The organism is Planctomicrobium mucosum, assembly GCF_051466335.1.
Lineage (GTDB): Bacteria > Planctomycetota > Planctomycetia > Planctomycetales > Planctomycetaceae > Planctomicrobium.
The window spans coordinates 3329970-3387640 of record NZ_CP195793.1; the positions used below are offsets into that span (position 1 = coordinate 3329970).

The window sequence follows — 57671 nt, forward strand, 5'->3', positions numbered from 1 at the left end:
AGGATTCTATTCACCGCTTACCAATCGGGTCTCACTCTTCGATCAAGCGCAAGGGAATTCGGCAGGCGGACTCGATCCGGTGACGAAAACCACTCTCGTCCACGAAGCAATTCATCAGCTTGCCTTCAACAATGGGCTGCACGAACGCCTTTCCCAAAATCCTCGCTGGGTTGTTGAAGGACTCGCGACCGTGCTTGAAGAAGGAGCACTCAACTCAAAAAATCGCGAAGACACCACCAGCCGTATTAACTCCAACCGCCTGAAGCAATTTCAGGAGTACCGCCTCAAACGCAGGAACACCACGATCATCGATCTAGTCAAAGACGAAGGCCAACTCTACCGAGAATCACCACTCGACTTTTACGCAGAGGCATGGGCCTTCACCTTCTATTTGTCAGAGAATCGCAGATCTGAATACATCAAATACCTGAAAGTCATTTCCGAACGGGAACGGAACGGGGCCCCATACACTTCCGAACAAAAGCTCGCTGACATGCAAAGCGTGTTCGGAAAAGATCTTCGCTGGCTCGAGACGCAATTCATTCGCTTCGTTGAAAAACTTGAATAAATGCTGATCCGTTCCTCGGCTGCCTCAATGTCGGCTACTCGCCTCAAAATCTTCCATAACCTCCAATTATTTCAGATCGTTACATCAAAATCGGTCTAGCAAAGAATCTTAAAAAGGAATGTTCAAGCCGGCAGACTGACTCGCGATATCGGAGAGTGCCGGCCATCTTTCGGATTTGTCCTTCCGAAAATCCTCCTTCTCGCTGCTGATCTTCCATGTTGATCCCCTTTTACGTCCGGCGATGCTTGGCTATTATCCGGGGACGAGTTTTAGAAATTGACACAACATATTGCCTGTCATTGCAAGACGGACACGACGTCCTGTTTTGCAAACAAATCTGAGATTGAACCGCACATGAGCTTTGAACTGAGACTGCCCAATATTGGAGAAGGGGTCCATGAGGCGGAGATTGCTGAAATTCTCGTCTCTGTTGGTGATGAAATCGCTTTGAACCAGTCGGTGATGGAACTGGAAACCGAAAAAGCGGTGATGGAAGTCCCGTCCACACAAGCAGGACGTGTCGAAAAAATCCTCGTCAAAGCGGGCGATACGATCAAAGTTGATACCCCGCTGCTGATCCTCGCAACCGGCAGCGAAGCCCCCGCGGCACCTGCTTCTGAAGCTCCCAAGGCACCTGCTTCTGCCGCTCCAGCAGAGCAGAAACCTGCGTCCGCTCCGACTCCCGTCGTTGAAGCGAAGCCAGCCGCCTCAGAAACCGAAATTATCGAGGGATCGATCGAATTCGTTCTTCCACCGTTAGGCGAGGGTGTGAAGTCCGCAGACGTCGCAGAAATCCTCGTCTCGGAAGGGGACGTCATCAAGGCTGACCAGCCGGTGATGGAACTGGAAACGGAAAAGGCAGTCGTCGAGTTGCCTTGCCCGCATGCTGGCAAGATCAAGAAGATTCACGTCAAGTCCGGTGACACCGTCGAAATCGGAAAACTGGTCCTCACGATCGAAACATCGAGCCGCGTCGCATCTTCGGAAGCAAAACCTGCTCCTGAAAAGCCTGCAGCGGCCGCCGCACAAGCTCCAGTTGAACCAAAAGCAGCGCCTGCTCCGAAGGCCGCCGAGCCAGCCGCTTCCACAGCGATTGCTCCAGCACAGCCTTCAGCTCCGACGAAAGCTGCTGCTCCAGGGAATCCAGCACCTGCTGCTCCATCAACCCGCCGATTGGCTCGCCAGTTAGGTGTCGATCTGCAAGGGGTCAAAGGGACAGGGCGCGGCGGACGAATCACAGCCGAAGACGTTCAGGCATTTGTCCGTGACCGCATGAAGGCCCCAGCCCTTCCAGCAACCCGTACCGAAGTCACCGGCGGAGTGTTGGCTGCTGGATCACTGGCGCCACCGCCATTGCCAGACTTCACGCGATTCGGACTTGTCGAACGTGAGAAGATGAGCAAGATCGCTCGCACCGCAGCCGAGAACCTGACTGTTGCGTGGAACGTCATTCCTCACGTGACACAGCACGACCGCGTGGACATCACAGACCTTGAAGAAGCTCGCAAGAGATTTTCTTCCGGGGTCGGCAAGAATGGCCCGAAAGTAACCATGACAGCGATCGTCATGAAGGCCCTGACCAAATGCCTTCAAGCGTATCCGAAGTTCAATAGCAGTCTCGATCCCGAAACAAACGAGATCGTCTACAAGAAGTATTACAACATCGGTTGTGCGGTCGACACTCCTAACGGCCTCCTCGTTCCAGTTGTCAAAGACTGCGACAAGAAGAGCATTCTGGAAATCGCGGTTGCCATCACCGACTTGGCAACCAAAGCACGCGACCGCAAACTGCCCGTCGCGGATATGCAGGGCGCAACGTGCACCGTCACCAACCTTGGTGGAATCGGGGGAGTGGCGTTCACTCCAATCGTGAACTATCCGGAAGTGTGCATTCTTGGAATGTGTCGCGGGCAGCAGGAACTAAAACTGGTCGACGGCAAAGTCGTCGAACGGTTGATCCTTCCACTCAGCCTGTCTTATGACCACCGCGTCATCAATGGTGCGGACGCTGCACGATTCGTTGTCGCACTGACCAATTTGCTCAACGATCCGTTTCAGCTGTTGACGATGGTTTAATAGCTATGTCGGTTTCCTGAGAACGCGACGCAGCGGAAGAACCTCCAATCTTCCGCTGCTTTTTTTGCAGATTGCAACCGGAATACGACGAATCTATACTGTTCGTTCTAGCTGCTCAAACAGCCTGCTTCTGCGGGCAACTCGGGTGGATACCGGTTGACGCCACGACAGTCCGTGGCGGATTTCCTCATTTCAGGTATCCCGGATTCTTTCTATGAAAACGCCTACCAAAGACCTGTTCGACGACTCAACGATGTCGTTTGGCGAACATTTGGAAGCACTCCGCGTTCATCTGCTGAGAGCAATCATCGGTCTGGTCATTGCAGCAGTGATCTGTTTGTACAAGGGTGAACTCATTGTCGATTTCGTACGTGATCCGATCGATCGTGCGCTCAAGAGACATGCATATACTGAAGTTCACGACGATACGAAGGAAGTAAAAAAGGGAGGGGCTAAGTTTTGGGAAGACATGGGGCTCAACACCCTGACCGAACTCTTCACCGGAACGAAAGCTGAAAAGGAAGAAAAGGCTAAGACCGCGAATGGCGAACCGGAAGCACTCGCTCATCCAGACTCTATCACTGTCCATGTCGGTTTGAATGAACTGGCGCAGGCACTTCACACTGCCGATCCAGGGCGATTCCCTCCGGTGGCTGCCAGTGCTGTCGAAGCACCTTCGACAGTTGAAAGTCCAACAACGGAAAGCCCCACTCCAGAGCAGACCGCTTCAGCTGGTGAACCTGCTGAAGGTTCGGCCTCATCGCCCGCGGAAAAGCCACAACAAATCGCGCTCACACTTCACGCACCAGAATTCGCACAATTTCAAGCCACGGTCAAACTCTCTCAACAGGCTGTGACACTCAACGTGCAAGAAGCCTTCATGACCTATTTGAAAGTCTCTATCGTCGGAGCGATTCTTCTGGCCAGCCCCTGGATTTTCTACCAGCTTTGGCTGTTTGTCGCCGCTGGGCTCTACCAGCATGAACGGAAGTATGTGTACGTGTTTGGAACAATGAGTCTGGGTCTGTTCCTGACGGGGGCTCTCTTCTGTTACTACGCCGTGTTTCCGTTCGTGTTGAACTTTCTTTTAGGCTTCAACAAGACCCTGGAAATCACTCCACAGATTCGATTGTCTGAGTGGATCAGTTTTGCAGTCATGCTGCCATTGATGTTCGGTATCAGTTTTCAGTTGCCCTTGGTGATGCTGTTCCTTGAACGAATCAACATTTTCCAATCCGATGTCTATCGCGAACAACGTCGTATGGCGATTCTGGTGATCGCCATTCTCTCAGCCATTCTGACACCAGCAGATCCAATGAGCATGTTGCTCATGATGATTCCACTGGTCATCCTTTACGAATTGGGAATCCGCCTTTGCGAATGGATTCCTAAAGCAAATACTCTTGATCTCGATGCTGCTTAGCCCCTGCCTCAGGTTTTTTTAGTGGCGAATGCAGGCAATATGTCATTCAAACGCTGAGTTTATCGCCGACGGAACTGCACATGCTCGTGAGCGGCGTTTTAGTTGCGGACGTCACAGAATCCGGAATCACGATTTGGGCTGACGGTGGACCTCAACTGATCCACACCTCTGGCACGAAAGCACACAACATGGCCGACACACCACTCCCACTTGAACTCGACTGCGAAAGTGTCCAACAACTCCAGGAAAGCGGCGAAAAGTTCATCTTTATCGACTGCCGCGAGCAGAATGAATTCGACATCGCCAAGATTCCCGGAGCGACACTTCTTCCGATGAGCGAATTGCAGGACCGAGTTGGAGAGCTTGATGGATCACAAACAGAACGCATCGTCGTGCACTGCCATCATGGTGGACGCAGTCTTCGCGTTGCCAACTGGCTGAGAAATCAGGGATTTTCCAACGCGCAAAGCATGGCAGGAGGAATCGATGCGTGGGCCTTGCGGCTCGATCCAAATATCGCGCGTTATTAAGAGCGTTATCCCGTTCTTACATCAGATCGCTCTCTCAGAAGCGGATGCGAGTCGTCGTACCGTGTCTTCCTGATTTGATCGAGATTCGGCCGAGATTCGGCCGTTAAAAGCCGCGAACAGAGCGAAATAAAATCAACGCCAGAGCGGCAAGACGTCATCGAGTCTTGCCGCTCTGGCGTTTTATCTGAACTTCGACCAATCGCCAGAAAGCGACTGCGTTGAACGAGTGAAGTCGATTTAGCACCTGTCTCAGGGGTGTGTGGCGGCGAATGGTGGCAAAAACTCGTTCAAATGCTGCGTTTATCGCCGCCGGAACGCCACCCTCTCGTGAGAGTCGATCTAGTTTGAAATGCTCACCGCTGAACCGTTACTCACCCTGAAAAGCGGAGCTGGCTTGGTTTCCGCTCGGGGAATCGCGATTGCATTGGTTCGATTTTGGGTCTCAGCCTTCGCATTGAGATCACCGCGATCACTCGGTGGGTTTGTCGTTGGAGGCATGAATTGATCGTGATTCTCCGCCACCGCGTCCGTCACCGCTGCTGGCGCGGCGACTGGTGGAACTGCTTCCTTTGCTGCTGGCGGAGCCGCTGCTGGACGCTGAGGGGTGACTGGTGCTGATGTCGCCCCGGAAACACAATGATCACAGGCATCTCGGCACGGAACCTGACACAGAACGTGGGTCGTTTTACAGCAGCCGTCAACAACGTCGTATCCAGCGGCCCGCAACGCTTCCGCGGACTGAGCACGAACGAATTTATCGCAGTCTCCTAGCGAATGCGTGAGGGCACTCAGCACCATTTGATTGCAACATTGAGGATGGGCTCTCAGCTGATCGCCGATCCCGTCGGCAGCCTTGGCGCGAACTCGTTCATCAGCGTCATTCAGCGCGTAAACCAAAGTCGGCATTACCTGAGGATAATGATCGCAACGATAGAGCAGGCTCATCCAATGCAGCGCCTGTCGGCGCTCACGGGCGGACGTCGACGAATAGGATTGTCGAATCAATTTTGATAGACCTGCAGGACCTGCAATGCCAGACGAGTCACAGCTATCGACAGTGACTGGAGCGCATCCGCTGACATCGCACTGATTCTCAGCACACCCGAGCGGCTTGTTCGGATTGCAGGCTGGGTCATGGTAGACACATGGCCTCACAATCTTCGGTCGACAAGATCTCGGATGACAATCTGGAGTACTATCACAAGCTTTACCGGACGAATTGGTAATACCGTCCAGCAGCCATCCAGCACTTGAATCCTGAGCAAAAATGGCAGCCACCAAACAGGCCACGACTGGACTCAATTTGCACTTCATTTTAAGTATCCTTCCTCAAACTGAAGGGGCTTATTTCAATTCCACAGGAGGTGCGTTAGACTCGCCATCCTGAATAATTCTTCGCGTTTTGCGCTATCGGACGGATTCTGCGTTCAAGCAGTTGATACTGTGCACGTCCGTTCAGTATTCTTGCCAAAGTGCTGAACGACCGCCCGTATACTCACCGCCTCGTCCCCGCCTTGGAGACGAGGAAATAGGAGAGAATCGAGTTCTGTCGGCAACATTTGATGAGTGAAGTGAGCCTGGGAAACGAGCGTTTTCAAGGGAAAATCCGGCTCTACAATCGATTCGATCGGCAATCCCTTGTAGCAATGCTATCGACTGTAACTTTCAGAGCGCTTCAGCGCATCGTTTCTGTGAATCCGAACATTCCGTCTATAACGACAAACATAACGCATGTAGCACTTCTTCCATTTGGGTTGAGTTTTTCGGTTGTACTCCGAATTTTATCTGCCAAGGGGACGGCATGACCGTGTCCGAGGTTTTTCGCAATCCCTTCCCACAGTTGATCCACTCCGTTGTGAACCAATCCAGCTCAGCTGGACGACGCCCGAGTGGTACTTCGATGGCGATTTCATTTGCATGGGCAATTAGGCTGAGATGGATCTTTCAAAACTCAATTCAGCGCAGCGTGAGGCTGTCGAGACACTCAATGGACCGCTGCTGGTATTGGCCGGCGCGGGGACAGGGAAAACCCGAGTCATCACGTATCGAATGGCGAGACTCCTGCAGTCCGGTGTCTCACCCGAACGCATCTTGTCTGTGACGTTCACGAACAAAGCCGCCAAAGAAATGGCGGAACGAACGCACGCCATTATTGGAAGCAAATCCAAGCTGAAGCCGTGGATTTCGACCTTCCACTCGCTATGCGTGAACATTCTCAGAGAAGACATTGAGAATCTCGGATATCCCAAGCAATTCACGATTCTCGACCGCGGCGATCAGGAATCGATGGCTCGAAAGGTTCTGAGAGATATTCGCGTCACGGAAAAGTCTTTGAAGCCGAGCGATCTGCTGCACCTCATCAGCCAATGGAAGTCTGCAGGGATGGGACCTGAGCGGGCAGCAAAGGTCGCTGACGACGACAAGGAATTTCTGGGGAGCATGGGGTATCGCCGCTATCAGCAAGCCCTCAAATCGTCCGGTTCGGTCGACTTCGACGATCTGTTGTTGCTCACCGAAGAACTCTTTGAGAATCACCCATCTGTTCTCGAGAAGAATCAGCAGAGATTCTCACACGTCCAGATTGACGAGTATCAGGACACGAATGCTCTTCAATTCCGCATCATCGAATCTCTCGTGCGGCCGCATCACAATCTCTGTGTGGTGGGTGACGACGATCAATCTATCTACGGTTGGCGCGGCGCGGAAGTGAAACACATCCTCGGCTTTGCCCGACAGTTTCCAGGAACGAAGACGATCCGTCTCGAAGAGAATTATCGTTGCACCGATCGCATTATTAAACTCGCAAACCAACTCGTGGCACATAATCGGGACAGACACAAAAAGGTGCTGCGTGCCAACAAGAAGGCGCGGGAAGAGGTTCGTTTCATCGAGTATCCCGATGAACAACTCGAAGCTGAAAAAGTGGTCGGAGAGATCAAGTTTCTGAATCAGAAGAAGTTCATTCCGTACGCCGAATTTGCCATTCTGTTTCGCACAAACGAGCAACCTCGACTCTTCGAATCGGAGTTACGGCGACAACAAATTCCCTACGTCCTCATGGGGAGTCAATCGTTCTACGACCGTAAGGAAATCAAAGATCTCCTGAGCTATCTGAAAGTCATCTCCCGCAAGGAAGATGAACAGTCGTTACTTCGAATCATCAACACACCTGCTCGCGGAATCAGTGATGCAGCATGTGAAAGACTATTAACCCGTGCGGTTCGGTCAGGGATTCCCATCTGGAATGTTGCGGAAGAGGCGGCAGCGGAAAAGGAAATCACTGTGAAAGCATTGGACGCGATCAAGAAATTGCACGGTCAGTTCGCACGTTGGCGCGTGCAGTTCAAGGAAAATCCCACTCAAATTGCTGATCTCGTACACGCCCTTATTCGGGAAATCGACTACGACAAGGAAATCGAAAAGCAATACAAGGACGAACAACAGCAGGCGCAGCGAAAGGCCGTCCTCGAAGAGTACATCAACTCCATTGCCGAATACGTAGATAAGAGCAGCGACCCCAGCCTGTTAGATTACCTGACGACCATCGCGCTCGAACGACGGGACGAAGAGCCTGATAAAGAAGCGATGGCCCAATCCGACGCTGTCAAAATGATGACCTTACACAGCGCAAAGGGTTTGGAGTTTCCACGAGTCTACATCGTCGGGATGGAAGAGGGACTGCTTCCACACAAGCGGACCATCGATGGGACAGAGTCGGAAATCGCCGAGGAAAGGCGATTGGCCTATGTGGGAGTGACCCGAGCCCAGGAAGCACTCACTCTCACACGGGCTGCAAGCCGGCGAAAATGGGGAAAACCTCGCCAGACCGAAGCATCCCGGTTCATCGCGGAAATGCGTCGAGAGTTAAACTCGGAAGATTGACCAGAGGTCAGTCGACACTGCGGATAAAGACGGTGTAAGCACTGCAACTTACACCGTCTTGAATTCCGCAAATGAATCGACAAGACGCGACGACAACTCTTCGCTGCGGTTCTAACGGCTGAGAGCTGACGAAGAATTCTGGACGGCGAAAGAGTTGTGAGTCGAGTTTACCAGTCTCGGCCACCGCGGCCGCCGCCATCTCGTCCACCACGGTTCCCGCCGCCTCGGCTATCGCCACCGAAGCTACGTGGACGATCTTCACGTGGCTTCGCGATGTTGACCGTCATTGTGCGAGTCTGAAACGACTGTCCGTGAAATTGGTCGATTGCTTTCTGAGCGGCATCCGAAGATGACATCTCAACAAATGCAAAACCCTTGGAACGGCCAGTCTCGCGATCCTTGATCAACGAGACAGATTTGACGTCCCCAGCCTGACTGAAAAGATCTCGTAAATCATCTTCAGTCGTGTTGTAGGACAAGTTGCCCACATACAGTTTCGATTCCATTGCTCTCTAACCTGACTTGCTGAATTCTTCGTCTTCCCCTGCGAAGAGGGCGGTCCCTCAAGGCTGCACAGGAGCAAACCATTGACCTGAGTCTACCATAGGCGTAGCAAATTACGAAAGCCTGTACAATCGAAGCGCAACATATTCTTCAAGTTCATCGCTTATGTTGCTCTCACTGCGAGAAAATTCGTTGTTTGAAATGCCACGAATAATGAGCATAGCAACGAGCTAAGGACTGTTTGAACATGGGGTTCCATCGCCAATAAAAAAGCCTGCAGATTAGCAACTCCTGCAGGCGATCATACTGTTAAATCGTCCGACCAGAGGGGACGACACTTGGTTACAGGAAGTCCGCCAGCCCTTGTGATTCGAGTTCAGCGATCAGACGCCGAATGCCGTTTTCATCGTCTCGCCGCGATACCAAAGTCGCTTTGGGTGTATGCACGACGATACAGTTATCGATCCCGATCGTTGCAATAATGTGCTCATCTGATGAACGAATAATACAGCCAGTACTATCAATCCCTACGAACTTCCCTAAAGCAGTATTCCCATGGGAATCAGCCGGCAATAAACGGGTCATCGCCTGCCAACTGCCGACGTCATCCCAGTCAAATGTCGCCTCGACGACAGAAATTTTCTTTTCATGCTCGAGTACCGCGTAATCAACTGAAATCGACTTCATTTGTGGGAATAAGTCTGCAACAGCGCTGCTCCAGGATTCCTTGCCCACATGAGGACGCAACTGTTCTAGAATTGCTCCAATCTCAGGTTCATGTTGCTGGATGAGCCGCAGAATCGTGTCGGCACGCCAGAGAAAGATTCCGCAATTCCAGAAAAACCGACCATCACGCAGGTATGATTCCGCCACCTCGCGTTCAGGTTTTTCACGGAACGCCGCGACCTGAAACACCCCTTCCCGAATCACTTGATTCCGTTCGATGTATCCAAAACCTGTCGCTGGATAAGTCGGAGGAACCCCGAACAAGACTAATGAGTCAGGGTCCGACTCGATCACGGAAACGGCCTTTTCGACATCGCGCTGATAAGCCTCTCGTGGCCCGATCACATGATCTGCCGACATCACCAGCATGATCGCATCTGGATCCCGTTCCTGGATGCACAGAGCAGCCAAGCCAACACAGGGCGCCGTGTTGCGACCACAGGGTTCCTGAAGAATGTTGCCATCCGGGACCAAAGGGAGGTGTTTTTGCGTTTCCTCGGTGAAACGCTGATTGGTCACGACCCAGCTTCTTTCCGCCGCGATCCATGGTTGGACGAGTCCGAACGCCGACTGAATGAGGGACTCCTCTCCAACAACATTGAGAAATTGCTTTGGTTTAGAGCGAAGACTCATGGGCCAGAATCGGGTCCCAAGTCCTCCAGCCATAATGACCGCATGCAACATATTAGCCATCTCTCTTCATGCCCCCGAGCCACCCCATGAGCACGGGATTGCCCTCAATTCATTGATTTAAATGGATGCCGAGTCCAGACCGACATTTCGGCGCGCACTCGGAGTATCTCGCCATATTGAACTGCGTTTCCAATGCCCAGTGGCTGGCATTTTCCGCCGAATCACAAACTGCAGTCAGCAACGAAGCAAAGAGGTCACCAAGGAATCAGCTAGAAGAGTACTCAATCGTCAAATGAAATTCAGCCCGCGACACGTAACCAAGGCAGCGTAGTGAATTTAGTGAACATATACCGGCTGTTTCAGTGATTTCCATATTTCCAGCTGGTCTTTACGAATTCTCGAATCAAGGTCGGTCGTTCAATGTTCCGATTCCAGACATGGGATTCCACCCACGGATGTACAGGAGTTCTTGTGATGCAGGTCAATTCATATAATCGTCTCCTTTTGGCTCTCTCTGCGCTGATCACAACGGCAGGATGCGCCGGACTGGTCGACAAACACTATGAGCACACACAGAAACTACGCACTGAAGTTGCGTACTTGAATTTCTGGTGGCATTGCGACGACGCGTGCGGCGAGGACTACAAGTGCGGTTGGAAGGCTGGCTACTTGGATGTCACTACTGGAGGAAATGGCACCCCTCCAATGTTTGCGCCTCCACACTATTGGAAGCCGTCGAACGCATACGCCAACAAGGAACAAAAGCGTCTTGATTGGTATCAAGGGTTTCAGGACGGGGCGATGCTGGCTTCGCTGCAACCTGATACACACTATCTGAAAGTGTGGAATCCACCCGCTGCAACGCCCGTTGCCGAATCGGTTTACCACGAGGGATACGATCTCTCGCAACCTGCCCTCAGCGAGCCCGCTCAGGTTCCAGGGGCACAGGATTTTCCCGAAATCCCAATGCTGAATTCAGACGGAACTCCGATGAACGATTCTGGATTCAATGCACCACGAACACAGCCTGATACGACCGTCCCACCAGTTCCAGATCGACCGATGCCGATTCTCTAGGATGCATCTGGTCGATATCGCCGGTCATGAATGGGGCTCGTTGCGGGCTCCCAACGAAAGTTGAACTCGTTCCCTCGTCACCCAGAGGGAATAACGCACCGCTAACAATTTCGATTCATCCGTCACGCCTCTCCGATTTTTCGCGAGAGGCGTGTTTGTTTTGAGTTCGCCCACCAGCGGACGACTTGGGAGATGCATGCTGGATTCTGCACAATCCCAGCCGCTTTCCATAACGAGTTAAGCAACGTTTGTGGATTGAGAAATCCAACATGGCTCCATTTCGCGCCGACGACGAAATTCGCTAGTCTCTGATGCTATGGTCAATCTACAAGTACAACTGAATCGTTTGTCGCTGCGAAACCCCATTCTCGTCGCTTCCGGGACGTTTGGGTACGCGAAAGAAATGTCTCCCTTCGTCGATTTCGCAAAAATCGGGGGGATCATTCCCAAGACAATCACCCCGCAACCTCGAATTGGCAATCCCCCTCCGCGAACGGTTGAAACGTCGTCGGGAATGCTCAATTCCATCGGGCTAGATAACGACGGCTTCGAAACGTTTCTGACAAAGCATCTTCCATATCTGCTCAGCCTTGATGCACCCGTCATCGCGAATATCGCCGGTCGAACGATCGACGATTTTGCAGAGATGGCTGGACGTTTGAACGAATTCAAAAACCTGGCAGGGATCGAGCTCAACATCTCCTGCCCGAATGTCAGTGGCGGCGTCGATTTTGGAACAAATCCAGAATCCGCCAGGAAGCTAATCAGTGCGGTTCGGGAAAACTCCGAACTTCCGATCATAGCAAAATTGACTCCCAACGTGACGGACATCACTGCGATCGCAAAGGCTGCTCAGGACGGGGGTGCTGATGCGGTTTCCATGGTCAATACTTACCAGGGAATGGCGATCAATTGGCGCAAGCGAAAAGCTGTCCTTGGTAACGTGCTCGGCGGATTGAGCGGCCCAGCGATCAAGCCGTTGGCGCTTCGCTGCGTCTATCTGGTTGCAAAGTCTGTGAATATTCCAATCATCGGCATTGGCGGCATCAGTTCGATCGACGACGTGATGGAGTTCCTGATCGCAGGAGCTTCCGCGGTCCAAATAGGAACAGCGAACTTCTTCACCCCAAGCCTTTCAGCACAACTCGCAGACCAGCTGGCGGCGACTCTGGAAGCAGAAGGAGTGACTTCCGTCTCTGAAATCGTCGGCACTCTCCAGGGATTGCCGAAGACCTGTTCGCCTTAACCCGGCGAGGAGTCAGCTGATTAAAGTAAGAGGGGACCTTGAATTCAATTTGGTCCCCTCTCTCTTTTTATGTCTCAGTTCGCCTAAATCCCCCGCTGCGGGTCTAAAATGGCGACTGCTTCGCACGGACCAGATATTCACCCACTCGAACCGCCTTCCAAGGGGCTCGTCGCACAATCTGCTTCGTATCGATCTGCTCGACTCGATCTTCGAACTTCAAAACACCAAAAGGAATTTCATCACAGTACCAGACATCACGAATCTGATGTCGGGCAATCCCGTCAGCTCCTTCCACCTTCGCTGCGGAATAGCCGATGTGACATCGAAATGCATCAGTTCTCAGTTCTACTTTGTCGTACCGAATTCTCGATGAGGAGTACTGCTTTCCCTGAGGGATCCCCTGAAAGAAACGGTAGTCTTCATCTGTCAGCTGGGCTCCATCGCCCCTCGACTTCAGAAACTCTAGAACAGGTTTCCCTTCAGAAAATGCAATTCTGTCGAGCACGTAACTGACCTGCTTTTCTTCAGCTGAAGGTGCACCGGTTTGGGTGACGATCAGCACTCGTCCAGTTTCTTCATGAGGGCCGCCGTCCTGAAGACGGAGAGTCTGCAAAGTACCGTCAGGATTCGTCGCTTGAAATTCGACTCCATAATTGGGCTGCAGTTCGCCGTCTGGAAGTGATCCAATCCAGCTATAGTGCTGTCGATTGAACTTTTCAGGTGGATCGGAATAGTCCATCAACCGAGAATTTGCCATCAACTGATAAATCCAGTTCTGCGCCCATGGAGAGTTGGCAGGGTAATACGCGGAGAAGATCGAGATTCCCAATAATCCCATCGTAAGGCGTCGGAACCAGATCCGCTTGCCAAGAATATTGAAGGATGGAATTAACGCCATCAACCAGAAGGGAATGAGCCACAACATCCACCGCAGCGCGACGCTGACGCCGCTGTAATTGTAGTTTTCAGTTTTCGTGAGATAGAAACCGAGTGTCACGACGGTCAACACCGCACCGAGAATCTGGAACTTCGACAGGCTCGATCGCAGGTAAATGGACGGAAAAAACCACCCGGCGGGCATCACGAGGAAAATCGGGCTCAGTGAGAAAATCCCGTGATGTCCGAAGGTGCAATGCAGCAGATAAACCGCAGTGGAATCGCGAGGCCGATCAATGCCACGTGGATTCGTCCAGTAACTTGGAACCCCTTCAAAAACAAAGTTATAGGTCTCAGTCCCATATTTCGCGTAGAACGGTTGCCAGCTTCCTGTCGCCTCGTAATTCGTCAAAAAGAACGCGACGAGCACGATCAGAGCGGCGGGGAAAAAGCCTGACAGCGTTTTCACGGGTGATTCGTGGAAGAGCATGAAAAAAATTGCGACGCCGAACAGCGCAGCTGGAAGTTCATTGCAAACACAGAACGCCGTGAATAGGCCGCAGACAAAATATCGCCACACGGATTGTCTCATATCGACGACAATCTGCACGGCCAGTGGAATTGCGACCATCGCAGCGACGACCGCAGGCGTATGGTTATTGAATACTGTCAAATACGGGAGATACATGGCTCCGAAACAAGCGGTCGCCACGATAAAGATGTGACTCCACGGATCGCGGGTGTAGGTTCCAATGAATTTTGAGAAGTATGCCAGTGCGATGCCCATCGGCACGATGTTGATCAAGAACAGACAGATCCGGACGATTTCGTCGCGGTGATCCAGAAGAGTCCAGCCAGTGACGAATTTGATCGAACGATACAATTCCGCCACGATGCGAGGAAGGAGCGGCGGTTTTGAAGAGTAGAAATGATCGTTGTGTCGGACGATGTCGATCGTGTCCCAACCGGGAACTTGTCGTATTTCGTCGATCTCATACTTGTTCTGCTCCACGATCGAATACACCGTGCACCAGCGTGAACGATCATTGGCACTTCGTAGGACGGGAGCATCAAAGAGTTTCGCCGTCATGATGGACATCGAAACAATGATCAGCAGCAGGCAGATCATCTGACTGGATTCGGTCAAGCCGTCGCTACGACTCGTCACAACTTGCCTTGGGTTCGTCGTAGAGTTCATCGCAAGTCCCGTAAGTAATAGTGATGTTTGCCCAATTTTCCTCCGTAGTTACCCGCTGTAATTTTGAGTAAGCCCGGGGCGTCCAGAACCGCATTCAGCCCGAGCTTCATTGCTTGCTGAACAGACTCGGCCGTCAGACCGTCGATTACGATTTCGTAAACTGCCCCACACTGCGGGGGGAGTTCAGATTGAACGAGTGGTCGGCTCGTCGGGCAGAACACGTCATTCGTGCTGGCCCGCAGTTTTTTGTACTTCGATCCAACTTTACTTCCCGACCTGACGATCCCACCAGGAAACGGCATCACAACGTCGGGGCAAGCGTGGATTGCCTCGACCGCTTTTTCAGCGATCGCAAGCGTGGCTGCAGTTGTTGTTCCGCAGAAGATCAGGTTCCCACCAGCGACGCCAGTGACTGTTTGAAAGCGGTCTTCGCAGAGAAATTCTCCGTCCATGACCGGGATTCTCCAAAACCGCTTCCCGTTAATCTGCTTGGAAATTTGGCGTCCATCACCGAAGAATCTCAGGGCCCCGCCCACGACGATATCTTTACCCGCATCGCCATCCGAAATTCCGTTGTAGCAAGCTGTTGTTGGACAAGTGAGGATGCACTGACCAATTCTGTTCTGCAGCGACTTTTCCAATCCATCCCGACTGAAGGCAAACACAAGGATGGAGACACCGGGACGACCGTCAGGTGTTTCTTCGGTCGTCAAACTACGTTCGACCGCTGCTTCAACGTCACAAGCGATCACGCTCGTGGCATTCCCGCACATTTCATTTGCGGCAATAGCCGCCCAGCGTTCATTCAGTGCGGTGACAATCACGCGCGTCGCTTTGATCGGGAAGGCTTCGGCAAACGTATCATCAATCAAATTTCCAAGTAGCCCGGAAGCGATTGCCACACTCGATTCAGACAACATTTTGCAACCTAAGTCGAGGTTTCAATCGACCCCTCTGACCTCCATGAACGCACTTACTGATGACGAAAGACCAACACAGAATTCACTTGTTCAGCACACTCTCATTCCAAGGCGAAAGCTCAGTCTACCCTCACGACTAACTTCACGAAAGCGAACGGTTTCAGGCCAATGACGAATTCGTGAGTTTCGCAAAATCGCCGCGATTAACTACAACCCCTCCCCTAACACTCCAAGCCAGCCCCCCCCTTTGCCGCCTGAAATTCGCATTGCGATTTCTGGATAAAATACGTTACGCTCGAGCCCCTTCCTTTCTCCTTCCTCGTCACTGCCGCCTGCCAGACACTCCCTGTCTTATTTGGTGCTACCTATGCGCAAACACATAGTTCTGTGCCTGCTAATGACACAGTCAGCGTTGGCGCTCGCCGAATCCAAACCGATTATCAGTCCACCGGATGCTGATCTGATTCAGACCGAAGAGTTAGACGATTCTTCCCTTCTCTGGGGTGAAACCGCGCCAGAAACGTTTCGATCAGTCTCCCCCCTATTTCCTGAGCCATCAACTGAAGATGAGCAAACGAACCCGACTCCACATTCCAAGTCGGTGACCAAATCCGGTCCAATCGATCTCCGGTTGCCGGGAAGTTCGATCACAATGAATGAAGAAGTCGTCGAACCGAAACCGGTCAACAAGTTTATTGACGACCATTTACTTCTCTGGAATGAGGTTCCCAGCGGCCTCGAATTCCTGCCAAAGCTTGGTTCCGATTTCGGGATCACCACGCTTGGAACCCGTGTGAACATCAACACCGATTCAGGTCTTTGGTTTTTCGGAAATTTCGGATGGAACTTCCTTTCCGGTCCCGGAACCGCTGACGTTCCTCCACAAACCTACGATCTCAGCTTTGAGATTCACTACGCGAGATCCCTCAATCGAGACTGGAACGTCCATTTCAACATCACCCCGTTACTGGCCACGGATTTCTCAGGAAGTTCCAGCGACGCGTTCCGCTTGATGGCAGGTGGGCTTGTCTCTTATCGGCTGGACGATGCGACAAAGCTGGTTGCGGGAATCAACTATCTCGATCGTCCCGATCTCAACTTTCTCCCCATCGCTGGAGTCAAGTGGACGATCACAGAAGACGTTCAATTCGACCTTGTGGTCCCACGTCCTCAGATCGCATGGCGCTACAGCGATACTGAGTCATCGGAAAACTGGCTGTACCTTCGCGGTGAAGTTGGTGGAGGATCATGGGGCATAAAACGAGAGGGAAATCTCAATGACAAAATGGGCTACAAAGACCTGAGATGCCTTGGAGGAGTAGAAACGAAGTCTGTAGATGGACAACGATCGATCTTTGAGATCGGCTATGTATTCGACCGAAAGATCTCATTCGATCGTGGACCGGGAGATGTGCAACCGAGTTCAACGTTTGTGCTGAACTGGGGGCAACGCTTCTAAGCCCCCTCATTCAAGCGAGACGACCGAGGAAGGCAATCTGGGCTGTTATTGTCAATCGCTGCGGAAATTCCTGATCTCAATGGGATGTTCTTAAGCGCCAGCAACGTTGAACTTCGCGTGTAGCGAACGTTCCGAAGCCACTGCATTGAGCTTTGCGAAAGCAATCGGCGCTCGGCATTGAAGATGCGTGCTTAGTAGCTTCCTGAGATGCCACTCGAATTATTCACATTCACCGACATCTTCGTCGGAATGAATTCAATCAGCTTGGCAGCGGAAGCGTTCACCGGCAGCCCCGGACCTTGTTGATGGAATAGACGAGCCTCTTTCCCCAGCCCTCGCAACGTAAACTGACCGCTCCGTTCATTGAAGATCAATTCATCAGCGACTGCTCGGAAGAAATGCCCCTCCAGTTCCGCTGCGCCCGTGGCAAAGACCTCGAAATACTTTTCTGGTTGAGTGCCATGCTGCTTCTGGATGATCCGCATTTGCGAACATTTCATTGTCGCAGCGTTTGTTGAATCAGGGTTTGACTCAGATAGTTGTTCGACTTTGAATTTGGCAAAAGCAGACTCGACAGGAGCGGTCAACACCTCGACTCGGTCGCTGAGCGTCGCATCACTCTGATTCAAATTTCCGACGATCGCGCGAGCAAACTGCACGTTGGAATAACGCCATTTGGTACTGTTCTGCTTGGCTGGTTTGTTCGCTTGAGGCTTCTCACCCGGAGCCAACTTCATCGAATCACCGAGCGTCCAGGCATCAAGTACTCCGGGCCCATCCCCTTTAAAGTCACCAGAGGCCAAATTCACTTGAAAGCCCGCGAGAGACGCTCGTTGGAATCCAGAGATTTTATTCTGCCGATACTCCACACTCTCTACGACGACCTGATGCTTGGCTTCGATTGATTGAATGTTGAGATCCGGTGCGTTCGTGTCAGGTTCGGAGAATGAGATGCGCTGATTGAGCGTCGCTGTCAATTCCTCACAGAGCAAACGGGTGAGGCTTTGTTGCTCTCCCGGAAGGGCTGCGGTCACACTTCCCCAGAATTTTGCATCATGCCCGTTGAATGACATCCCTTCTTTCCAGGCGATTTCGAGGACAGTTGGCTCACTGGCGGTTGTCGCTGCAGTAGTCGCGACAGTTGGTGTCACTCCGCCGGTCGTTTTCAGCCCTTGTGGGATTGGAATTGTCATCCCTCCAGACCCCGGAATGTCGACTCGATTTTCTTCACGTGACAGCGTGATTTCTCCACCACTAAAGCTGGCGGTTCCGACGGAGACGCTGGCCCGATTGAGAACTTCTCCACTCGGAGCAACTTCTCCGTAGATGGTGAGTACCTGCTGCACTCCTCCGGAATTTCTGGCCACCAAGCGGCTTCCTTTCACCTCCAGAAGTCCGTCCAGCGCCTGTGTGCCGACCTCAAGCGACTTTCCCAGGTCATGCTGAATCTCGATATTGCCCACCCCGACCACTTCACGAAAATCGATGAGCGATTTGACGGAATCGTGGATCAGATTGACGTTCAATGTCTCCGCCTTGACCACCCAGGGAGATTGCTCTTCATCCTCGCTGCTGCCGCTGTCTTCAGATCGGTTTCTGGCCTCTGAGGTGACGTTTTCAATCTTGCCCGGGCCGATCACGACATCAATCCGGTTCGATCGCTCGACATTTAGCATACTGGAATTCAGGCGGACATTTTTTGTTGCAATGACCCTCTTGAGCGGCAGCGGAGAGGCGAGCACATCTCGATTCCCGCCCGGTTGGCCCGACAACTTCTGAATCTGATCGAGATCAATCCATGCTTCCAACCGATCGGTTGAAATTCCAAATTGCCCAGGAATGCCAAGCAACGCCTGATCATCGATCAATACATAATGGCTGTTCGCGTTCGGATCCTGTTCCACGCGCACACCGCTCTTCCAACGGACCACGACAGGCGGGGCATTTTCGTCATTTTGATAGACGTCCAACTTTCCTTCACCACGGCACTCCAACGCTTCCAGTTGATTGCCCGGGGAATGTTGAATCGCGATCTGTGGGCATTCAAACGTGGTTGTTCCCCGCTGAATTTCCACTTTATTCTGATCAATCATGATCGCCTGGCGCGTCTTGGCGTCATATGTCAGATCTTGCATGACAGCATGCATCTGATGCTCATCTGATGTGATATCGACCCGACCGGACTTCCCGTTTGGCTCACCCATCGCCTGCAATCGATGAAAGACCAGTCCATCAAAAGCAGAACTGAATTTCTTCTCGTCCTCCGGCACCGGTTCTGCAGTCGACTCAAACTGAATGCGAAGGCGAGCGCATTGAATGATGTCCTTCAGAACACCGCTCACACCTTTGCTATGATGCTCGACGACGACGCGATCATCGATCGTCGCTTCACGTTTGAGCACGTCGTACAGAAAAGAACCGTGACTCCGAACTTTGGCCAGTCTTGGCTCACCTTTCTGACGAAATGATGAATTCAAAACGACATTCCTACGGAGCAGGACCTGAGCCAATCCGCCGACTCGCGGCATATCTTTGCCAACTGTCGAGATGTCTGCGGGCTCGAAGGTTAACTGCAACTGGTCAGCGGTCCCCTCCATGCGACGCTCATCTTGAGGAGTTGGTCCATAACCAAAAGCAACAGCGTGGTCGCTGTACAACTGTCGGGATTCTTCTTCGAAGTTGAAATCTCGCCCTTCGATTCTCAGGCCATCGGGTCCATCGATATTGACCTTTCCTTCCAGCGAAGCCCAAACAATGCGGCCCGGCTTTGAACTCGAAAGAGCGATTGCTGAATCGAAAAATGAATTCTGGAATTTTAGCTGCGCCCGCTCAGCAACGATTCGAAACGGCTTTTCACCGGGCCGTTTGGGATCTCGCCAGAAAATCGCGACGGGTGAAATCTGAATGGAATCTCCCGAGCTGGAATCCCGTTCAAGATCATTGAAGTAGAGATAGACGTGTTCCGACATTTGCCAGGTTTGGTCGGCCTCATGTGTCCATTGAGTTTCAGGAAAAACATCAATGGCGTGCTGGTCAAAAACAGCAGGTGCGTCGATCTGCGCGTTCAGCGGAGTCGACATCTGACTGGCGACGATTTTCACACTCGTTAGAGGCGTCAGCACTGTCGAATAAACCCGAAATGCACCCGCCAGCGTCGCCACAACAATCAACGTCACAAGAAATCGCTTCATAGTGCTTTTCGTTGAGTTGATGGTTGGAGAAAACACTGAAACAGTTTCGCGACTCAATTGAGAATCGACGATGCATTAAACAGAGAGATGCGTTTCACTAACTGTTGGAATCCGAAGGCAACCAGCCGATCACGTCTGTAATATCGATCATTCCAATCGGGTGGCGGGAATCATTAACCACTGGTAACTCGCTGATTTTACGCTGGGCGAGAAGTTCAATGACGTCAGCCAGTACGGCCGTCGACCGTACGGTCAACGGGTTCGCTGTCATCAACTGAGCGATTGGCTGATCGAAGCCTTGATCGTTACGTGTTTCCAGCAGGCGGGCCAAATCGCTGTCAGTGAAAATTCCGGCCAGACTTCCATCTTCTTCGACCAGTAACACAGCCCCGGACCGTCGACCGGGTCTCGATGCGGAAGTGAACACATCTCGCACGCTCGCGTGAACAGATGCGACACGCAACTGCTCGAGTGGTCGCATGACATCCGTCACTGATTTCAGCTTCTGTCCTAAGCTCCCGCCGGGATGAAAGCGGGCAAATAGGTCTGGAGTGAAACCCCGAGCCTGACTGACAACGAGCGCCAACGCATCGCCAATGGCGAGCATTGCGGTCGTGCTGGTGCTCGGTGCCAACCCCCAGGGGCAGGCTTCCCGATGGCGACCGTATTCCACGACGATATCAGATCGGCTGGCGAGTGAGTTCTGGCTGCTGGCGGTAATGGCGATCACTTGCACGCCCATTGCACGAATGGTCGGGAGAAGAGCCAAAACTTCGTCTGTCTCACCGCTGTTCGACAAAGCGATGAAGACATCATTTTTATGAATGCAGCCGAGATCACCGTGAACCCCTTCTGCGGGGTGCATGAAGTGAGCGCGAGTCCCGGTGGATGAAAGTGTGGCTGCGATCTTCTGACCGATCAGCCCCGCTTTGCCCATTCCGCAGACAATGACGCTGCCAGTCGTCTCGAGCAGGAGATCGACAGCAAGACAAAAACCGCTATCAAGCCGTTTCATCACATCGAGGAGAGCATCCGCTTCCTGCCGGATAATCTCACGGCCGGTGCGGAGTCGCTCGAATTGCGTGAACGGAATCAGTCGTTCAGCTGCGCCCAACGTTCGCATCCTGCAAAAGTTGATGTTGAATCGGTCGCGGATCCGTCCACGATCAAGCGGGGAAGTGTAGTCCTAGACAAGAAATGTCGTCAACTGGAGTTAAGACTTCCACTCGCCCCAGACGTTCGCAAATCGACCAGCGATCGCACAATCTGCCAATCAAGGCCTGCAACTGGCAAACTGGACGATTTGCAGACTCTCCGTAGACCGATTTCGCTTAATTGATTGCTCAACGTTGCGCGCAACTGAACCGGCATCCTGCACTCCAGATGCGGTTATTTTCTCATATCGAGAATGACTCGGAATCGAGCTTTGCCGCTCATCATCCGCTGGTAGGCGTCGTTGGCTTTCTCAAGTGGATACACCTCATTCATCGAAGAAACGCCAGTGCGATGACTGAAACTGAGCGTGTCCTCCGAATCGATTGCAGTCCCCGAGTACCACCCCTGAATCGTCCGATTCCCCGAGAGGAGCGTTAAAGGGCTGATCGGCACCGTCCCGGCAACACCAATTACCAGAATTTTCCCGTAAATCGCCAGTGCACCCTGCAGCGTGGCCATTGCTTCCCCGTCGGTGACGGTGGCCAGGACAGCCTTTGCACCTCCGAGTTTTTGCAACTCACTGCAAACGTCTTGAGATGTCGAATCGAGGTAGAGATCTGCTCCAAGTTCTTTAGCAAGTGGAGCTTTCTCCTGCCCTCGCGCCACAGCGACCGTGTAAAAGCTGCTTTTCGCTGCGAACTGAATTCCTAAATGACCGAGACCGCCGATCCCGTGAACAACGACAATATCCCCGGGCCGTGCACCACTATTTCTCAACGCATTGAAGGTTGTTAGGCCGGCACAAAGCAGCGGGGCAGATTGAATTGGATCCATTCCTTCTGGAAGTCGGGCGACAGCACTGGCAGGAGCGATCATGTACTCGCCATACCCTCCATCGAAGGTCAGGCCAGTAACTTGGCCAGTCTCGCATGCGAAGAGATTCCCCCGGCGGCAATTGTCGCACTCCCCACAGTTTCCACCGTGCCAGCCGACTCCGACAGACTGCCCCAGTTTCAGGCGATTGACACCAGATCCTACGGCATCAACGACACCAGTCACTTCGTGTCCGGGGACCCGGGGGTACTGAATCCCGGGAAATGCACCCGTCACAACAACAGAATCGCTGTGACAGACTCCGCAACAAGCAACCTTGATTCGAATTTCCCCCGGGCCGGGCTCTGGAATCGCTCTCTCGACAATTTCAAATGGTGCATTGGGCTGACTGATTTGAGCAACACGCATCATTGCCATGAAATTCTCCGGGTTGAAGCAAATTAAAGACCTTGGCCTGAGACCACGCACCTACGGGTGATCCGCCCCAAAGGGACGAGATTGCTGACCTCAACAAGCCACGATCATATATTCTCACCCGTAACTTCGCTAATTTCTTTCTTTTCTATCTGGAAATTCGCCTCAATGTAGTTAGAAACCAACACTAGCGGCGTGTGGCTCGATTCCAACACCAATTGCCATTACGATTTGGCCAGAAGTCCTACGAGGCAAAGCTGCAGCGACTTCAGCAAGGCGTGACTTTGCCTTGTGATGCCAAACATTCACTGAAAACTGAAAACAGACCTCCTATGCAAAACGACATTGGACTCATTGGCTTGGCCGTCATGGGCCAGAACCTTGTTCTTAACATGGCCAACCACGGCTACAGCGTCGCTGTCTACAACCGCACCACCTCGGTGATGGAAGAGTTTGTCGGCGGATTGAAAAACGAGCCAGAGGACAAAGTCTGGGCAGGAACAGCAGAACGGGTTCACGGGTTCGCAGAACTCAAGGATTTCGTTGCGTCCCTCAAGCGCCCACGCCGCATCATGATCATGGTGAAGGCAGGGAAGCCTGTTGACGCAGTGATCGATGAACTCAAGCCTCTTCTCGAAGAGGGCGACATCATCATCGACGGCGGAAATAGCGATTTCCGCGACACCAACCGACGTGCCAAGGATCTGCCTGCCGCAGGTCTGATCTTCCTTGGAACCGGAGTTTCCGGTGGAGAAGAAGGGGCCCTGAAAGGCCCATCCATCATGCCCGGTGGAAACAAGGCTGGCTGGGAACACGTCAAACCGATCTTCCAGGCGATCTCTGCCAAAGTCGGTCCAAACAACGACATCCCATGCTGCGAATGGGTCGGGGAAGACGGTGCTGGTCATTATGTCAAGATGGTGCACAACGGCATCGAGTACGGCGATATGCAGCTGATCTGCGAAGCCTACTTCATCTTGAAGAACGTTCTCGGTCTGACCAACGAAGAACTGTATCAGGTCTTCAAAGACTGGAACGAAAGCGAACTCGCCAGCTACCTCATCGAAATCACACGTGACATCTTCACCGTGAAAGATGAGAAGACAGGCACATTCCTCGTCGACCAGATTCTCGACACTGCTCAGCAGAAGGGGACTGGAAAGTGGATGAGCCAGCACGCGATGGACCTGGGTGTTCCAACGACGCTGATCACCGAAGCTGTCTACGCTCGATGCCTGTCAGCTCAGAAGGACGCTCGCGTTCGCGCAAGCAAAGTCCTGAGCGGTCCTGCTGAAGTCAAATTCACTGGAGACAAGAAGCAGTTCATCGATGACGTCAAATGGGCTCTGTACGCCAGCAAGCTCGTCAGCTACGCACAAGGTTACGTTCAGCTCAATGCAGCGGCTGAAGAGTTCGGCTGGAAGCTCAACAACGGTGACATCGCCCTGCTCTGGCGCGGTGGTTGCATCATTCGCTCTGTCTTCCTCGGAGACATCAAGAACGCATTCGATAAGAACCCAGCCCTCGAAAACCTGCTGCTGGATGATTTCTTCAAGAAAGCGATCGATCAGGCTCAGGGTTCATGGCGCCGCGTCGTTGCAACAGCTGTCACTCAAGGAATTCCGGTCCCAGCGTTCACCGCTGCGATTTCCTACTACGACGGCTATCGTTGCGGACGCCTGCCAGCGAACCTGTTGCAAGCACAACGTGACTACTTCGGTGCTCACACCTACGAGCGAATTGACACCGAACGTGGCCAGATGTTCCACACCGACTGGATTCACGAGCGTAAGGTCTAATCACTTAGCTCTGATTTCCATCCGATGATGGCTCAGAATTCGAAAGGGACGTTCTTTACGAACGTCCCTTTTCTTTTGCACTTTGAGAGAATCGATTGTGAGCATTGCCGACGAATTCCCCCGCACTCACATCAAGAACCATCAATGCAAGTATCGCTCGACGCGGGTGTTCATTAGAATCCTGCGTGGCATCTCACCGCCCGTCCGCTGATGCAGATCCCCTCCCCTTGAGCCGAAGTCCCTCGCAAATGTCTCAAAGACGTTCAGCCTGCCCGAGTGCCAATTTGACTCAATTCGCCGCGATCGTCTTCGCTATCTCTCTGGGGTTCTTCACCGTCGAGACCGCAAGAGCCGAGCGACCAAACATCGTTTACATTCTCGCTGACGACCTCGGAACCGGGGATGTCCAGAGCTTCTATCCTAAAGGTCGCATTGCCACCCCTCATCTCGATGCGCTTGCTGCCAGCGGAATGAAATTCACCGATGCTCATTCCGGGTCTGCTGTGTGTACGCCGACTCGGTACGGAATTTTGACAGGGCGTTACGCTTGGCGAACCCGCTTGAAAAGCGGCGTTCTCTACGGGTATTCGCCTCCGTTGATTGCAGCCGACCGATTAACAGTCCCGTCTTTTCTTTCAGAACATGGATATCACACAGCCTGTATCGGCAAATGGCACCTTGTGCTCGATTGGGCCAAGAAGGACGATCAGAAGGAGCCCAAGGAAGAGGGTGCAAATGTGGATTACACGCAACCCTTGCAGAACGGGCCGATTCATCGAGGGTTCCATTACTTCTATGGCATCAGCGCTTCCCTGGACATGCCCCCTTACATCTATCTTGAAAACGATCGAGTTGTCGCTGTCCCGACCACCGAGAAGAAGTGGTTACGAGCAGGCCCTGCATCCGAAGACTTTGAAGCAGTCGACATTCTTCCAAAGCTCGGAAAGAAGGCGACGCAATATATTGCAGAACGTGCGGAAGATGCCAAATCCGGCAATCCGTTCTTTCTGTATCTCCCACTCACGTCTCCACACACACCCATCGTGACCACTGCAGAATGGGATCAAAAAAGCGGTTTGAACTCCTATGCAGACTTCGTAATGCAGACCGACGCCCTCGTGGGTGACGTCGTAGCGGCGCTCCAGCAACACCAGTTGTCTGAGAACACTCTGATTATTTTCACCAGCGATAACGGGTGCTCCCCTGCAGCCAATATCAAGGAGCTGGAAGAACTCGGGCATCGTCCAAGTGCTGGGTTTCGCGGACATAAAGCAGATCTCTATGACGGGGGCCACCGTGTCCCGTTCATCGTGAGCTGGCCGAATCATGTCTCCCCCGGATCGACATCCGCACAGACCGTCTGTTTGACTGACCTGTTTGCGACAGTGGCTGACATCGTCGAAGGGTCGCTCCCGGCCAATGCTGCTGAAGACAGCGTTAGTATGTTGCCCGCTTTCCTACGGAAAGATACTCAACCGCTCCGCGAGGCGATTGTCCATCACTCCATTAACGGCTCATTCAGCATTCGACAGGGGGACTGGAAATTACTCCTCGCTCCCGGATCGGGGGGCTGGAGCGAACCTCGTCCAGAGAAAGTGCTGCCGGAGTCGGCGCCGCAAACTCAGCTTTACGACCTCGAAACCGATCCAGCGGAAAAGGTGAACCTCGCCGAAGCACATCCAGAAATCGTTGATCAGCTCACTCAGCTGCTGCAGCGATACGTGGACGATGGAAGAAGCACTCCCGGAGTTCCTCAATCCAATACAGGAAAGGTCGACATCTTCAAGGGGCAAAAAAGAGAGGCGAAATGAGTCAATTTGTGTCTCGAACTTCTTCATGACACACACTCAGTTCGAGCGTATGCCCTGGACGTCGTCGAGTTCAATCTTGATCTCAACACCCTCTTCGAACTCGCTTTGACCTAGAATTTTACTGGTCACCAACTGTAACAATCTGCGGTCGAATCTGACGACTCCTTCGCAATCTTCGACCTGAACGCGGATTTCCGCGGGGTGAGTCATCACAGACTTCTTCAAAAGCGTCCGGTTGTTGTACGCCATGACCGGGACATTCAAAGCGAACGTTCCATTCTCCTGAAGCGTCCCTTCAGCCGCCGACTCGATGCGCACGTCCTGAATACGGACTCTCATCGATTGCGGGAGGCACCCTGAGGGGACATTTTGAACAGTGCCGCGAATCGCGATCTCGCTGTTCTGCACAGATCGAAAGTCGGTCATCAGCCAGGTTGAGGTGACCACGAGAAGAACAATCACCCCGATCGAGCCAATCAGCACCAGATTCTCAAATCGGCCTTTCATCAACTTGTCATCCATTTTTTGACTGATTTCGAAACAAGTGCTTCTGCGAGAGCGTAAGTCACGCCAATCTAGGAAAGTGCGGCACCTCGTGAGCAATTATAACGGAGTCTGGTTGAAATGATCACGCATCAGAGAGACTGCCGCATCTGATCAATTGCCACCGCAGCCAATACAATCGTTAAGAAGCAATTTCGACGAATAGCTCACGCGAGATCTGCAGGAAAATCGCGAGGCAACAGATTCGCATCTTCCCGTACGTTAAAAACAAGTCACATATTGAGGGGGGAGTGCGATCAATCGATGGATCGTCCGGAGATTGTGGCCCGACATGCTTGCAAAGTATCCCCTCAAGAGGCTCGTTGAATGCAATTGAATCGCCGAAAAATGATGGCATTGGCAATTGGATCTCTGGCAACGTCGTTGACAGGCTGCAAAATCAACACGACGACCATCATCATTGAAAACCTGACAGGGACAACTCTTTCGCTGCGTGCCAGCGCGACGATTGATGGAAAAACCTACGTCTTTGAAAAATTGAATATTCCAAGCGGAAGAACCGCCAGCTCCAAGTTCATTGTGAACAGCAATCTGGGCGAAAACATTTACTTCAATATCACTGCTGTCACTCAGGGTGGTGTCGTTCTTCCAGGACCGTTTCAGGATCTGCCTGTGATCATCGGCCAGACCAACCAGTTTTCATTCTGGGAAGACACTCTCAAAGGCAAAGCAGGCTGAAACTTTTCTGATTCGTCTATGACGTTCGAGAGAAGTTCAAGGTCAGTACTCAACAGGGCCTCTGCTCCGACGATTTACTCATCGTCGTGACTGAGATCTGCTCCCATTCGCATCCTTGAGATCTCCACAATCTCATTCATATTCCAGACACCCACACGTCGGCCTGCTTCATCGCGTGCCAGCTTGTGGGTGTTTCGTTTTGGCATGAACAGTGCAACATCGTGAGTTCCCAAACAAGGCATCTCTGATCCCTTTGAATCTTCGCTCAAATTGCGTTTAATTGATTCGCTCACCTGTTTCACGACTCCCCCCGCCACGCAACCTGGAGCCCCGATGCTGCTACGCACGCGATTTCTCATTTCTTTTTCGCTCACCCTGCTCTCTACTTTGTTTCACCTTGCCGACACAAAAGCAGACGAGGCCAAACAGCTACTCGCTGGGGCCGCCATTGCCGTCATCAACCCGGATATGGGCGATCTGATTGTCGGCAACTTCGGTATGCCCCCGGCAACTTCCATTCACGATGACATCACCGCCCGTTGTCTATTCCTCGACAATGGTGAAGAACGTGTGGCCATCGTGATGGTCGATAGCGTCGGCGTGCCACACTACATCTTCGATGCCGCTCGTGAGAAAATCGCTGCAGACAAGAGCATTCCCAGCGTCAATATCCTGATGGCAGCAACGCACACCCATTCCGCGACTTCTTCCGCAGGAGCGTCACGCTTCACCGCCGATCCGGAATTCGATCACTATCAGAAACGGGTCGTCAACGGGATTTACGAAGCGGTCAAACAGGCCCACGCCAAGTTGCAGCCCGCAAAGATCGGCTTTGGCAGCTTCATTGAACCCAGCCACCTGAACAATCGTCGCTGGCACGTGACCAATCCTGAACTCCTCATCAATCCAATCGGAACGACAGACAAAGTTCGGATGAATCCTCCCTCCGGGTCTCCTGAATTGCTTCGCCCAGCAGGTCCAGTCGATCCCCAGTTCTCCTTCATCAGCGTGAGAACACTGGAAGGTGAACCGCTTTCACTCTTTGCGAATTACTCGTTGCATTACGTCGGTGGTGTTCCCAACGGTGTAATTTCGGCCGACTATTTTGCTGTTTACAACAACGAAATTGGGACGCTGCTCAACAATGGTAAGCCTGTCGAGGGGTTCGTTGGGCTTTACTCGAACGGGACCAGTGGGGACGTCAACAACATCAACTTTCAGCCGCGCGGACAGAAGTCGTACGGGGCGTTTGAAAGAATGAACGAAGTCGCCAAACAGCTTGCAACCCGCACTGCAGTTGAAGAAGCAAACATTCCCTATCAAACCTGGGTGCCACTGAGATTCGCTCAAACCGAACTCAAACTGCAAGTTCGTCAGCCAGATGCACAACTCAAAGAATTCGTCACCGGTGTCCTCAACGAAACGCCGGGAGTCGGTGGACGACATTCGCTGGAAGAGGTTTACGCCCGCCGCATTCATCAGCTAATGGAAGGCCCAGACGAGATCGACGCGAAGCTGCAATCGATTCGCATTGGCGATCAGGTGATCAACACGATTCCCTTCGAAGTTTTCGCCGAAATTGGAATGGAACTCAAAGAGAAATCAGCTTTCCCCGCAACATTTAACGTCTCACTTGCTAATGGATCGTTCGGCTACCTGCCGACCCCAGCGCAGCACGAGTTAGGCGGCTACGAGACTTGGTTGGGGACAAACAACGTGCAGATCGATGCCTCAGAGAAGATCGTCGACGCACTGCTGCAACTGCATGAACAGCTGAAATAACGTGTTCTGAAGGCTCGCTCGCATCGTGAAATGCGCCTACTGTGAGCGAGCCCCTATTTCTCGGCGAGGAAGAAGCGCGGCCAAACGTCCATCGCAGGGAAGCGTCGCTCGGATACACTTCGATCAACATTTTCTTGTGCATCTGCAGGGCTGTAGTTCGCAGGGAAGCGTCGCTCGGATACACTACAAAGTCACAGAGCGAATAACACAATCGGAGCTGTAGTTCGCAGGGAAGCGTCGCTCGGATACACTGCGCTCACGTAAAAGCAGTCGGCATCGAGAGCTGTAGTTCGCAGGGAAGCGTCGCTCGGATACACTTCAGGCGAGTTCGACAAGCCAGCACCAGGCGCTGTAGTTCGCAGGGAAGCGTCGCTCGGATACACTTGCACTTGCCGTTGAGTACACAGGACTTGTGCTGTAGTTCGCAGGGAAGCGTCGCTCGGATACACTCGCTCAAGGGGGCGAACACGCAAGTTGGCGGCTGTAGTTCGCAGGGAAGCGTCGCTCGGATACACTCAGCTGTTTGATGACGGAGCGGTCGGGGCGTGCTGTAGTTCGCAGGGAAGCGTCGCTCGGATACACTACCATGCACCAAGTCGCTCAAGTGCTGCTTGCTGTAGTTCGCAGGGAAGCGTCGCTCGGATACACTCGTGCGGGTTCAGCGGGGCGGCATCAAGGGCGCTGTAGTTCGCAGGGAAGCGTCGCTCGGATACACTTCCGGAGCGATCTTTGAGAGCTTGATTGCGGCTGTAGTTCGCAGGGAAGCGTCGCTCGGATACACTTCGAGGCCTCGCTCCTCGAGCTCGCTCCCAGCTGTAGTTCGCAGGGAAGCGTCGCTCGGATACACTTGTCTACCACACGCTCCAGTGGGGGCACGGGCTGTAGTTCGCAGGGAAGCGTCGCTCGGATACACTCCCCAGTGACCCGGTTAATCAGCGAATCGAGCTGTAGTTCGCAGGGAAGCGTCGCTCGGATACACTAACTTCGTTGAGTTGCTTCCACGCCTGTTCGCTGTAGTTCGCAGGGAAGCGTCGCTCGGATACACTAAGCTGAATCACTTGGGTTGATTCTCAGTTGCTGTAGTTCGCAGGGAAGCGTCGCTCGGATACACTCCGCGCTGGCCCCCAGCCCGATCCGTTGTGGCTGTAGTTCGCAGGGAAGCGTCGCTCGGATACACTTGAACAGCGACAATAGCCCAAGCGCTGACAGCTGTAGTTCGCAGGGAAGCGTCGCTCGGATACACTACCGCTGCCGTGAAGCCGCGATTCTCTTCGCTGTAGTTCGCAGGGAAGCGTCGCTCGGATACACTCCCCGGTTCCGGTGGTCCGGACTGGCTGGCAGCTGTAGTTCGCAGGGAAGCGTCGCTCGGATACACTCCTCTTCAATTGTTGGATTGATCAGAGGGGGCTGTAGTTCGCAGGGAAGCGTCGCTCGGATACACTTTCCTGCAGCACTTTGTTTTCCGCCTTGAGGCTGTAGTTCGCAGGGAAGCGTCGCTCGGATACACTGCCGCGATGCTGCGATACGGATTGAATCAAGCTGTAGTTCGCAGGGAAGCGTCGCTCGGATACACTCTTCGGGTTCTTCAGGTTCTTCAGGATCGAGCTGTAGTTCGCAGGGAAGCGTCGCTCGGATACACTACTCAAGATCAGGAGGATTTGCCATGTAGAGCTGTAGTTCGCAGGGAAGCGTCGCTCGGATACACTGCATTAGGCGTGAAGTAAAACCAGCCCTTGGCTGTAGTTCGCAGGGAAGCGTCGCTCGGATACACTCCCAAATGATCGCCACCCTGATGGTCAAGGGCTGTAGTTCGCAGGGAAGCGTCGCTCGGATACACTCAACCTCGGCTTTTCCGGCCTCGTTGAGGCGCTGTAGTTCGCAGGGAAGCGTCGCTCGGATACACTCTAGCAGTCTTTCGCAATCCACGTGCCCCAGCTGTAGTTCGCAGGGAAGCGTCGCTCGGATACACTAAGGCTTCTTCTCACCTCAGGCAGACAAAGGCTGTAGTTCGCAGGGAAGCGTCGCTCGGATACACTCGCTGATGGTGACATACAGAGTGGAATGCTGCTGTAGTTCGCAGGGAAGCGTCGCTCGGATACACTGCACTGCTTTTGGGGAAACCCAAAGGTGGTGCTGTAGTTCGCAGGGAAGCGTCGCTCGGATACACTCGAGACAAGCAGACCGGGCAAATGGTGGCGGCTGTAGTTCGCAGGGAAGCGTCGCTCGGATACACTGACCGCTGGCGGCACATCGCCAGTGCATTAGCTGTAGTTCGCAGGGAAGCGTCGCTCGGATACACTGTGGCGGAACGGTAGACGCAACTCGCTGGAGCTGTAGTTCGCAGGGAAGCGTCGCTCGGATACACTGATCCGACATGTACGGTGTCGCGTGGCAGTGCTGTAGTTCGCAGGGAAGCGTCGCTCGGATACACTTAGACTGTGGATTCTCGGGCATGCGCCCGGGCTGTAGTTCGCAGGGAAGCGTCGCTCGGATACACTCTCTTCGCCGCCACAAGTGACAATCTTTGGGCTGTAGTTCGCAGGGAAGCGTCGCTCGGATACACTCATGTTTAAGTGACATCGTTGTCACCTTTCGCTGTAGTTCGCAGGGAAGCGTCGCTCGGATACACTTCGACTCGTCGGCCTCCCACGGCTCGCTCAGCTGTAGTTCGCAGGGAAGCGTCGCTCGGATACACTAAACCCGCTCGATGTATGGGCTCGAAAAGTGCTGTAGTTCGCAGGGAAGCGTCGCTCGGATACACTCCCCGAGGAAAAGTGAGAATTTAAGCCTTGGCTGTAGTTCGCAGGGAAGCGTCGCTCGGATACACTAGTGATTCGCGAAGACTATCTACTTTCCCGGCTGTAGTTCGCAGGGAAGCGTCGCTCGGATACACTCAATGTCGTGTTCGGGAGGTGGAGTTGGGAGCTGTAGTTCGCAGGGAAGCGTCGCTCGGATACACTTGCTCGCCTGTTCCAGTCTGCGTTTCTCTGGCTGTAGTTCGCAGGGAAGCGTCGCTCGGATACACTCAAAGGCTGCCGGCAACGAAGGTGGAGTACGCTGTAGTTCGCAGGGAAGCGTCGCTCGGATACACTCGTTCCAACCTGCACTGATGTCACAAGACTGCTGTAGTTCGCAGGGAAGCGTCGCTCGGATACACTCAGGAGGTTTCAATTTGCACTCCACTCCAAGCTGTAGTTCGCAGGGAAGCGTCGCTCGGATACACTCTGCGGCTGCTCAGATTCAGGCTCTGCGGAGCTGTAGTTCGCAGGGAAGCGTCGCTCGGATACACTGTCCGCAGCCCAAATCACGCCGTAGCGAGTGCTGTAGTTCGCAGGGAAGCGTCGCTCGGATACACTTACTCGCCAATCACAAACGAAGCGTCAGCCGCTGTAGTTCGCAGGGAAGCGTCGCTCGGATACACTTCATTTGTCACACGGCAACATCTGGAGCAGGCTGTAGTTCGCAGGGAAGCGTCGCTCGGATACACTTAAAAAACGGACTGGCTGGCACGAGAAAACGCTGTAGTTCGCAGGGAAGCGTCGCTCGGATACACTCTGGCTGCTCACCACTCCCGACGACTTCGAGCTGTAGTTCGCAGGGAAGCGTCGCTCGGATACACTGAGAAGGAACCGGCAGCCGCGTTCAGGTACGCTGTAGTTCGCAGGGAAGCGTCGCTCGGATACACTGGTTTGTGTTGGCTAGTGTTCTTCCAGCGCGCTGTAGTTCGCAGGGAAGCGTCGCTCGGATACACTTCAGGCCTTGCAGTGTGTACTTGGCATCCGGCTGTAGTTCGCAGGGAAGCGTCGCTCGGATACACTCCTCCTCCCCCTACCCCCACCGCCGAAGGTGCTGTAGTTCGCAGGGAAGCGTCGCTCGGATACACTCATTTTTTGTATTCCTGATTTAGTTACCGTGCTGTAGTTCGCAGGGAAGCGTCGCTCGGATACACTGGATGTCCTTTGCTGCATTCTCCGTCGCAGGCTGTAGTTCGCAGGGAAGCGTCGCTCGGATACACTCGACTTGATCGATTCGGCCCTTCATCGTGTGCTGTAGTTCGCAGGGAAGCGTCGCTCGGATACACTATTCGGTGACGTACCTCAGGAATGGTGTATGCTGTAGTTCGCAGGGAAGCGTCGCTCGGATACACTATGTTGCCCGACAATGGACGAAACGATCATCGCTGTAGTTCGCAGGGAAGCGTCGCTCGGATACACTTCACACCATAGGAAGCATTGTCCTGTGTTGGCTGTAGTTCGCAGGGAAGCGTCGCTCGGATACACTACCTTCCTCGCAACCCGCAAACTACAAAGCACTTACAACAACACTGCTTATCAAAAAAGGAGCAACTGAGTCGGGGCAGCTTCATTCGGCGCTCTCTTTTTTCCATGAAAATTCTGCATCTTCCCAAACTGGCGGTCTGTTACCGCCAGCAGCCGGACATACCCATCCGGGGGCAACTTCAACTGAATTTTTCGGCGATAGGAATCTGAAATTTCTTCACTGCCGCAAAACCGCGCATACACTGAGTATTGCATTTGCGAGAATCCGCTATCAAGTAGCAAATTTCGAAATCTGCAATAGTCGCGGCGTGCCTCTTTCGTGTCGACAGGAAGATCAAACATTGCGAATAGCCACATGGTTTTATACTCCGACAGATCGGGCATTGGCTTGGACATTGTAGAACCCTTCCGGCAAGACCAGATTTTTTCCTTCTCCCATCACACATTGCACCAGCGATGCAGACGTCCTCGACAGTGCATCAAATAGCGTGCGTGATTCTCCCTGTATCCTGATTTGCTCAGTCAGTGCACCCAGCAGTTCCACGCGGATCAACTGAGTGAGCTCCGGGACTGATTCCCGCTGGTCCAGCATTCCAGCGACAGCACGGTCAACGATTGCCCTGTAAGGTTCCATCAGATCATCGGCCAGGCAAAAACTGTTGTACTTATTGTGGTGATGGAGCCCGATGGTCGGATGAAGTCCAGCAGCTACGATCGCTCTCGCGGCGGCCGCCCTGAGCACGGCATAACCGTAATTCAGTAACCGATTGTGATCTGCAGCATCCCGATCACGACGAAAGTCACTCCCGAAAAGAGCGGTCCAATAGCGGCGGGCCGCTTGTGCTTCCACATTCGAAGGATCACCCGATCGAATCACAGAGACCAATCGCCCGATTCCAACGTCGGTCCCGAAACGCTCCTTCAACAGGGTTGCCTGCATCTGGACTTTGCCGCGAACCAGTTGCCGCCACAATTGCTTTCGGCGCGGTGCAGTCAGTTCCACCTGTTTCCGGAACCGCTCCGTCTGAACAACATTTCCATCGAGCGGCAGTAGCAGTCCCGAAGGCATTCTGTTGACGTCGCAGGTCAAAAATGCCCCGCCGCTTGAAATCAGCTCGTTGAGAACTGCCTGTGTGTAGGAGACTTGCGGATGAGCGACCACAAGGACTGCCAGATCCTCGAAAGGAACCGTCACCAGGGAATCGCCAGATTCGATGACCAGCTGATGACGTTCAACGCGTAACCGAGCTGGTTGTTCTGCGATTTCAAGAATGCGATTTCGCATACACAAACTCCGGAGGTTGGGGACCTCCGATGCCGTTAATGCTCCTGATCGCTTCGTACAAAGCTTTCGTCACATTTTCACTCGGAACAAGTAAAATCACCCCTGACGCAAAAAAATGTCAGGGGTGATTGGATAATTGAGATCAGATTTTAAACTGATCAAACGTCCACAATAATTTTGGAGCGGCTCGTCCGCAGTAGTGAGGATGGCTCTTATTCGATGATCCCCCCGATTGGAGAAAGCGATACCAATCTTGCCCCCCTCTGCCTTAGTTTGTCCGTGCTACTAATGCGGTTCCACGGCGTGCGCTGATCGTTCGTAACGGTCGTCAAATTGTGCTCGCAAAGCTGAATCTCATTTTGGGAGAACTTCTGCACCCGATAGAGAAATGGCTCGCCATCTGGTCCCTGCATCTGCAGCATGTCATTCTTGTGCAGCGCAAATTTGAAGATTCGCGTTTCAGTCACATTGGGGATGATGACCTTCTCTCCAGACTTCCCGTGATTTTGTGAAAATCGCTGATGGGCGGTCAGGCGGTCAAGAATTTCATGCTCCCAGCGGATTTCATTTCCCGCCTGATCCAGAATGGCGTAGACAAGACTGGCGTAATTGGAGTCTTTTCCTGAGGCGTATTGTCTTGCTGCTGGCCCTTTCCCGACAACGCGCGGCTTTACATCAGTCGTGATCCGCACCTTCCGAATGATCGAGCCATTCGAGTTCGCGTTCTTGCCGGTTAACCTCGGAAAATTACTCTCGTTGCCTGTCTCCGCTCCCCACAATTTTGCAGGAAGCACTTTCCCGAGACTTTCCCATTTTGTCTGAACGGCCTCGCGAACTCGGGGATCGACAATCTGATCACCGCTGATCTCCTTGGAGGTCAATTTGCTGATATGCTTTCGCACACGATGCTGAGGCTTCTTTTCCGTTCCGAAATTCTTGCTGTAAATCGTCTCGGCATGAAGTGGGCCAGCGAGCGTTCGTGTCGGCCGATACGAAATGTTCATCGCTTCAACAGCAAAGGCGACATCGTTCTTGAAGCTGTTCCAAGGATACGGAATGGATTCAAAAAAGTGCCGGGTGTGCTTTTGTTCGCACCTGGCCGCCACGACCGAAAGCCCTTGGATGTGCTTCTGCGTCATCAGCGCGATGATGACGGCATCGATCGCGTGGTGGCGGTGATCTTGCCGCTCTTTTTCACCATCCTCGACTCCAAGCAGGTCGTTCAGCTGCCAAGTTGCACGCAACTTCCCTGTCAACACTCCCGTCGGGGTAATAATCCGTTGTTCACCCGCTTCATCTGAGCGTCCCCCATAGAGGAGTTGCAGGTATTCTGCAGCGAGCCGGGAGTTATAACGAGTATCTGCCAATTGACGATTGGTGAATTCGTTGATTTCCGGCGTTGTTTTGAACCGGAGCAACTTGGCTTCGGCGAGTTGTCCTTTAAAGCGAGACACCCGATCAAGGATCTCTTCGAATTTCTTTCCGGAGAATGCCTGCTGCGGCGTGAGATCCCCTTTCTCATCGTTGCACTTCCGGCAGGCGATGGTCTTGTTTAAAAAAGAGTCATCCAGATAACGGCGAGGATAAATGTGTTCAATATTGAACTCGGCCGAATCTCCCAGCAATTGCTTTCGATTGATGGCCTTCCCACAGTAAGGGCATTCCCAGCTGCATTCATCGGCAAGCTGCCATTTTTCAATATCGCTTCGACTGGGTTTGCTGATGCCCCCTTCCTGAATTGCGTTGGCCTTGGCCAATTCCCGACGCTTCTGATTTTGAAGATTGACGTCGTGCATCTCCTTACGTTTTTTTCGCGAATTCCGAAGATCCCTCGCGAGCTCGATGTGGATATGCTCAGGCTTTCCGAACTTGTTGATGATGCAATTGACGACCTTTCGCAACTCAGTCAACGCACGAATGACCGCTGGATTGCGAATGTCCGACTTCCAGCTGTTAACAGCGGGCAGCGTGGAGAGATTCTTCCCATTTGTGAACTTCTCTGGATAAAGAGCCTTACGAATCGTGCTGTACGAACCTCTAGCGAATAGCCCTGGAACGTCAGCGTTCCCCGCGATCAGGCGCTCCATCGCAAGTTTGCTATGACTTGCATAATCCTCTTCGAGATGCGTCTTAAAGGCCAACTGACGGGCGGCTTCTTCACTGAGCCCCCAAACTTTCATTGCTCGCTGCTGGAGCTTTTCCGGTTTGCGATAATGCAGAACTTCCAAAGCAATCGCCGTCCGTTCCTCTTCTGATCGCTGATTCCATTCCGGACCGAACACTGCAAGAAGTTTGGCATTTGTGCGGTTGCCGACCAGTTTATCGTCGCCATCCTCCAACGAGATCTTCGACTGTTTCGGTAGTTTCAACAGAGATTTCACCTTCTTCCAACTCAGTTCAGCGTTGACATTCAGTTCATTCAGTAGCAGGGTCCGTTCGTTGTCGTTTAATGGTTCATCTTTTCGGGTTGACGTGGTGACGCGAAGGTCATTCACCTTCTGAAGTACACGAAAAAGCTGCGAGACGGGATGAGCCAATGGGCAACACTTGAGCCCCTTCCCCTTTTTATCGAACTCCAGTTCACAGCGACCAATCAAGTGGCTTTGAGACTTGAGCGGCCGCTGATAGAAAATTGCCTGATCGATTTTCTTCCAAATCTCAGCATTCAATTGGGAATGAGCGTTCGCCTGTGCCTTCTGAATGGCATGGAACTCCTCCCTGTACTGCTGGCGGCTTAACCACCGCCGTCGAATGCGTTCATCGCGTGGATTGATTTTCCTGTTGAAATAGGCGCCCAAAGAGAGTCCGGTTTCCTTCAATCTTCGATCCATTTCCCCGATCGAACTTAGGACGACACCGGTGTCTTCGTCCTTGCTTTGCCCTTTTCGGTTACTTTGATATCCGCGACGCTGCGCCAGGTGATACAGCGCACGCCCAAGCTCACAGTCAGCTACAGGTTTTGAACAGGCCCAGTCTCTCAGCAGATACGGAAGTTTTTGTTGGGCTTCAAAATCGTCTTTGCGGACGTACTTCTCCGCCAATTGGCGATCAAGTTCATCGATCACCTGCTTACGAGCCACAGAATGATTCTCGTCTGATTTCGGAAGTAGACCAAGTTCCTGCAGCAGGACGAAGAGTTTTCTTTTTCTGTTCTGACGACGCCATTGTTGTCGTCGGGGCTGACGTGCTTCACGACGAACGACTGCCCTTGAGGAATCTTTCCCTTGTTGGATATCGCCATCGACACCGGCGTCGAAAATCCTCACACCCGCGGCCCGAATTTCCGATGGCATCCCCCGAGGTTGATCCAGAACGATGACCGCCCACCCCAAGGACGAGGCCCCTAAATCCAGTCCAAGTCGATACGGAATCGAGTTCACCATCAGCCAGCCCGCTCTCTTCTCTTACCCCATTTTGATTCAATACGAAGAAACTCAATTCTATCGACATTGACGTATCAAAAAAAGGGAATACACTACCCGCAGTGTATCCGAGCGATGCTTCCTTACCTATTACAGTAAGGTTTTAACGCGCACGGTATGATCCGTTGGGGCGACTCTTGAAGTCGCCCCTTTTTATTTGACTGCGCGAATTTTGGGGTCGGTTGTTTCACAGAACTTTAAGGGCCTACTTAACAGTAAAAATGGCCGTGTTTCGGTGAGTCGTCTACCTTCAGGCTGAAGCATCGTTTAAGCAATTGGCCGCTGAAATAGCCGATTGACGAACGCAGCGAGCCGGTTTTAGAATTCTGGGTTTTTGGTGCTCTTCCTTCTATGAGAGATGCCTGCTGTGCCGTTATCGCAATCGCCAACCTGGTCCGATCCTCGTCCTGAATTTGCGTTCATCGACTGGGTGGCGCAGCGTTGCATCGACCGCCCGGAGGTCGTTCTGGGGATTGGTGATGACGCAGCGATCCTCAAGGGGACATCCAACATCGAATGGGTAACGACTGTCGACGTACTGACGAGTGGGGTGCACTTTACTCCCGACACGTCGCCGCAACTGATTGGTCGCAAGGCGATGTGCGTGAATCTCAGCGATATTGGTGCGATGGGAGCAACACCTTGTGCCGCTTTTGTTGGAATTGTTCTGCCCAGATCATGGGAGCGAGACCAAGTCGAAGAGCTGTACGACGGGATTTTCGAACAGGCACAACTCTGGAATGTCGAAATTGCTGGCGGAGACACGAACAGCTGGGATGGCCCCCTTGTCATCAGTATCACGCTGACCGGCACAGTGGAAAGTGGCAGGGCAATTCGCCGCGATGGCGCGAAAGCAGGCGACTGGATTTTTGTGACGGGCAACCTGGGAGGATCCTTTCCATCCCAGAGACACCTGACATTTACTCCACGGATTCGAGAGGCTGCCGCATTGAAGAACGCAGTCAATCTCCACGCGATGCTGGATGTCAGCGACGGTATTACAAGCGATCTCTTTCACATTTTGAATCGGAGTGGAGTTGGGGCCATCCTGAACGGAAACGCGATCCCCATTCACGAAGACCTGCCAGCCTCACTGGAGGCATCCGAGCGACTCAGACATGCTCTCACAGATGGCGAAGACTTCGAACTGCTATTCACAGTGAGTGCCGAAGATGGTCAGCGACTGCTGGACCAATCGCCGATCGAAATTCCCCTCACGAAAATTGGTGAGATCACAGCGGAACAGACAGCGAGCATCATGAGAAACGACAAGATCTACCCTCTGAATAGAAGTGGCTGGTCGCACCAGTTCGGCACGTCCAGCCACTCATCGTAAATCTGCTGTGGAAGATCGGAGTCGCTACTTCTTTTGCTGAAGTAAGAATGCCATCAGGTCGCAGAGTTCTGCATCGGAGATCATTTCCGACCAGTTGTCCGGCATAATCGACACGCTTGAAACCGCCTGCTCATCAACCTCGCTGCTGCTGAAGGAGTGCTCTTCTCCCTTGTTGTCCGCAATCACAATAGTATCTCCCTCATTGCGACGAATGATTCCAGAGAGAATGCGACCATCTTCAAGTGCAAACGTGTGATTTCTGAAGGAAATGTCGACGTTGCGATTCGGATCGAGAATATCTTCGAAGAGGCGCTCGGCCCCACGATTTCCGACTCCATCCAGCTGCGGGCCGATGACCTTCCCAATTCCGCGAACCTGATGGCAGGCAGCACACCGTGCCTCAAAAACTTTCATCCCTTGCTCTGCACTGCGGTTTTGCTGCGCCATCTCCAGAGTCAAGCGTTGAATGGTGGCATCCCGTTCGGCCGTCGCCGATGGAAGTTGCTCAAGAATTCGCTGAATATGTTCGGAAAAACTCTGTTTATTCATCGCATCATAGCGGGGACGAATCACCGAACTCGCGAAGATCCGTGGTGAAACCGCTTGTTCATCGCATAGATCCAAAAGGAGCTGCCCCCCCCCTTGGTAGTCTAGAATCGTCCTGGCGATCTCAATCTGATATCGAGTCGATACCGGTTTTAGAAGCTGGGCCAAAAGTGACCGCTGCTCGTCGACGTTCGTTTCATCCGAAATGGCCGCAGTCAGCTTCTGTCTCTGTTCGAGTGTGAGTGAAGGAACACGCTGCAAGGACGCCAGACCGGCACTGGCCGGAGTCTTCTGGAAGCGAGCCACAGCACCAGCGGCGCAGTCTCGGGAATACGTATCGAGGTTCGAAAGTTCCAAAAGCGCGTTCAACTTCGGAACCAGATCGACAAGTGAAAGCTCTCCAACAATCCGACATGCATCGCCAAGAATATAGCGATTCGCTTCAGAAATTCCGGTTGGAAGTGACACGACTTCAGGTCTGAATCGTCCTGCTGCGACCCAGGCAAATCCGCTTAAACTCAATTCATCAACAACTTCGATGAACCCCTGTTTCCCTTGCCACTGAGTCAGGTCCCAGGTGACCGGTTTCCCGACATCGCTGCGAGGAGCGTAGTCCCGATAAAGTTCTTCACCGGTCTCGGCCAGGCATACTCGAACGTAACACTTCTCCTGAGACTCTTGCCCCGGCAAACCGAGGTGTCCGCACACGATAAAGCTGAATTGTTGAGGGAGCTCGAAGGTTGGCGATTTGAGACGGGACATCGCCTGCTCTCCACCGGGCAAGCTGCTGATCACTTCATACCATTGCTGATCATCCCCTGCCTGTCGTAGCTGATATCCCCACGGAGACTGACCGTCGCTGGCTTCGACCGTCCATGGTTTCGCTGAGATGCTCCGATCGAACATCGGAGTGACCAGATTCCTGGCCCAGTTTTTTATCGATTCGGGATAGGGAGCGTTCTGTCGACGAAGCCCTTCTCGCACAGTCTCGAGCAGGCTCAATTGCATTTCCGGTTGAGACTGAAAGCGAACGGGAACGATTTCCACCAGCTTCTCGATGTTTGACGGGTCGACCCATTTTGAAATGAGTTGGATGGCGTCAACGGGGCGAGACAGATTGGTTTCTGAACGTCCAAACGCACTGAGCAGAAAATTGGCCGATTCCTTCGTATCAACTCCCAGCAAGATTTCCGTGAGTGCTTCCTGATCCTTGGCGGATGGTTCTGACGCCAGATAGATCGCGATCCCACCATCAAGGCGAAGCTGATTTCGCAATGCGATTCGCAGTTGGTAAACCAGCATCGGGTCAGACTCCGGTGCTGCGTTGTAGTGAGTCATTAATGGTTTGATGAGCTCGATCGAAGGGTGCCGTGCCAACGCATCTGCTGCCGCCCGCTTCACAAAGGGATCGGAGTCATCGAGTCCCGCCAAAGCCAGCTCAACCGATGGCCCCCACAACTTTTCGGCATCGGCGAGAATCCGTTGTACGTGCAATCGAACGAGTGGAGACGCGGATTTTGTCGCGGTCGCCAGCTCAGCGCTCTCCAGTTTCCCGGCTTGTTTCAATCCCCACAGAAGACTGACAACGACATCTTCATCGACATTCTGGTCGGTAATCGCTTGCTTCAGCTCTACAGGGTCCATCGCGGCCCTTCTGGAAAGCTCGTGAATCATCCTCAAGCGTAACGGAATATTTGACGTTTCTGTCTGCTTGATCAGATCGGACGTTGGCAGCTTTTTGAGATCAATTTCGGAATTTGAAGCAGTAGTCTTCTTGCCATCTCCGATGTACTCGATTCTCCAAATGCGGCCTCTCGTACGATCACGTTCAGGATGTTTTAGATCGACTTCATAGTGCCCGATGATTTTGTTGTAAAAGTCTGCAACGTAAACAGCGCCATCAGGACCAAGCTGAAGATCGACAGGGCGGAACCAGGGGTCATCGCAGATCAGAAAATCCGGCTGCTCAACGGCTGACATTGACGAACCGCTGTAGGCCAACGCATCCCGATTCAGGCGGGAAGTCATCACGTTTCCGACGAAGTAGTTGTTCTGGTACTCCAGAGGCCAACGCGAATCGGTAATCTCGACGATTCCTGCAATCGCTGTCGATCCATGACTATGGTGCATGACATCCGGCACAAAGCCCAATCCATCATGCTTACGGCCAAATCCCTGATATTGCCCATCCCGCATCAACAGTGTCAGCGGTTTTGTATGGCAATCGGTATCGAACAGATCGCCACGACGGTCGAACGTCAGACCAAAGGGGTTGATCTGCCCGAAAGTAAACTGCTCGATTCGTGACCCGTCTGGTCGGAAGCGGTAAATATTCCCGCTGGACATGCTGACTTCATGGCCATCCTTCCCTTTGACCACGGAATTGTTATTGAAGCCATGACAAGCGTAGATCCACCCGTCGTACCCCTGACGAAATCCATTGTTTAAGCCATGCGTATCGCGAGAATAGTCAAAGGGGCCATAGAGAACTTCCTGAGAATCCGATTTGCCATCCCCGTCGAGATCACGAAAGAAACAGATGTTCGGAACGACGAACGCAATCACTCCATCTTGGTAGGGGAGAATTCCCATCGGGTGGGTGATCCCGTCGACGAAGGTTTCAATCTTGTCCGCAACCCCGTCCCCATCAGTATCCTCAAGAATCTGAATTCGATCCCCCGGTTGCTCCAGATTCACGAACGGATAGTCGACGGTCCCAGCGATCCAAAGTCGACCACGATCATCAAACGCCATGTTGATCGGCTTTTGAATCTGTGGTTCCGAAGCGAACAATGTGATCCGAAACCCCTCTGGGACGTGCATGGTCTTCAGTTGATCTTCAGGCGATAACGCGGGCGTGGGCCTGATAACGGAGGCAAACGGGTCCTCTGCTGCGTTTGCAAAATGCAACTGGAAATTGCCACTGAAGCACGCAATCAGGGCGAATTTCAGGGCAGCAAGTGTGAACAGCGTTGAGCGACAAAACACACGCCCCATATTTCCTGTTCCTTGTAAAGTGGTCACATTGAAAGTTTCTGGCTCGCCCGCGTATTGGCAGCTGCTATCAAACAACTTCTGACAGGCAACGCAACTGCATACTTTAATGAGTCCGCTTCCAATTTTCACGTCAAATCCCGTCTGGCAGATTCCATGCGACAGCTGATCTTGCCTTGGGAGGCAAAGCGGCAAATCCACAGCGATCGATGGACTCGCGCTGTTGCCCCCTCAAACGTATGCAGGATGATTGAAAGCACCCACGTCGGCCTCGCATCGCCGGCTCGAAGAGTCGTACGGCCAACAAAAAACCTCGCAGCAACGGGGCAGCGAGGTTGATCACGAACCGAGTGAATGCCGCTAACGGATTCGCTTCATCCGGTCAAACTGCGGATAGAACGGGAACGTATAGCGAGGATAGTCCTTCACCTTGACCGCACGAACCTCCTGCTGACCATGACGCTGCGCTGGGACCCGTTCGAGTTCCTTGTGATAGGTAATCGGGAAACCTCGTCCTCCGTTCAGGAATGGAATTGCATGTGGCCAGTAAATCCAGAACGCTTTCCCGACGAGGTAGTCTCCCGGTACAACTTCGTGACCGGTATCCCACATGCGGCTGTCGTTACTTTGCGGGCTGTTATCCCCGAATGCCAGATATTCATCATTGCCGGTATTGAGAGTGCGTGACCCCAACTGAGACGCATGCTGGGTATAGAACTCACCCCAGGCTGCTGGTTCAAAAACGGTTCTCGCCAGTTCGAACTCCAAGTAATCGAATGTCCCAGAGGGATTGGCGACTCGGTAATAAATGTCCCGTTCGATCAGCAAATGCGAAACTTTGGCGGAGATCCCTTTCGCTGCGATTCCAACAGGAGACAGGTCATGATCCGTTGGAAGCGTATTTCCAGTTGCCCCCGGTGAAGGGAGCTCAGCCCCCTCCTTAAAATCAATCAAACGTTGATTCACCCAAAGGCAAAGGCGGTCGTCGACATTCGCGAATGCGAGTTGATAGGTCCCAGCCCCCTTAATCGGTGCCTTCGCCCGCGCCAATTCAATGACACGACGATTCATCTGCGAGTTGACTTCTTCGAGAATCGCCTCGCCAGTCTTGGGCAGAAGTCGACAACGGAAAAACGAAGTCCCCTCACAAAGTTCAAGCATGAGTTCGCCATCCTCCTGAACGGACTCGATCTTGACTTCAACATTCAGAGTCAGATCAGGAACCCAGTACGGGCCGATGTCCACAGACCGTGCGCCGTGTATTTGTCCCATTCGAGAGCCGATGAACGCGTTGTAACCGCAGAAGTCACCGACTAACCGAGCACGTGGCCGTAGTGCCTCGCCACTGATCGCAGCGGCCCAGTCGGCTGACGTCGGGAAGAAATGCTGATAGCGCAACCATGCGAGCGAATTGCTCTCTTCGGTCGAAATGGAGTAAGTACGATTCTTGGGATCAGCCTTCCATCCAGACGAAGTTGACGTCCATCCTGGGACAAGGCCATCGTCCCCTTCGACGACCGGCATCCAGCGTTCCGGCCATCCAGCTGCAACTAAGTCGGCGGGGAATTCATCATCGTTGTAAACCGGTATCTGCAGGCGTCGTTGCTTTTCTGGCGGCTTACGCAAAATTCGTTCGTTGGTCCCCTCGACGGAATACAGGTTTCCGTTGCGAATACGCAGCGTCTCGTTCGGCAGCCCAACAAGTCTCTTGATGTAGTTGGTTTTGGGCTCAGATGGGTACTTGAAGACGAAGACGTCCCAACGTTTCGGATCTGAAAATTCGTAAGGGAATTTATTGACGAGAATTCGATCGCCGTTGTAGGCCAGCTCATCTCGAATCTGTCGGTTTTCGAATCCGCAGTTCTGGCAGACTGCAGCCTCTAGACGAGAGTTCGAATGAAGTAGGCCGGTTTCGGTATTCAGCTCATGGCTCGCCCCGACAACGATGCGATGCCCGCATGAAGTGCATGTCGTTTCTTTGTGACGCCCGTAAAGAGTCGGTGCCATCGACCCGGTGGGGATCACAAACGCTTCAGCGAGAAATGTGCGAAAGAGGAATGCGAGAATGAACGCAAAGAGAATCGACTCAATGGTATCGCGAGTGCTTTCGCGAGGTTTTTGAGTCGCCCCCGCTTTCTCTTGCGACTTAGCCCCTGGCACCGGACGAACATCTTCCTTGGGAGAAGCGATCGCTTTTTCTTCTGATTGGGACATTGATCTCAATTTCTATCAGTTTCAAGGTGATTCAACACCCTGGATGTACTCTCAAACTGCAAGCGTTCACTTTGCCAATTTCGGCCTGTCGTCTACTAATCGGAGACGGCATTTGACCGATCAGAAGAATCGCATCATAGATTCTCTTGGTCAAACTCCCAAGTTCACAACCCATGAAGACGGAAACTCCCGATGACTGGCTCTTGATGATCACTCAATTGGGTTCCATCCCCTTCTCTCAAGAGTCGTTCAAACCTTCCAGAGTTCCGCAAATTCCACGGAATCCGCTGTTATTTGTTCTCGTCCACCCTTGTTTTCATTATTCTGGGGGAACGCGAGCCAGTCCCATTAAAATGCGACTTTCCGGCAGCGACAAACCAAGACTTTGTACAGATTTTGCCAACCATGACACAGCCGCACTCCCGAAGGGAGGGGCACAGCGCCCACGCAGTGTGATTCCCAGACAAGGCCACCAGAGGCCTTTAGGCCATCGACATGGAAATTTCTCCCGGATTGCATGCCCGCCTGCAGGGGACAACCTCGACGCTGGATCAATCTGGCGACTGGCCTGCGGAACAATTGGCATGGATCAATGACGAAGGAATTTCAAAATGGGCCATCCCCGCAGCCTACGGTGGAATGGAACTCACTCAAACCAAGCTGATCGAGGGTTACGAATCTCTTTCAGCGGCGTGCATGACGACCGCCTTTATCATGACTCAGCGAAACGGCGCCTGTCAGCGAATTGCGTCCTCTCCGAATGAAGAATTGAAACGCCGCCTTCTTCCTGATTTAGCTCAGGGAACCACGTTCGCGACGGTTGGAATATCACATCTCACCACGTCACAACAACACCTGCGCACACCAGCGGTACAAGTGAAGTTCGACGGGGACAATCTGATTCTCAACGGCGGTATCCCCTGGGTCACAGGAGCGGCTTATGCCGAGCACATCGTCACAGGCGGAACCTGCCCTGATGGAGAGCAGGTCCTGATTGCCCTCCCGACCAACATCCCCGGAGTTCAAGTTCAGCCTCACTCACAGCTGATGGCTTTTACCGAGTCTCACACCGCCAGAGTTGCGTTGAATCATGTTGTCCTCAGTCGAAGCCATCTCATCGCTGGCCCGACATCAGATATTATGACCAAAGGAGTCGGTGGCGGAACGGGCTCCCAGACCACCTCAGCCCTCGCGCTTGGTCTCACTCGGTCATCGCTGCATCTCATTCGGGAACAGGCAACAACTCGCACCGAATTCCAGGAAATTGCCTCCGCCTTTGAACACGAATTCGAAGAAATCCGAGGTCAACTCTACGCATCACTGTCGTTCCCATCAACGAGCGTTGACATTGACTCTTCCCCTTGGTCCGCTGCTCAAATCCGCCAGCGGGCCAACTCTCTGGCTCTTCGAGTCACACAGGCAAGCCTCGCGATTACCAAGGGCGCCGGGTACGTTCGTGGGCATCCAGCGGAGTTGGCAGTACGGCAAGCGATGTTCTTTTTGGTCTGGTCTTGCCCGCAGCATGTTGTACAAGAGTTTCTGAAAGAATCGGCGTTCAGGAAAGTTTGATGCAAAACGTCAAAACCATTGATTTTCGTAGATCATTCTTCTTGCAATGTCGTTATGAGTTACGATTCAACTGATGCGAAGTTTCCCGGGAAATCGACTCACGTGCGAGTCGCCGGCTGAGCAGCGAATTGACAGAACACGTTCAACAGGATGTACGACTCCCATGCGTATTTTGATGGCCAGTTCCGAAGCGGTTCCATATGCAAAAACGGGTGGACTTGCCGACGTCGCTACCGGGCTCAGCAAGGCGCTGTCAGATACCGGACATGATGTCACACTCGTGCTTCCGCTCTATCGCCGGATCATCCCCGAATCCCGACGCGGTGAGCCAGTAGCGATTGTTGGAGTTGAACTTCATAACTCGACCATTCGAGCCACAATTCGTCGGACCATTCTTCCCGGGACAAACGTGGAGGTTCTGCTCGTCGATCAACCGACATTTTTTGATCGCAAGCAACTCTACACCGAAGGGGGAAGCGACTACCCCGACAACGCAGAGCGATTCATTTTCTTCAGCCGCGCAGTCGTTGAAATCTCGCAGACCCTTGTTCGCCCTCACATCATTCACACCAACGACTGGCAAACCGCCCTCATTCCGGCCATCATCCGGCATGAGCGTCGAACAGAAGGAAAATTCACGAACACCGGGACGATCCTGACCATCCACAACATGGCCTTTCATGGTCAATTTCCCGCCTGGCAGATGGAACTCACCGGGATCCCAAATGCCGATTCCAACTGGCAGGAGATGGAATTCAACAACCATCTCAACCTGTTGAAAACGGGGATCGTCACGACTGACATCATCACGACGGTCAGCCCGACATACGCTGCAGAAATCTGTCGCCCGGAATTCGGATGCGGAATGGACCAACTGCTTCGGGAACGGCAAGAAACTCTCGTCGGAATCCTCAACGGGGTCGACACGAAAGAATGGAATCCAGAGATCGACACCAATCTCGCTGCCCAGTTTTCTGCTGAGACATTTCTGGTTGGCAAACCGAAGTGCAAAGCAGCCCTGCAGGCTGAAATGAAACTTGATGTTCGCCCGAACGCGATGTTGTTCGGAATGGTCTCCCGGTTGACGGATCAAAAAGGGCTCGACCTGATCGCGCAAAAAGCAGACGAGTTGCTGCAGGCGGACGTACAGATTGCCGTCCTGGGAACAGGTGACAAAGGATTTGAAAATTACCTGCTCTCACTCCAGCAGCGCTACCCCGGGAAGGTCGCCGTCAAAATTGGCTTCAACGAAGGTCTGGCACACCGCATCGAAGCGGGTTCAGATGCTTACCTGATGCCAAGCCGATTCGAACCTTGCGGACTGAATCAGCAGTACAGCCTCATATACGGCACGATTCCAATTGTTCATTCTGTCGGTGGACTTGCCGATTCCGTGATCGATGCCACGCCGGAACATGTCGACCAAAAGATTGCCAACGGCTTCAAATTCTACAACTACGATTCAGAAGCTTACATTCAGGCTGTCTGGCGAGCAGTTGGAACCTACACGCACTACCGCGATCAGTGGAATCAACTCGTTAAAAACGGGATGAGCCGCGATCTTTCGTGGAATCAAAGCGCCAATGAATACATCAAGGCTTACCAACGTGCGATAGAAATCGCTGGTCGCAGCACAAACTGATATTCAATTTTCTCCCGGAGTTGATTTGAATAATCAAATCTAGGGTGATCGAACCGGCCTCTGGTTCCAGCACTTAGTATCACTTCAGAAGATTGGGTCCTCATCCCATGCAGCCTGTTTCGCTCTCATTGTTCTGGCATCAACATCAGCCGTACTACCCAGACGATCTCACTGGGGAAACGCTGATGCCCTGGGTGCGGCTCCATTCGACCAAAGACTACATCGGAATGGCGCTCCATATTCAGGAAGTCCCTGAGTTTCGATGCAGCATCAACCTGGTTCCAAGTCTTCTCAAGCAAATTCAACGCTACGTTCAAGGTGGGAGTGACAAACACCTCGACATTTCGCGACTCGCTGCAGATTCTCTTTCAGAAACCGATGCCATCTACTTGCTCGACCATTTTTTTATGGCCAACGAATGGACGATGGTTCGTCCATATCCGCGCTACCATGAGCTTCACCAAAAGCGGGCTCATGGGCGTGACAACGTGGAAGATGCCCTCGCCAGATTCACCGTACAGGATCTTCGAGATTTGCAGGTCTGGAACAATCTGACCTGGATTCACGATCTCGTATTCGAACGAGATGCCGAGCTTCGCGAGTTTCGGGATAAGGGAAAGAACTACACGGAGAAAGAGAAATCATGGCTATTGAAAAAGCAGCTTGAGCTCGTTGCCGAGGTGATCCCCATTCACCGCAAGCTCTCCGAAGGGGGTCAGGTCGAACTGACGACGACGCCGTTCTACCATCCGATTCTGCCGCTTCTCTGGGATAAGAAGTGTGCCCGGGAAGCGATGCCGGGTGCTCCACTTCCTAAGTACACCGCCAGCTACAAAGAAGATGCGATCACGCAAATCCAGAAGGCGGTGGCGTATCACCAAGAACTCTTTGGCTCCGCCCCTCGCGGAATGTGGCCGTCAGAAGGTTCAGTCTCCCAAGACATTCTCGGTTCAATCGCGTCGTCGGGGATCGAATGGATCGCCACAGACGAACAGATTTTAATGCACTCCACAGATGGCTTTGTCCATCGCGATGGGAATGGACTCGTCAATCGTCCCGACATGCTCTATCGCCCTTGGCGCGTGGAACAGGATGGGAAAGGTCTCGGAATCATCTTCCGTGATCATGGATTGAGCGATCTGATTGGATTCCATTACCAGCGAAACGATCCTCGCTGGGCAGCGAACGACCTGCTTGCAAAAGTAAAAGAGATCGGACGTTCGATTGCGTCCAGCTCAGAGCAACCCGCTTTTGTCCCGATCATCCTCGATGGAGAGAACTGCTGGGAATACTACCCGGATGGAGGAGTGGCGTTCTTAAGAAACCTGTATCGCTCAGCCGTGCAGGACAAAGAAATCAATCCAGTGCGGGTTTCCGATCATCTCGTAAAGCACCCGCCAGCACACAAAATCAGCCGGCTTTTCGCGGGAAGCTGGATCAATCACGACTTTTACATCTGGATCGGACATCAGGACGATCGAGACGCGTGGGATCTCGTGCACATCACACGCGAATTCCTGGTCAAAGCGGAGAAGACCGGGAAGTTCGAATCGACACTCATCTCGAAAGCGTGGGACGAGTTGATGATCGCCGAAGGGAGCGACTGGTTCTGGTGGTACGGAGACGACCATAACTCCGCACAGGATGCACTGTTTGATGAGCTTTTCCGCAGACACCTCCGCAATGTCTATTCGCTACTCGGTGAGGCGCCCCCTTCAGATCTGCTCAAGCCGGTCACGCGTACGGAACGCCGTCACATCCACAGCAGCCCAAGATCGTTCCTGAATGTGAAGGTCGATGGCCGCAAGTCGTACTTTGAGTGGTTGAATGCCGGACATTATGTCGCGGGGAGTGAACGAGGAACGATGACGATGGTCAGCGAGACCGTTGTCAAAGATCTGTACTTTGGATTCGACACTCGCAACCTCTTGCTGCGGTTGGACGGAGCAACGACGGCCGTCAACGATTTCAGGGACTATGACGAGATCCGCTTCAAGTTCGTCGAACCGTATGGAACGGAGATTCGTGCGAAGTTCCAGGAAAAAACCGTTCAGACCCCGAAGGTGAGCATTGACGACAAGCCATTAGCCGAGTCAAGTGGAGCCTATGCGTACGATCGAGTCTTTGAACTTTCCGTCCCCTGGAAAGACTTGGGAGTAACCATCGGTCAACGACTACACGTCGCCGCCGAGTTGATGAAAGGTGGAGAAGTCATCGAACGGACTCCGAGCGAAGGGACCATCGACATGACCGTCCCCTCTGCCGACTTTGAAATGCATATGTGGCAGGCGTAGAGTTCGCTGCTCTGTGAGAAATCGCAAAGAGCGTTTGCAATCATTGGAATTGCAAACGCTCTTTGTTTTTCGATTGAGTGCTCGGGCCGTTCGCCTGCAATCACGTGTCAGCGGTCGAAGCGAAATCCAATTCTTTTCTTCAACTCGCAGGCTGGGGGCCTGGAGCGCCTCTCACAAGAGTGTGGCGTTCCGGCGGCGAGAAACGCAGCGTTTGAACGAGTGTTCGCCGCCACATCCCCCTGAGACAGGGTCTAGAGAACACCCTTTGAAGAGGGGATTCCGGTCTGGCGGGGATCAACAGTGATGGCAACTCGCAGGGCCCGGGCTGTCGCTTTGAATATCGCTTCAGAAATATGGTGGCTGTTGTGCCCGTGGTGATGCACAACGTGCAAGTTCATCAAAGCGTTAGCTGCAACTGCCTGCCAGAAGACTTCCACCAATTGTGAGTCAAACTCTCCGATCTTCTCGGTCGGGAATTTGAAGTTATCGACAAACCAGTAGCGTCCGCTGAGATCGAGAGCAGAAGTGACAAGCGTGTCTTCCATCGGGAGAGTCATGCTCCCGTAGCGGTTGATACCAGCCTTGTCTCCGACTGCCTGTCGAATGGCCTGCCCCAGACAAATGCCTGTGTCTTCCACTGTGTGGTGCTGATCAACTTCGAGGTCGCCGACCGCTTTGATCTTCAGATCGAAGAGGCCATGTTTTGCGAACAGTGTCAGCATATGGTTGAAAAAGCCGACTCCGGTATCGATTTCAGAGACTCCGGTCCCATCAAGGTTGATAGAAAGGGAGATTTTTGTTTCGCCGGTTGTGCGATCAATGGAGGCTGTACGAGGCATGGCTGCTTGATGTTGATGAAGTGTTGTGTCTGAGGAAGGCCCAATAATCATGTCAATGAAGCTGATCAGCTGATCCTAATTCTGCATCGAATCAGATCGAATTACAGAATTTCACGCAGGGCGGCGAGAAATGTATCGATTTGCGGATCGGTTCCGACGGTAATTCGCAATCCATCAATCAAACCTTCAGGATTTTCTGGGGTTGGATCGACCGCCTGAGGGAATTTCATGTAGCGGACAAGGATTTGACGAGCCTTGAGAGCTTCGTAGATCTCAGCGTGTGATCGCGTCGGGTGCGTCGACCACACAAAATTTGCCTGACTTGGAACAATCGAAAAGCCGAGTTGAACCAATTCGTTCTGCAATCGGGTACGAGTCGCGATGATCTTGGCACGGTTGGCCAACATCCAGTCCTGGTCGCGAATTGCCGCTTCCGCAGCAGCGAGTGAAAGCGCATCACAGTTATAGCTGTCTTTGACTTTTCGCATCCCCGCGACCAGATCAGGATGTGCGATCGCAAATCCGAATCGCAGTCCAGCCAGACTGTAAGACTTGCTGAAGGTTCTGGTGACGATGATCTGCTTACCGGCTTCGCTCTTGAGTAGACCCAGCTGATCCGGCTCATCAGCGAAATCACCGTAGGCTTCATCGAGAACGAGGACACCGTCTGCTGGGATCAACGATTTGAGAGTCTCATCATCCCAACGATTTCCGGATGGAGAGTTCGGATTCGGGAGGAAGAGCAGTTTCGCCTGGCTGAGCAACGCTCGGTTGCGAGGTAGATTCCAGCTCCAGTCGGAGTTCAAGGCGAGTCGTGCATGTCGGCTTCCCTGAATCTCCGCGAGCGTTTCGTAAAGAATGTAGCTCGGGTACGGATATGCGATCAGGTCGTTTTTGTCCGCGAACGATCGAACAAGAATTGTCAGGTTTTCATCACTCCCATTCGCAGGGAAGATCCACTCGGGTTCGACTCCCAGTACCTCGGCAGCAGCCTTGCAGAACGAGCGCCCCAGTGGATCCGGGTAGACGTGCAGCCTGTCTTTCGCAACGCGAGTGATTGCCTCAACGACATCGGGAGACGGCGGATATGGATTTTCGTTGGTGTTCAGCTTCACCCAGCCAGCAGTCTGGGGTTGTTCACCAGGGACATAACCATGCAGTTTTTCAATATTCGGACGAAACAGTGTCATGCTGGGAATTCACTATAAACAATGGCGAATCGGTTCGATTCCCCGGACGCGCGAAGTCAATGTCAGGTTGAGACGTCGTTGAACGCTCCCATCAATGCAAGTGCACAAATGCGCCAGAAGCCAATATCTGGACCCATCGTTCTCACTGGATGTTCGCGATCGTGGGAGGTTCAATTGAGCAGATTGTGGCAGGTCATGGATTCTGGAACCAGCCATCTTGGGGTGAGCGGCTTGAAATCGCTGTAAACCCCGATGGATTGCATGTTTGACACTAATATCATCAACTCGTCTCCGTCCGCCGAACAGAAACGCAACTTGAAAATCACACTGCCGAATGTCTGTGTGGTCGATGGGCCGTGATTTCCGGCGATCAGTAGAAGAAGTAGCACGAAGCGAGGAGAGTCGGTATTTCTCTGCGTCGCGCCGCGACATCGTCAAGGTCCCTGCCCGAAACATTGAGACTGCGTTGAATTGAGAAATGAATGGCCATCTATTTTGACTTTGAAGTGACCGTCGTTCCTGCAGATATCGATGGACTGGGACACGCCAACAACACCGTTTACTTTCGATGGATGCAGGATGCTGCCGTTGCTCATTCGTCGCTGCAACGATGGCCAACCGAACGCTATGAGTTGCACGGATGGGCCTGGTTTGTGAGGTCGCATCACATTGAATACCGACGGCCAGCACTGTTGGGGAATGTCCTGCGAATTCGAACGTGGGTCAGTGAAATGACAAAGTTCACCTCTCGCCGAAAATTCGAATTTTTCTGTGGGAATCAGTTGATCGCTCGTGCGGAAACGTACTGGGCGTTCGTCGACACGCGATCTGGTCGGCTGCAGGCCATTCCGAATGAAGTCTCAAGTTCGTTCGAACTTCCCGCAGAGAATGGGGGCAGAGCGAACGCCGACGAAGCGCGTACCGCACCGTCAGACGATGGCACAGCGATGTGATTGGAACCTCAACTTTTACAGGTGGTAGCCGATCACGATGGGCACAAAGCGAATTGATGGTTTCTTCACCGAGAGTGCCTGCAGCCACCGATAATCCGTTCCCGGAGGCGGTTGGCCATTCCCCCATTTTGCGGTGAGAGCGAGTTCTCGCTTCACGCAGATGCACATGGTATCGATATCACCCGCGTGGAACTGCCCATCCCACCGGCGTGGAAGCGTGACCATTCCATGGGCCTTTCGAAACCGGTGCTGAGTTTGTACGACACCGATATCGTGGTCCCAAGCGGTTGCGACGAGCGCGGAAATCGCGTGTGGGTGATACAGATTGTCATCATCCCAGAAGCAGACGTATTTGCCGCGCGCTGCATGTATTCCCGCGTCTTTGGCGTACGCTCCAGCGTCTCCTCGATGAGAATCTAACTGAACAAAACTCGCTCCCCACTGCTTCGAGACTTGTGCCGCCACAGCGTCCGGTCCATCAGAAACAACGATGTGTTCGCAGCGGAGATTGCTGTGACACTGCGTGCGAAACTGCTCAAGAGTCCGAGCGAGTTGGGACGGGCGTTGATGAGTCGCTGTGATAACGCTGAGATGCATGCTGAGTCTCCTGTTGAATTCAGAAGACTTCGTTCTGTTGCGCGATCAATGAAAAACGGCCGCTTCAGATTCTGAAGCGACCGTTTCAATTTGATGTCATCAGCGGTTCCGCTCCCCTTGCGAGAGGAACTATCGAACCGCTCGCAGGTTTGCAGAGTCGTCAACCTCGACCGCTTTCGGACCGATCAGAGCGACAAGCTCTTCGCGTGACACAATCTCACGTTCGAGCAACGCATCTGAAATCTGATCGAGCTTCAGGCGATTCTCGTCCAAAAGGTGCATTGCCTGTTCCTGAGCTGCACGCAGGATTTTCTGCATTTCTTCGTCGATGACAAAGGCAGTCTGCTCGCTGTACTTGCGGGTTTCGTGCATCTCCTTGCCAAGGAATGGATGTTCTTCTTCATCACGAAATGCGACAGGTCCAATTCGATCGCTCATTCCCCATGCCCCGACCATGCGGCGGGCAATCTGAGAAGCGCGTTTAAGATCGCTTTCAGCACCTGCGGAATACTCATCAAAAACAAGTTTCTCTGCAGCACGACCGCCGAGTGTCATTGCGAGTTGTTGACGCAGCCGGCTTTCGCCCATGTGCATCCGCTCTTCTTCGGGCAACAGCTGAGTCACCCCTAGAGCACGACCGCGAGGAACGATGGTGACCTTGTGAACAGGATCGACTTCAGGCAGCAGCCATGCGATCAATGCATGTCCCGCCTCGTGGTACGCCGTCATACGACGCTCTTTGAGATTCATCACTTCTTCGCGAGGTACACCCATCAGAATCTTATCGCGAGCGTTTTCGAAGTCTCGCAAATTCACTTCTGATTTCCCTTCGCGGGCAGCAAACAGAGCAGCTTCATTGACCAGATTTCGCAGGTCTGCTCCGGAGAATCCGATCGTGCTATTCGCGATCTCGTCGAGATTGACATCAGCTCCCAGCGGCACTTTGCGAACGTGAACCTTCAGAATCCCCAGGCGACCTGCTCGACTTGGACGGTCAATCGCAACGTGTCGATCGAAACGTCCCGGACGGAGTAACGCAGGGTCGAGAACGTCTGGCCGGTTCGTCGCAGCGATGACGATCACAGCTTCGTTGGACTGGAATCCATCCATTTCGCTGAGGATCTGGTTCAGTGTCTGCTCGCGTTCATCGTGACCACCACCGACGCCCGCTCCACGAACACGACCGACAGCGTCGATCTCGTCGATGAACAGAATACAGGGGGCATTTTCCTTCGCGGTCCGGAACATATCGCGGACGCGACTTGCCCCAACCCCAACGAACATCTGAATGAATTCAGAACCGTTGATTGAGTAAAACGGAACTCCAGCTTCCCCGGCGACCGCTCTGGAGAGCAGTGTTTTTCCTGTTCCCGGAGGCCCCGACAGTAGAACCCCTTTCGGAATTTCAGCCCCGAGCTTCCGGAACTTTTCTGGCTCTTTGAGGAAGTCGACCACTTCCTCAAGTTCCCGCTTCGCGTGTTCCATTCCAGCGACATCCTGGAATGTTGTGTTCTGCTCTGAAGGGCGAAAACGCTTTGCCTGACTTTTGACGAAGCTGCCGAACATTCCGGAGTTCATCGGATCCGAAGATCGTCTCATCGCGAAAATGAAGAAGAGTGCAAGCAATCCTAGCGGCAAGAGATAAATGAGCGCCTGGAGAAAGACCATGCGGACATCATCATGGGCAGCCTTGTACTTGACTCCCTCATCGTCCAAAAGGCGAGTGAGATAGGCCCCTTCGAGTGTCGGAACGTCGGTCGTGAACTGATCGGAAAACTTCGGCTGTTCCAGTTTCAACGCCGGTTTGGCGGATTCCTCTCCATCTTTGGATGGAGCCAGAGCCGCCTTGTAGGAGTGCCAAGCTGTTTCCGCAGCTTTAACGTCTACCCAAGTCCCTTGCACAGAAAGAGGATAGAGCGTCGCTGACTTGACGTTCTTCGCTTTTACCTGATCCAGAAAGAAGGCGTAATCAATCGAAGTCCGATTGGCGGACATCAACCATTGGACCCCCAGTATCGCCAGAACAATGGCGATCATGACGGTGATCATATAGGGGAATCCACCCTTTGGAGCAGCCTTTTCCTGTCCTGCTTCCTCAGAGTCGGTCTTCTTGGGCTTCGGAGCTTCCGTCATTCACTCACTCTTTATGAATCGCTGTATTCGGATGCTCGTGTCGAGCACGAGTCTCGCATTCTATCGAAGGAACGCTACACGACTACACCACTTCTGACAATTACAACACAATAAACTTACAGAGTTTGGTGTCTGGATGGAACAAACTCACTGTTATTTGTCGGTGCCACCTTGAATGAGGGATGTTTAAGGCTCCAAACAGTGCTGCGCAACTGCATCTTGTTGATTTGAAAAGGTTTCAAATTTCGAAGCAAGGTGATTTCTATGCAGTTGATGACGCTGAATGAGCGGATTGAGAACTGGAATTCGGACCTTTCCGTCGACCAGACGAGACGACTTGTTGAAAACATCGCCATTGCAGGGCAATCTTCTCGCAATGGGTACGCTTACGCAGAAGATGCATTGGAGCAAGCAGTTGCGTTGTATGACGGAAAACCGGTCTTTTTAGATCACGCGGTGAGTCGGCAGCGACCGCTGGAACGGAGCACTCGCGATCTGGTTGGCTCGGTCGTGAATCCCCGATTTGAAAACGGGCGAATCCGAGGTGATATTCAGGTTCTTGACACTGAGAGTGGACGAACGTTTCTACGTCTTGTCGAGGCGGAAGTGCCCGGTGTGGGGATGTCGCACGTGGTTCTGGCAGAACGGTCGCAAGATGGAACACAGGTTGTGCGAATCGCACAGGTTTACTCTGTCGACGCTGTGATTAACCCTGCGACCACCACGACCTTCTCCGAGTCAATTTCACCCGGCGAAGTGGATGCCGTTCGCAATGAACGGGACAATCTGATTCTGGAAGTCGCCCATCTTCGAAACCGACTCGCCATCGCATCCAATGCGGAAGATGTCCGAAAATTGGTGACTCAGTCGGGACTCGCCCCGGAAGCGGTGAGTGATTGCTTTTTCGAACAACTTCTTTCTACCCCACATCTGGAACTCCGACGAAAGCTGATCGAAGACAGAAAGCAGCTTTGGTCGCGGCGTCTCTCGCACAAGGACGAACGTCTCGCCGAGAGCCACACACGCCTCCG

General features: G+C 52.9%; 37 protein-coding genes and 1 CRISPR repeat array (2 of these 38 cut by a window edge). Of the genes, 18 read left to right on the forward strand and 19 right to left on the reverse strand.

What is annotated here, in order from left to right:
- From SH668x_RS13290 to SH668x_RS13305, 4 genes are all read left to right on the forward strand, one after another.
- Window positions 1-568 carry the 3' portion of a DUF1570 domain-containing protein gene (locus SH668x_RS13290; RefSeq protein WP_437185547.1) on the forward strand. 596 nt of this gene lie to the left of the window's left edge, so only the last 568 of its 1164 coding nucleotides appear in the window; the start codon falls outside the window, past its left edge; it ends in the stop codon at window positions 566-568.
- 354 nt (window positions 569-922) lie between these two features.
- Window positions 923-2644, forward strand: coding sequence for a 2-oxo acid dehydrogenase subunit E2 (locus SH668x_RS13295; RefSeq protein ID WP_437185548.1), 1722 nt, complete (start codon window positions 923-925; stop codon window positions 2642-2644).
- Window positions 2645-2858: 214 nt separating this feature from the next.
- The gene (gene tatC / locus SH668x_RS13300) at window positions 2859-4067 is read left to right on the forward strand and encodes a twin-arginine translocase subunit TatC (RefSeq protein WP_437185549.1); all 1209 of its coding nucleotides are present in this window, start codon (window positions 2859-2861) and stop codon (window positions 4065-4067) included.
- 86 nt (window positions 4068-4153) lie between these two features.
- Entirely contained in the window at window positions 4154-4597 is a 444-nt protein-coding gene (locus SH668x_RS13305; protein WP_437185550.1) for a rhodanese-like domain-containing protein, read from the forward strand.
- Window positions 4598-4936: 339 nt separating this feature from the next.
- Here SH668x_RS13305 and SH668x_RS13310 read toward each other — a convergent pair whose 3' ends face one another.
- Window positions 4937-5911 carry a HEAT repeat domain-containing protein gene (locus SH668x_RS13310; protein WP_437185551.1) on the reverse strand — a complete coding sequence of 325 codons (975 nt, stop codon included), beginning with the start codon at window positions 5909-5911 and terminating at the stop codon, window positions 4937-4939.
- A gap of 621 nt (window positions 5912-6532) precedes the next feature.
- On the opposite strand from SH668x_RS13310, the gene SH668x_RS13315 reads away from it, so the two are divergent.
- On the forward strand, window positions 6533-8479 hold the full coding sequence (locus tag SH668x_RS13315) for an ATP-dependent helicase (protein ID WP_437185552.1): 1947 nt from the start codon (window positions 6533-6535) through the stop codon (window positions 8477-8479).
- Between the two features lie 167 nt (window positions 8480-8646).
- On the opposite strand, the gene SH668x_RS13320 is transcribed toward SH668x_RS13315, so the two are convergent.
- Together SH668x_RS13320 and SH668x_RS13325 are read right to left on the reverse strand one after the other, a co-directional pair.
- On the reverse strand, window positions 8647-8985 hold the full coding sequence (locus SH668x_RS13320) for an RNA recognition motif domain-containing protein (protein WP_437185553.1): 339 nt from the start codon (window positions 8983-8985) through the stop codon (window positions 8647-8649).
- A gap of 340 nt (window positions 8986-9325) precedes the next feature.
- On the reverse strand, window positions 9326-10402 hold the full coding sequence (locus SH668x_RS13325; RefSeq protein ID WP_437185554.1) for a mannose-1-phosphate guanylyltransferase: 1077 nt from the start codon (window positions 10400-10402) through the stop codon (window positions 9326-9328).
- Window positions 10403-10816: 414 nt separating this feature from the next.
- Between SH668x_RS13325 and SH668x_RS13330 the strand changes: the two genes are divergently transcribed.
- Together SH668x_RS13330 and SH668x_RS13335 are read left to right on the forward strand one after the other, a co-directional pair.
- Window positions 10817-11419 (forward strand): hypothetical protein, encoded by a 603-nt coding sequence (locus tag SH668x_RS13330; protein WP_437185555.1) that lies wholly within the window; start codon window positions 10817-10819, stop codon window positions 11417-11419.
- A 316-nt stretch (window positions 11420-11735) separates the two neighbouring features.
- Entirely contained in the window at window positions 11736-12665 is a 930-nt protein-coding gene (locus SH668x_RS13335) for a dihydroorotate dehydrogenase (RefSeq protein ID WP_437185556.1), read from the forward strand.
- A gap of 103 nt (window positions 12666-12768) precedes the next feature.
- Here the strand turns inward: SH668x_RS13335 and SH668x_RS13340 are convergent, their stop codons facing one another.
- Entirely contained in the window at window positions 12769-14739 is a 1971-nt protein-coding gene (locus tag SH668x_RS13340; RefSeq protein ID WP_437185557.1) for a hypothetical protein, read from the reverse strand.
- Window positions 14736-15659, reverse strand: a complete 924-nt coding sequence (gene fhcD, locus SH668x_RS13345; protein WP_437185558.1) for a formylmethanofuran--tetrahydromethanopterin N-formyltransferase — start codon at window positions 15657-15659, stop codon at window positions 14736-14738. Before fhcD ends, SH668x_RS13340 begins: the two co-directional genes overlap by 4 nt.
- A gap of 367 nt (window positions 15660-16026) precedes the next feature.
- Here fhcD and SH668x_RS13350 point away from each other — a divergent pair, with 367 nt between their 5' ends.
- On the forward strand, window positions 16027-17118 hold the full coding sequence (locus tag SH668x_RS13350) for a hypothetical protein (RefSeq protein WP_437185559.1): 1092 nt from the start codon (window positions 16027-16029) through the stop codon (window positions 17116-17118).
- Between the two features lie 191 nt (window positions 17119-17309).
- Here the strand turns inward: SH668x_RS13350 and SH668x_RS13355 are convergent, their stop codons facing one another.
- The 3 genes from SH668x_RS13355 to SH668x_RS13365 all read right to left on the reverse strand — a co-directional run bounded on the left by SH668x_RS13355 (window position 17310) and on the right by SH668x_RS13365 (window position 22715).
- Window positions 17310-20309, reverse strand: a complete 3000-nt coding sequence (locus tag SH668x_RS13355) for a hypothetical protein (protein WP_437185560.1) — start codon at window positions 20307-20309, stop codon at window positions 17310-17312.
- A 97-nt stretch (window positions 20310-20406) separates the two neighbouring features.
- Window positions 20407-21432 (reverse strand): KpsF/GutQ family sugar-phosphate isomerase, encoded by a 1026-nt coding sequence (locus SH668x_RS13360; protein WP_437185561.1) that lies wholly within the window; start codon window positions 21430-21432, stop codon window positions 20407-20409.
- 266 nt (window positions 21433-21698) lie between these two features.
- Window positions 21699-22715, reverse strand: coding sequence for an alcohol dehydrogenase (locus SH668x_RS13365; RefSeq protein WP_437185562.1), 1017 nt, complete (start codon window positions 22713-22715; stop codon window positions 21699-21701).
- Between the two features lie 329 nt (window positions 22716-23044).
- Between SH668x_RS13365 and gnd the strand changes: the two genes are divergently transcribed.
- On the forward strand, window positions 23045-24511 hold the full coding sequence (gnd, locus tag SH668x_RS13370) for a decarboxylating NADP(+)-dependent phosphogluconate dehydrogenase (RefSeq protein ID WP_437185563.1): 1467 nt from the start codon (window positions 23045-23047) through the stop codon (window positions 24509-24511).
- 248 nt (window positions 24512-24759) lie between these two features.
- The gene (locus SH668x_RS13375; RefSeq protein ID WP_437185564.1) at window positions 24760-26322 is read left to right on the forward strand and encodes a sulfatase family protein; all 1563 of its coding nucleotides are present in this window, start codon (window positions 24760-24762) and stop codon (window positions 26320-26322) included.
- A gap of 36 nt (window positions 26323-26358) precedes the next feature.
- Here SH668x_RS13375 and SH668x_RS13380 read toward each other — a convergent pair whose 3' ends face one another.
- Window positions 26359-26829: a hypothetical protein gene (locus SH668x_RS13380; RefSeq protein ID WP_437185565.1), complete on the reverse strand. Its 471-nt coding sequence runs from the start codon at window positions 26827-26829 to the stop codon at window positions 26359-26361.
- A 363-nt stretch (window positions 26830-27192) separates the two neighbouring features.
- On the opposite strand from SH668x_RS13380, the gene SH668x_RS13385 reads away from it, so the two are divergent.
- Window positions 27193-27564: a hypothetical protein gene (locus SH668x_RS13385; RefSeq protein ID WP_437185566.1), complete on the forward strand. Its 372-nt coding sequence runs from the start codon at window positions 27193-27195 to the stop codon at window positions 27562-27564.
- A gap of 74 nt (window positions 27565-27638) precedes the next feature.
- Here SH668x_RS13385 and SH668x_RS13390 read toward each other — a convergent pair whose 3' ends face one another.
- A complete protein-coding gene (locus SH668x_RS13390) occupies window positions 27639-27911 on the reverse strand; it encodes a hypothetical protein (RefSeq protein ID WP_437185567.1) in 273 nt (90 codons plus the stop codon).
- Between SH668x_RS13390 and SH668x_RS13395 the strand changes: the two genes are divergently transcribed.
- Complete coding sequence (locus SH668x_RS13395; RefSeq protein ID WP_437185568.1) at window positions 27898-29346, forward strand: hypothetical protein; 1449 nt, start codon at window positions 27898-27900, stop codon at window positions 29344-29346. The two genes, SH668x_RS13390 and SH668x_RS13395, sit on opposite strands and share 14 nt — an antisense overlap.
- An 83-nt stretch (window positions 29347-29429) precedes the next feature.
- Window positions 29430-33627: direct repeats of the CRISPR family, unit length 36 nt; unit sequence GCTGTAGTTCGCAGGGAAGCGTCGCTCGGATACACT.
- 50 nt (window positions 33628-33677) lie between these two features.
- Here SH668x_RS13395 and cas2 read toward each other — a convergent pair.
- From cas2 to cas9, 3 genes are all read right to left on the reverse strand, one after another.
- Window positions 33678-33983 (reverse strand): CRISPR-associated endonuclease Cas2, encoded by a 306-nt coding sequence (gene cas2 / locus SH668x_RS13400; protein WP_437185569.1) that lies wholly within the window; start codon window positions 33981-33983, stop codon window positions 33678-33680.
- A gap of 4 nt (window positions 33984-33987) precedes the next feature.
- Window positions 33988-34911, reverse strand: a complete 924-nt coding sequence (gene cas1, locus SH668x_RS13405; protein WP_437185570.1) for a type II CRISPR-associated endonuclease Cas1 — start codon at window positions 34909-34911, stop codon at window positions 33988-33990.
- Between the two features lie 212 nt (window positions 34912-35123).
- Entirely contained in the window at window positions 35124-38294 is a 3171-nt protein-coding gene (cas9, locus tag SH668x_RS13410; protein WP_437185571.1) for a type II CRISPR RNA-guided endonuclease Cas9, read from the reverse strand.
- A 406-nt stretch (window positions 38295-38700) separates the two neighbouring features.
- On the opposite strand from cas9, the gene SH668x_RS13415 reads away from it, so the two are divergent.
- Window positions 38701-39669 carry a thiamine-phosphate kinase gene (locus SH668x_RS13415; RefSeq protein WP_437185572.1) on the forward strand — a complete coding sequence of 323 codons (969 nt, stop codon included), beginning with the start codon at window positions 38701-38703 and terminating at the stop codon, window positions 39667-39669.
- Between the two features lie 24 nt (window positions 39670-39693).
- Here SH668x_RS13415 and SH668x_RS13420 read toward each other — a convergent pair whose 3' ends face one another.
- Window positions 39694-43212, reverse strand: a complete 3519-nt coding sequence (locus SH668x_RS13420; RefSeq protein ID WP_437185573.1) for a PVC-type heme-binding CxxCH protein — start codon at window positions 43210-43212, stop codon at window positions 39694-39696.
- A gap of 357 nt (window positions 43213-43569) precedes the next feature.
- The gene (lepB, locus tag SH668x_RS13425; protein WP_437185574.1) at window positions 43570-45423 is read right to left on the reverse strand and encodes a signal peptidase I; all 1854 of its coding nucleotides are present in this window, start codon (window positions 45421-45423) and stop codon (window positions 43570-43572) included.
- A 495-nt stretch (window positions 45424-45918) separates the two neighbouring features.
- Here lepB and SH668x_RS13430 point away from each other — a divergent pair, with 495 nt between their 5' ends.
- The 3 genes from SH668x_RS13430 (at window position 45919) to SH668x_RS13440 (ending at window position 50928) form a co-directional block, all read left to right on the forward strand.
- Window positions 45919-46992, forward strand: a complete 1074-nt coding sequence (locus tag SH668x_RS13430; RefSeq protein WP_437185575.1) for an acyl-CoA dehydrogenase family protein — start codon at window positions 45919-45921, stop codon at window positions 46990-46992.
- Between the two features lie 163 nt (window positions 46993-47155).
- Entirely contained in the window at window positions 47156-48634 is a 1479-nt protein-coding gene (glgA, locus tag SH668x_RS13435; RefSeq protein WP_437185576.1) for a glycogen synthase GlgA, read from the forward strand.
- A gap of 107 nt (window positions 48635-48741) precedes the next feature.
- The gene (locus SH668x_RS13440) at window positions 48742-50928 is read left to right on the forward strand and encodes an alpha-amylase/alpha-mannosidase (protein ID WP_437185577.1); all 2187 of its coding nucleotides are present in this window, start codon (window positions 48742-48744) and stop codon (window positions 50926-50928) included.
- Window positions 50929-51179: 251 nt separating this feature from the next.
- On the opposite strand, the gene hisB is transcribed toward SH668x_RS13440, so the two are convergent.
- Together hisB and hisC are read right to left on the reverse strand one after the other, a co-directional pair.
- The gene (gene hisB / locus SH668x_RS13445; protein ID WP_437185578.1) at window positions 51180-51767 is read right to left on the reverse strand and encodes an imidazoleglycerol-phosphate dehydratase HisB; all 588 of its coding nucleotides are present in this window, start codon (window positions 51765-51767) and stop codon (window positions 51180-51182) included.
- A 101-nt stretch (window positions 51768-51868) separates the two neighbouring features.
- A complete protein-coding gene (gene hisC / locus SH668x_RS13450) occupies window positions 51869-52957 on the reverse strand; it encodes a histidinol-phosphate transaminase (RefSeq protein ID WP_437185579.1) in 1089 nt (362 codons plus the stop codon).
- A gap of 482 nt (window positions 52958-53439) precedes the next feature.
- Here hisC and SH668x_RS13455 point away from each other — a divergent pair, with 482 nt between their 5' ends.
- Window positions 53440-53910: an acyl-CoA thioesterase gene (locus SH668x_RS13455; RefSeq protein WP_437185580.1), complete on the forward strand. Its 471-nt coding sequence runs from the start codon at window positions 53440-53442 to the stop codon at window positions 53908-53910.
- A 15-nt stretch (window positions 53911-53925) separates the two neighbouring features.
- Here SH668x_RS13455 and SH668x_RS13460 read toward each other — a convergent pair whose 3' ends face one another.
- On the reverse strand, window positions 53926-54507 hold the full coding sequence (locus SH668x_RS13460; RefSeq protein ID WP_437185581.1) for a glycosyltransferase family 2 protein: 582 nt from the start codon (window positions 54505-54507) through the stop codon (window positions 53926-53928).
- A 129-nt stretch (window positions 54508-54636) separates the two neighbouring features.
- Window positions 54637-56640: an ATP-dependent zinc metalloprotease FtsH gene (ftsH, locus tag SH668x_RS13465; protein WP_437185582.1), complete on the reverse strand. Its 2004-nt coding sequence runs from the start codon at window positions 56638-56640 to the stop codon at window positions 54637-54639.
- Between the two features lie 264 nt (window positions 56641-56904).
- Between ftsH and SH668x_RS13470 the strand changes: the two genes are divergently transcribed.
- Window positions 56905-57671: the 5' portion of a hypothetical protein gene (locus tag SH668x_RS13470; protein ID WP_437185583.1), read on the forward strand. It continues 61 nt past the right edge of the window; the window shows 767 of its 828 coding nt (coding positions 1-767); its start codon is at window positions 56905-56907; the stop codon falls past the right edge of the window.

Bases quoted from the DNA above. Each gene is read 5' to 3' on its own strand.
- SH668x_RS13295 (WP_437185548.1), top strand. From the start codon at position 923: ATGAGCTTTGAACTGAGACTGCCCAATATTGGAGAAGGGGTCCATGAG.
- tatC (WP_437185549.1), top strand. From the start codon at position 2,859: ATGAAAACGCCTACCAAAGACCTGTTCGACGACTCAACGATGTCGTTT.
- SH668x_RS13310 (WP_437185551.1), bottom strand. From the start codon at position 5,911: ATGAAGTGCAAATTGAGTCCAGTCGTGGCCTGTTTGGTGGCTGCCATT.
- SH668x_RS13315 (WP_437185552.1), top strand. From the start codon at position 6,533: ATGGATCTTTCAAAACTCAATTCAGCGCAGCGTGAGGCTGTCGAGACA.
- SH668x_RS13320 (WP_437185553.1), bottom strand. From the start codon at position 8,985: ATGGAATCGAAACTGTATGTGGGCAACTTGTCCTACAACACGACTGAA.
- SH668x_RS13325 (WP_437185554.1), bottom strand. From the start codon at position 10,402: ATGGCTAATATGTTGCATGCGGTCATTATGGCTGGAGGACTTGGGACC.
- SH668x_RS13330 (WP_437185555.1), top strand. From the start codon at position 10,817: ATGCAGGTCAATTCATATAATCGTCTCCTTTTGGCTCTCTCTGCGCTG.
- SH668x_RS13335 (WP_437185556.1), top strand. From the start codon at position 11,736: ATGGTCAATCTACAAGTACAACTGAATCGTTTGTCGCTGCGAAACCCC.
- SH668x_RS13340 (WP_437185557.1), bottom strand. From the start codon at position 14,739: ATGAACTCTACGACGAACCCAAGGCAAGTTGTGACGAGTCGTAGCGAC.
- fhcD (WP_437185558.1), bottom strand. From the start codon at position 15,659: ATGTTGTCTGAATCGAGTGTGGCAATCGCTTCCGGGCTACTTGGAAAT.
- SH668x_RS13350 (WP_437185559.1), top strand. From the start codon at position 16,027: ATGCGCAAACACATAGTTCTGTGCCTGCTAATGACACAGTCAGCGTTG.
- SH668x_RS13355 (WP_437185560.1), bottom strand. From the start codon at position 20,309: ATGAAGCGATTTCTTGTGACGTTGATTGTTGTGGCGACGCTGGCGGGT.
- SH668x_RS13360 (WP_437185561.1), bottom strand. From the start codon at position 21,432: ATGCGAACGTTGGGCGCAGCTGAACGACTGATTCCGTTCACGCAATTC.
- SH668x_RS13365 (WP_437185562.1), bottom strand. From the start codon at position 22,715: ATGGCAATGATGCGTGTTGCTCAAATCAGTCAGCCCAATGCACCATTT.
- gnd (WP_437185563.1), top strand. From the start codon at position 23,045: ATGCAAAACGACATTGGACTCATTGGCTTGGCCGTCATGGGCCAGAAC.
- SH668x_RS13375 (WP_437185564.1), top strand. From the start codon at position 24,760: ATGTCTCAAAGACGTTCAGCCTGCCCGAGTGCCAATTTGACTCAATTC.
- SH668x_RS13380 (WP_437185565.1), bottom strand. From the start codon at position 26,829: ATGAAAGGCCGATTTGAGAATCTGGTGCTGATTGGCTCGATCGGGGTG.
- SH668x_RS13385 (WP_437185566.1), top strand. From the start codon at position 27,193: ATGCAATTGAATCGCCGAAAAATGATGGCATTGGCAATTGGATCTCTG.
- SH668x_RS13395 (WP_437185568.1), top strand. From the start codon at position 27,898: ATGCTGCTACGCACGCGATTTCTCATTTCTTTTTCGCTCACCCTGCTC.
- cas2 (WP_437185569.1), bottom strand. From the start codon at position 33,983: ATGTGGCTATTCGCAATGTTTGATCTTCCTGTCGACACGAAAGAGGCA.
- cas1 (WP_437185570.1), bottom strand. From the start codon at position 34,911: ATGCGAAATCGCATTCTTGAAATCGCAGAACAACCAGCTCGGTTACGC.
- cas9 (WP_437185571.1), bottom strand. From the start codon at position 38,294: ATGGTGAACTCGATTCCGTATCGACTTGGACTGGATTTAGGGGCCTCG.
- SH668x_RS13420 (WP_437185573.1), bottom strand. From the start codon at position 43,212: ATGGGGCGTGTGTTTTGTCGCTCAACGCTGTTCACACTTGCTGCCCTG.
- lepB (WP_437185574.1), bottom strand. From the start codon at position 45,423: ATGTCCCAATCAGAAGAAAAAGCGATCGCTTCTCCCAAGGAAGATGTT.
- SH668x_RS13430 (WP_437185575.1), top strand. From the start codon at position 45,919: ATGGAAATTTCTCCCGGATTGCATGCCCGCCTGCAGGGGACAACCTCG.
- glgA (WP_437185576.1), top strand. From the start codon at position 47,156: ATGCGTATTTTGATGGCCAGTTCCGAAGCGGTTCCATATGCAAAAACG.
- SH668x_RS13440 (WP_437185577.1), top strand. From the start codon at position 48,742: ATGCAGCCTGTTTCGCTCTCATTGTTCTGGCATCAACATCAGCCGTAC.
- hisB (WP_437185578.1), bottom strand. From the start codon at position 51,767: ATGCCTCGTACAGCCTCCATTGATCGCACAACCGGCGAAACAAAAATC.
- hisC (WP_437185579.1), bottom strand. From the start codon at position 52,957: ATGACACTGTTTCGTCCGAATATTGAAAAACTGCATGGTTATGTCCCT.
- SH668x_RS13455 (WP_437185580.1), top strand. From the start codon at position 53,440: ATGGCCATCTATTTTGACTTTGAAGTGACCGTCGTTCCTGCAGATATC.
- SH668x_RS13460 (WP_437185581.1), bottom strand. From the start codon at position 54,507: ATGCATCTCAGCGTTATCACAGCGACTCATCAACGCCCGTCCCAACTC.
- ftsH (WP_437185582.1), bottom strand. From the start codon at position 56,640: ATGACGGAAGCTCCGAAGCCCAAGAAGACCGACTCTGAGGAAGCAGGA.